General features: G+C 72.5%; 55 protein-coding genes (1 of these 55 running past the window's edge). 33 read left to right on the forward strand and 22 right to left on the reverse strand.

From position 1 onward, the window contains the following. Positions 1-16 precede the first annotated feature (16 nt). The 4 genes from N912_RS0121215 to N912_RS0121230 all read left to right on the forward strand — a co-directional run bounded on the left by N912_RS0121215 (position 17) and on the right by N912_RS0121230 (position 3,337). Positions 17-1,333 (forward strand): cytochrome P450, encoded by a 1,317-nt coding sequence (locus N912_RS0121215; protein WP_051580550.1) that lies wholly within the window; start codon positions 17-19, stop codon positions 1,331-1,333. Beyond that, positions 1,318-1,953, forward strand: coding sequence for a DUF47 domain-containing protein (locus N912_RS0121220; protein ID WP_028923983.1), 636 nt, complete (start codon positions 1,318-1,320; stop codon positions 1,951-1,953). Before N912_RS0121215 ends, N912_RS0121220 begins: the two co-directional genes overlap by 16 nt. Beyond that, positions 1,954-2,940: an inorganic phosphate transporter gene (locus N912_RS53545; RefSeq protein ID WP_281176285.1), complete on the forward strand. Its 987-nt coding sequence runs from the start codon at positions 1,954-1,956 to the stop codon at positions 2,938-2,940. Between the two features lie 73 nt (positions 2,941-3,013). Next, entirely contained in the window at positions 3,014-3,337 is a 324-nt protein-coding gene (locus N912_RS0121230) for a hypothetical protein (RefSeq protein ID WP_028923984.1), read from the forward strand. Between the two features lie 6 nt (positions 3,338-3,343). On the opposite strand, the gene N912_RS0121235 is transcribed toward N912_RS0121230, so the two are convergent. Together N912_RS0121235 and N912_RS53550 are read right to left on the reverse strand one after the other, a co-directional pair. Beyond that, the gene (locus tag N912_RS0121235) at positions 3,344-3,580 is read right to left on the reverse strand and encodes a DUF6158 family protein (protein WP_028923985.1); all 237 of its coding nucleotides are present in this window, start codon (positions 3,578-3,580) and stop codon (positions 3,344-3,346) included. After that, complete coding sequence (locus N912_RS53550) at positions 3,577-7,719, reverse strand: cation-translocating P-type ATPase (protein WP_051580551.1); 4,143 nt, start codon at positions 7,717-7,719, stop codon at positions 3,577-3,579. The genes N912_RS0121235 and N912_RS53550 overlap by 4 nt, the downstream gene beginning before the upstream one ends. A 93-nt stretch (positions 7,720-7,812) precedes the next feature. Between N912_RS53550 and N912_RS53555 the strand changes: the two genes are divergently transcribed. Next, complete coding sequence (locus N912_RS53555) at positions 7,813-8,802, forward strand: alpha/beta hydrolase (protein ID WP_245645365.1); 990 nt, start codon at positions 7,813-7,815, stop codon at positions 8,800-8,802. Between the two features lie 2 nt (positions 8,803-8,804). Further along, on the forward strand, positions 8,805-9,479 hold the full coding sequence (locus tag N912_RS0121250) for a DapH/DapD/GlmU-related protein (RefSeq protein ID WP_037065802.1): 675 nt from the start codon (positions 8,805-8,807) through the stop codon (positions 9,477-9,479). Here N912_RS0121250 and N912_RS0121255 read toward each other — a convergent pair. Beyond that, the gene (locus N912_RS0121255; RefSeq protein ID WP_051580645.1) at positions 9,465-10,205 is read right to left on the reverse strand and encodes a glycosyltransferase family 25 protein; all 741 of its coding nucleotides are present in this window, start codon (positions 10,203-10,205) and stop codon (positions 9,465-9,467) included. The genes N912_RS0121250 and N912_RS0121255 overlap by 15 nt on opposite strands. A 23-nt stretch (positions 10,206-10,228) precedes the next feature. Further along, complete coding sequence (locus N912_RS65210; protein ID WP_211261325.1) at positions 10,229-11,401, reverse strand: hypothetical protein; 1,173 nt, start codon at positions 11,399-11,401, stop codon at positions 10,229-10,231. 146 nt (positions 11,402-11,547) lie between these two features. Between N912_RS65210 and N912_RS0121265 the strand changes: the two genes are divergently transcribed. Further along, entirely contained in the window at positions 11,548-11,793 is a 246-nt protein-coding gene (locus tag N912_RS0121265) for a hypothetical protein (protein ID WP_028923989.1), read from the forward strand. Positions 11,794-12,177: 384 nt separating this feature from the next. Here the strand turns inward: N912_RS0121265 and ku are convergent, their stop codons facing one another. Then, positions 12,178-13,092: a non-homologous end joining protein Ku gene (ku, locus tag N912_RS0121275; RefSeq protein WP_028923991.1), complete on the reverse strand. Its 915-nt coding sequence runs from the start codon at positions 13,090-13,092 to the stop codon at positions 12,178-12,180. 3 nt (positions 13,093-13,095) lie between these two features. Then, entirely contained in the window at positions 13,096-13,590 is a 495-nt protein-coding gene (locus N912_RS0121280) for an SRPBCC family protein (RefSeq protein WP_028923992.1), read from the reverse strand. 156 nt (positions 13,591-13,746) lie between these two features. Between N912_RS0121280 and N912_RS63610 the strand changes: the two genes are divergently transcribed. Beyond that, complete coding sequence (locus N912_RS63610; protein ID WP_028923993.1) at positions 13,747-14,025, forward strand: WhiB family transcriptional regulator; 279 nt, start codon at positions 13,747-13,749, stop codon at positions 14,023-14,025. Further along, the gene (locus N912_RS53560) at positions 14,015-15,343 is read left to right on the forward strand and encodes an MFS transporter (RefSeq protein ID WP_245645366.1); all 1,329 of its coding nucleotides are present in this window, start codon (positions 14,015-14,017) and stop codon (positions 15,341-15,343) included. The genes N912_RS63610 and N912_RS53560 overlap by 11 nt, the downstream gene beginning before the upstream one ends. A 6-nt stretch (positions 15,344-15,349) precedes the next feature. Here N912_RS53560 and N912_RS0121295 read toward each other — a convergent pair whose 3' ends face one another. Beyond that, positions 15,350-15,844, reverse strand: coding sequence for a MarR family winged helix-turn-helix transcriptional regulator (locus N912_RS0121295; RefSeq protein ID WP_028923994.1), 495 nt, complete (start codon positions 15,842-15,844; stop codon positions 15,350-15,352). A gap of 166 nt (positions 15,845-16,010) precedes the next feature. On the opposite strand from N912_RS0121295, the gene N912_RS0121300 reads away from it, so the two are divergent. Next, positions 16,011-16,538, forward strand: a complete 528-nt coding sequence (locus N912_RS0121300) for a hypothetical protein (protein WP_028923995.1) — start codon at positions 16,011-16,013, stop codon at positions 16,536-16,538. On the opposite strand, the gene N912_RS0121305 is transcribed toward N912_RS0121300, so the two are convergent. Further along, complete coding sequence (locus N912_RS0121305; RefSeq protein WP_028923996.1) at positions 16,523-16,945, reverse strand: nuclear transport factor 2 family protein; 423 nt, start codon at positions 16,943-16,945, stop codon at positions 16,523-16,525. The genes N912_RS0121300 and N912_RS0121305 overlap by 16 nt on opposite strands. Positions 16,946-17,012: 67 nt before the next feature. Here N912_RS0121305 and N912_RS0121310 point away from each other — a divergent pair, with 67 nt between their 5' ends. Further along, entirely contained in the window at positions 17,013-17,852 is an 840-nt protein-coding gene (locus tag N912_RS0121310) for a helix-turn-helix domain-containing protein (RefSeq protein ID WP_028923997.1), read from the forward strand. Here the strand turns inward: N912_RS0121310 and N912_RS0121315 are convergent. The 3 genes from N912_RS0121315 to N912_RS0121325 form a co-directional block, all read right to left on the reverse strand. After that, positions 17,844-19,646 carry a peroxidase family protein gene (locus N912_RS0121315; RefSeq protein ID WP_028923998.1) on the reverse strand — a complete coding sequence of 601 codons (1,803 nt, stop codon included), beginning with the start codon at positions 19,644-19,646 and terminating at the stop codon, positions 17,844-17,846. The genes N912_RS0121310 and N912_RS0121315 overlap by 9 nt on opposite strands. A gap of 21 nt (positions 19,647-19,667) precedes the next feature. Continuing rightward, positions 19,668-20,927, reverse strand: coding sequence for a lipoxygenase family protein (locus tag N912_RS0121320; protein WP_169747922.1), 1,260 nt, complete (start codon positions 20,925-20,927; stop codon positions 19,668-19,670). Positions 20,928-21,548: 621 nt separating this feature from the next. After that, the gene (locus N912_RS0121325) at positions 21,549-22,577 is read right to left on the reverse strand and encodes a PucR family transcriptional regulator (protein WP_028924000.1); all 1,029 of its coding nucleotides are present in this window, start codon (positions 22,575-22,577) and stop codon (positions 21,549-21,551) included. A gap of 94 nt (positions 22,578-22,671) precedes the next feature. On the opposite strand from N912_RS0121325, the gene N912_RS0121330 reads away from it, so the two are divergent. Continuing rightward, on the forward strand, positions 22,672-23,568 hold the full coding sequence (locus N912_RS0121330) for an alpha/beta hydrolase (protein WP_028924001.1): 897 nt from the start codon (positions 22,672-22,674) through the stop codon (positions 23,566-23,568). On the opposite strand, the gene N912_RS0121335 is transcribed toward N912_RS0121330, so the two are convergent. Further along, positions 23,565-24,125 carry a TetR/AcrR family transcriptional regulator gene (locus N912_RS0121335; protein ID WP_028924002.1) on the reverse strand — a complete coding sequence of 187 codons (561 nt, stop codon included), beginning with the start codon at positions 24,123-24,125 and terminating at the stop codon, positions 23,565-23,567. The genes N912_RS0121330 and N912_RS0121335 overlap by 4 nt on opposite strands. Positions 24,126-24,201: 76 nt before the next feature. Between N912_RS0121335 and N912_RS0121340 the strand changes: the two genes are divergently transcribed. From N912_RS0121340 to N912_RS0121350, 3 genes are read left to right on the forward strand one after another with little or no spacing between them, the layout of a single operon-like run. Beyond that, positions 24,202-25,179 carry an alpha/beta hydrolase gene (locus N912_RS0121340; protein WP_051580553.1) on the forward strand — a complete coding sequence of 326 codons (978 nt, stop codon included), beginning with the start codon at positions 24,202-24,204 and terminating at the stop codon, positions 25,177-25,179. After that, positions 25,176-26,894, forward strand: coding sequence for an ABC transporter ATP-binding protein (locus N912_RS53565; protein WP_037065806.1), 1,719 nt, complete (start codon positions 25,176-25,178; stop codon positions 26,892-26,894). Before N912_RS0121340 ends, N912_RS53565 begins: the two co-directional genes overlap by 4 nt. After that, positions 26,891-28,597, forward strand: coding sequence for an ABC transporter ATP-binding protein (locus N912_RS0121350; protein ID WP_028924004.1), 1,707 nt, complete (start codon positions 26,891-26,893; stop codon positions 28,595-28,597). The genes N912_RS53565 and N912_RS0121350 overlap by 4 nt, the downstream gene beginning before the upstream one ends. Here the strand turns inward: N912_RS0121350 and N912_RS0121355 are convergent. Beyond that, positions 28,594-29,112: a MarR family winged helix-turn-helix transcriptional regulator gene (locus tag N912_RS0121355; protein ID WP_028924005.1), complete on the reverse strand. Its 519-nt coding sequence runs from the start codon at positions 29,110-29,112 to the stop codon at positions 28,594-28,596. The genes N912_RS0121350 and N912_RS0121355 overlap by 4 nt on opposite strands. A gap of 39 nt (positions 29,113-29,151) precedes the next feature. Between N912_RS0121355 and N912_RS53570 the strand changes: the two genes are divergently transcribed. Further along, complete coding sequence (locus N912_RS53570; protein WP_028924006.1) at positions 29,152-30,351, forward strand: MFS transporter; 1,200 nt, start codon at positions 29,152-29,154, stop codon at positions 30,349-30,351. Positions 30,352-30,482: 131 nt separating this feature from the next. Here N912_RS53570 and N912_RS53575 read toward each other — a convergent pair whose 3' ends face one another. Next, entirely contained in the window at positions 30,483-31,157 is a 675-nt protein-coding gene (locus N912_RS53575) for a winged helix-turn-helix transcriptional regulator (RefSeq protein WP_051580554.1), read from the reverse strand. Between the two features lie 97 nt (positions 31,158-31,254). Here N912_RS53575 and N912_RS0121370 point away from each other — a divergent pair, with 97 nt between their 5' ends. After that, positions 31,255-31,620 (forward strand): tautomerase family protein, encoded by a 366-nt coding sequence (locus tag N912_RS0121370; protein ID WP_156993835.1) that lies wholly within the window; start codon positions 31,255-31,257, stop codon positions 31,618-31,620. Here N912_RS0121370 and N912_RS0121375 read toward each other — a convergent pair. Both N912_RS0121375 and N912_RS0121385 read right to left on the reverse strand, forming a co-directional pair. Continuing rightward, the gene (locus N912_RS0121375) at positions 31,613-33,196 is read right to left on the reverse strand and encodes a UGSC family (seleno)protein (RefSeq protein ID WP_425415305.1); all 1,584 of its coding nucleotides are present in this window, start codon (positions 33,194-33,196) and stop codon (positions 31,613-31,615) included. The two genes, N912_RS0121370 and N912_RS0121375, sit on opposite strands and share 8 nt — an antisense overlap. 5 nt (positions 33,197-33,201) lie before the next feature. Then, complete coding sequence (locus N912_RS0121385; RefSeq protein WP_211261327.1) at positions 33,202-33,669, reverse strand: Lrp/AsnC family transcriptional regulator; 468 nt, start codon at positions 33,667-33,669, stop codon at positions 33,202-33,204. 115 nt (positions 33,670-33,784) lie between these two features. On the opposite strand from N912_RS0121385, the gene N912_RS61565 reads away from it, so the two are divergent. Beyond that, the gene (locus N912_RS61565) at positions 33,785-34,810 is read left to right on the forward strand and encodes an MFS transporter (RefSeq protein ID WP_211261328.1); all 1,026 of its coding nucleotides are present in this window, start codon (positions 33,785-33,787) and stop codon (positions 34,808-34,810) included. A gap of 104 nt (positions 34,811-34,914) precedes the next feature. On the opposite strand, the gene N912_RS0121395 is transcribed toward N912_RS61565, so the two are convergent. Next, entirely contained in the window at positions 34,915-35,892 is a 978-nt protein-coding gene (locus N912_RS0121395) for a sigma-70 family RNA polymerase sigma factor (RefSeq protein WP_028924011.1), read from the reverse strand. Between the two features lie 109 nt (positions 35,893-36,001). On the opposite strand from N912_RS0121395, the gene N912_RS0121400 reads away from it, so the two are divergent. Then, positions 36,002-36,580: a dihydrofolate reductase family protein gene (locus N912_RS0121400; RefSeq protein WP_028924012.1), complete on the forward strand. Its 579-nt coding sequence runs from the start codon at positions 36,002-36,004 to the stop codon at positions 36,578-36,580. On the opposite strand, the gene N912_RS53585 is transcribed toward N912_RS0121400, so the two are convergent. Further along, the gene (locus N912_RS53585; protein WP_051580557.1) at positions 36,577-38,085 is read right to left on the reverse strand and encodes a GDSL-type esterase/lipase family protein; all 1,509 of its coding nucleotides are present in this window, start codon (positions 38,083-38,085) and stop codon (positions 36,577-36,579) included. The two genes, N912_RS0121400 and N912_RS53585, sit on opposite strands and share 4 nt — an antisense overlap. A 59-nt stretch (positions 38,086-38,144) precedes the next feature. On the opposite strand from N912_RS53585, the gene N912_RS0121410 reads away from it, so the two are divergent. Both N912_RS0121410 and N912_RS62150 read left to right on the forward strand, forming a co-directional pair. After that, positions 38,145-39,560: an MFS transporter gene (locus N912_RS0121410; RefSeq protein WP_028924013.1), complete on the forward strand. Its 1,416-nt coding sequence runs from the start codon at positions 38,145-38,147 to the stop codon at positions 39,558-39,560. Positions 39,561-39,634: 74 nt separating this feature from the next. Continuing rightward, positions 39,635-40,264 (forward strand): 2'-5' RNA ligase family protein, encoded by a 630-nt coding sequence (locus N912_RS62150; RefSeq protein WP_084211068.1) that lies wholly within the window; start codon positions 39,635-39,637, stop codon positions 40,262-40,264. 447 nt (positions 40,265-40,711) lie between these two features. On the opposite strand, the gene N912_RS53590 is transcribed toward N912_RS62150, so the two are convergent. Next, positions 40,712-41,869 carry an ROK family transcriptional regulator gene (locus N912_RS53590; RefSeq protein ID WP_051580558.1) on the reverse strand — a complete coding sequence of 386 codons (1,158 nt, stop codon included), beginning with the start codon at positions 41,867-41,869 and terminating at the stop codon, positions 40,712-40,714. A 364-nt stretch (positions 41,870-42,233) separates the two neighbouring features. Here N912_RS53590 and N912_RS0121420 point away from each other — a divergent pair, with 364 nt between their 5' ends. The 6 genes from N912_RS0121420 to N912_RS65220 all read left to right on the forward strand — a co-directional run bounded on the left by N912_RS0121420 (position 42,234) and on the right by N912_RS65220 (position 47,254). Then, positions 42,234-43,175 (forward strand): TauD/TfdA dioxygenase family protein, encoded by a 942-nt coding sequence (locus tag N912_RS0121420; RefSeq protein WP_028924014.1) that lies wholly within the window; start codon positions 42,234-42,236, stop codon positions 43,173-43,175. Further along, the gene (locus N912_RS0121425; RefSeq protein ID WP_028924015.1) at positions 43,175-44,173 is read left to right on the forward strand and encodes an ABC transporter substrate-binding protein; all 999 of its coding nucleotides are present in this window, start codon (positions 43,175-43,177) and stop codon (positions 44,171-44,173) included. Before N912_RS0121420 ends, N912_RS0121425 begins: the two co-directional genes overlap by 1 nt. 3 nt (positions 44,174-44,176) lie before the next feature. Next, positions 44,177-44,980, forward strand: a complete 804-nt coding sequence (locus N912_RS0121430) for an ABC transporter ATP-binding protein (protein WP_028924016.1) — start codon at positions 44,177-44,179, stop codon at positions 44,978-44,980. Between the two features lie 104 nt (positions 44,981-45,084). After that, on the forward strand, positions 45,085-45,822 hold the full coding sequence (locus N912_RS53595; protein WP_245645367.1) for an ABC transporter permease: 738 nt from the start codon (positions 45,085-45,087) through the stop codon (positions 45,820-45,822). Further along, positions 45,819-46,568, forward strand: coding sequence for an FAD-dependent oxidoreductase (locus N912_RS65215; protein ID WP_211261329.1), 750 nt, complete (start codon positions 45,819-45,821; stop codon positions 46,566-46,568). Before N912_RS53595 ends, N912_RS65215 begins: the two co-directional genes overlap by 4 nt. Continuing rightward, positions 46,565-47,254, forward strand: coding sequence for an L-aspartate oxidase (locus N912_RS65220; RefSeq protein WP_211261330.1), 690 nt, complete (start codon positions 46,565-46,567; stop codon positions 47,252-47,254). Before N912_RS65215 ends, N912_RS65220 begins: the two co-directional genes overlap by 4 nt. Positions 47,255-47,276: 22 nt before the next feature. On the opposite strand, the gene N912_RS53605 is transcribed toward N912_RS65220, so the two are convergent. From N912_RS53605 to N912_RS0121455, 3 genes are read right to left on the reverse strand one after another with little or no spacing between them, the layout of a single operon-like run. Continuing rightward, positions 47,277-47,723, reverse strand: a complete 447-nt coding sequence (locus tag N912_RS53605; protein ID WP_051580559.1) for a tautomerase family protein — start codon at positions 47,721-47,723, stop codon at positions 47,277-47,279. Then, positions 47,723-49,021, reverse strand: coding sequence for an amidase (locus tag N912_RS0121450; RefSeq protein ID WP_156993839.1), 1,299 nt, complete (start codon positions 49,019-49,021; stop codon positions 47,723-47,725). Before N912_RS0121450 ends, N912_RS53605 begins: the two co-directional genes overlap by 1 nt. Before the next feature lie 5 nt (positions 49,022-49,026). Further along, on the reverse strand, positions 49,027-49,911 hold the full coding sequence (locus tag N912_RS0121455; protein ID WP_028924018.1) for a nitrilase family protein: 885 nt from the start codon (positions 49,909-49,911) through the stop codon (positions 49,027-49,029). Between the two features lie 69 nt (positions 49,912-49,980). On the opposite strand from N912_RS0121455, the gene N912_RS0121460 reads away from it, so the two are divergent. The 6 genes from N912_RS0121460 to N912_RS0121485 all read left to right on the forward strand — a co-directional run. Next, entirely contained in the window at positions 49,981-50,436 is a 456-nt protein-coding gene (locus tag N912_RS0121460; protein ID WP_028924019.1) for a winged helix-turn-helix transcriptional regulator, read from the forward strand. 231 nt (positions 50,437-50,667) lie between these two features. After that, entirely contained in the window at positions 50,668-51,786 is a 1,119-nt protein-coding gene (locus N912_RS0121465; RefSeq protein WP_037065809.1) for an ABC transporter substrate-binding protein, read from the forward strand. A 1-nt stretch (position 51,787) separates the two neighbouring features. Beyond that, on the forward strand, positions 51,788-53,602 hold the full coding sequence (locus N912_RS0121470) for an ABC transporter permease (protein WP_028924021.1): 1,815 nt from the start codon (positions 51,788-51,790) through the stop codon (positions 53,600-53,602). After that, positions 53,599-54,441, forward strand: a complete 843-nt coding sequence (locus N912_RS0121475; protein WP_028924022.1) for an ABC transporter ATP-binding protein — start codon at positions 53,599-53,601, stop codon at positions 54,439-54,441. The genes N912_RS0121470 and N912_RS0121475 overlap by 4 nt, the downstream gene beginning before the upstream one ends. Continuing rightward, positions 54,438-55,163 (forward strand): ABC transporter ATP-binding protein, encoded by a 726-nt coding sequence (locus N912_RS0121480; RefSeq protein WP_028924023.1) that lies wholly within the window; start codon positions 54,438-54,440, stop codon positions 55,161-55,163. The genes N912_RS0121475 and N912_RS0121480 overlap by 4 nt, the downstream gene beginning before the upstream one ends. Further along, positions 55,160-55,857, forward strand: partial view of an alpha/beta hydrolase gene (locus tag N912_RS0121485; RefSeq protein WP_028924024.1) — the 5' portion only. Its footprint extends 16 nt past the window's final position; only the first 698 of its 714 coding nucleotides appear in the window; its start codon is at positions 55,160-55,162; the stop codon falls past the right edge of the window. Before N912_RS0121480 ends, N912_RS0121485 begins: the two co-directional genes overlap by 4 nt.

The following is a 55,857-nucleotide window of genomic DNA, read 5'->3' on the forward strand; positions in this document are numbered from 1 at the left end:
CGGGTAGGTCGACGTCATGCGACCTCCGAGTACCGAACGCCCGGCCCACGAGACCACGGACGCCGGCGCGACCCGCGCGTCGCTGCTGGACACCGCGCTGGTCCTGGGCGGCGTGCTGCTGCCGTCGGTGGTGATCGGCGTGATCAAACGGCGCCCCCGGCTGCTGCGGCTGGCGCGCCGGGCGCGGCTGGACAGGATGTCCATCGCGCTGATGCGCCGGTTGCGGGACCGCTACGGCCCGGGGCCCCTGGTGCTGCCGCTGCCGATCAGGCCGATGGCGCTGCCGCTGAACGCCGGCCACGTCGAACGGATCCTGGCCGACGCCGACACGTTCCATCCCGGCGGGCACTACAAGCGGCTGTCGCTGCGGCACTTCCAGCCGCACGGCGTGCTGATCTCCGACGAACCCGAGCGGTCGGACAGGCGCGAGCTGAACGAGGACGTCCTGGAGACCGACCGCCCCGAGCACAGCCTGACGGCCCCGATGACGGCGGTCATCCGCGACGAGGTCTCGGCCCTGCTCGCCGCCCGCGACCGGCTCGGGTGGGACGAGTTCAACGCGGCCTGGTGGTGGATCGTGCGCCGGATCGTGCTCGGCGACGCCGCCCGCGACGACCGCGAGCCGACCGACCTGCTCGACCGGCTGCGCAGGGACGCGAACTGGGCGGGGTTCCACCCCCGCCGGGAGGGGGTGCGCCGCCGGTTCGACGCCGCGCTGCGCCGCCACCTCGACCGGGCGGAGCCGGGCAGCCTGGCCGGGCAGGTCGGCGCCCGCGCCGCCGACCAGGTCCCCCACTGGCTGTTCGCCTTCGACGCCGCCGGCATGGTGACCTTCCGCGCGCTCGCGCTGCTCGCCACCCACCCCGAGCAGGCAGCTCAGGCCCGTACGCCGGGGCCGTACGCGGGGGCCTGCGTGCTGGACACCGTGCGGCTGTGGCCGACCACGCCGCTGCTGCTGCGGGAGGCCACCCGGGACACCGACTGGGGCCGGGTGCGGATCCCGCGCGGCACCCAGTTCGTGATCTTCACCCCGTTCTTCCACCGGGACGCCGAGACGCTGCCCTACGCCGACCGGTTCGCCCCGCGGGCATGGCTGGACGGCACCGCGTCCGCCGAGGCGGGCCTGGTGCCGTTCAGCGCCGGCCCCGCCCGCTGCCCGGGCCGGGACCTGGTCCTTCAGGTCACCGGCACGGTGCTGGCCGAGCTGACCGCCGGCCACGAGTACAGGCTGCTCGCGCCGCCCAGGCTGGACCCGGACCGCCCGCTGCCGGCCACCCTGGACAACTTCGGCCTCACCTTCGCCGTCCGGACCCGGCAATGGCCTTCCGACTGACGCCTCGGGAACGGGGCTTCTACCCGCTGTTCACCGACGCCGCCGCCAACATCGCCGACGCGGCGCGGCTGCTGGCCGAGCTGGTCGCCGCCGCGCCGGGCGCGCGCGGGGAGCTGGCCAAGCAGATCAAGGACCTGGAGACCCGGGGCGACCGGCTGACCCACCGGATCCTGACCAAGCTCAACTCGACGTTCATCACCCCGTTCGACCGGGAGGACATCCACCTGCTCGCGTCCCGGCTGGACGACGTGCTGGACGCCATCGAGGAGGCGGCCGACCGCACGGTGCTCTACCGGCTCGGCGAGCTGCCCGCCGGCGTCACCACCCAGTGCGAGCTGCTCTGCCGGGCCGCCGAGGCGACCGCCGCCGCGATGGCCAAGCTCGCCACGCTGTCCCGGCTGCACGAGTACACCGTCGAGGTGAACTCCCTGGAGGACGCCGCCGACTCGGTCTACCGCGACCTGCTCGGCGAGCTGCTCACCCCCGATCTCGCGCCCGCCGACGTGGACGTGCTCGGGATCCTCAAGGTCAAGGAGGTGGTGGAGACCCTGGAGGACGCGGCGGACGCGTTCGAGACCGTCGCCAACACCGTCGAGAGCATCGCGGTCAAGGAGGCCTGAGTGGAGCTCGCCTGGGTCCTGGTGGTGATCATCGTGGCGCTCGGGTTCGACTACACCAACGGTTTCCACGATGCCGCCAACGCGATCGCGACCTCGGTGTCCACCCGCGCCCTCACCCCGAAGGTGGCGCTCGCGGCGGCCGCCGTGATGAACCTGGTGGGCGCCTTCCTCGGCACCGAGGTGGCCGCCACCGTCGGCCAGGGCATCGTGGCCGCGCCGAGCGGTGTCCCCGGCCTGCTGGTGGTGCTCTCCGGCCTGCTCGGCGCGGTGGCCTGGAACCTGGTGACCTGGTACTTCGGGCTTCCGTCGTCGTCCTCGCACGCGCTGATCGGCGGGCTGGTCGGCGCCACCCTGGCCGCGAGCGGGACGGTCCGCTGGGCCGGGGTGGTGGACAAGGTCGTCATCCCGATGCTGGTGTCCCCGGTCGTCGGGTTCGTGCTGGCCGGGCTGGTGATGGTGCTGCTGCTCTGGGTGTTCCGGCGCGGCCGCCCGTCCCGCCTGAACCGGGGCTTCCGCGCCGCCCAGACGGTCTCCGCGCTGGCCATGGCGCTCGGCCACGGGCTGCAGGACGCGCAGAAGACGATGGGCGTGATCGTGCTCGCGCTCGTGGTCGGCGGCTTCCACCAGGGCTTCGCGGTCCCGTGGTGGGTGGTGCTGTGCTCGGCCGGCGCGCTGTCCGCCGGCACCTACTCCGGCGGCTGGCGCATCATGCGCACCCTCGGCCGGCGCATCGTCGACCTGGACCCGCCGCGCGGCTTCGCCGCCGAACTCACCGCCTCGTCCGTGCTGTACACCACCGCGTTCGTGTTCGCCGCGCCGATCTCGACCACCCAGACGATCACGTCGGCGATCCTCGGCGTCGGGATGACCAACGCCGCAACTCGGTACGCTGGACCGCCGCCGGCGAGATCGCGCTGGCCTGGCTGCTCACCCTCCCGATGGCGGCCGCGACCGCCGCGCTGGCCCACCTGGCCGTCCGCGCCCTGACCGCCCCCACATAGTCGGGCCCAGCGCGGGTAGTTGCCGATGTTGTGACAACCGGTCGCGGAAGGAGGGTGTCGTGCCTCAGCAAGCGTGGAGCAACAAGCGCGAACGCCAGTACGAGCACATCAAGGAGGGTGCGAAGAAGCGCGGTACCGGGGAGGGCAGGGCCGAGGAGATCGCCGCCCGTACCGTCAACAAGAACCGGGCGCGGGAGGGCGAGTCCGACCGGGCCAGTCGCACCTCCACCCGGGACGTGTCGCCGCAGCGCCGGGGCGGGAAGCGCTCGCACTCGGGCCCGAAGGGGCGTACCAAGCAGCAGCTCTACCAGGACGCGAAGCGCCAGGGCGTGAAGGGGCGCTCGAAGATGACCAAGGCCCAGCTGGAGCGGGCGGTGAGCTGACCCTCCCTAGGGCTGGCCGGCGTTCTTGCGTCGGCCGGCCCTGGTCCGCTCTGGGTCGGGCGCGCCTTCGGCGGGGAAACGGTGCAGGAACTCCCGTTCGAGCGCGAGCATCCGCTCGGTGTGCGTGCGCAGCGCCGACTCGCTGCCGCCCAGCAGCGTCTCCTTGCGCGTCTCGTACAGGTGCCACAGCTCGCGGCGCAGGTCGTCGTCGCCGAGGCTGGCCGGGGCGATACCCAATGTCATGACCGATCGCCTTCCCGTCGGGGTTGGATGTGCGGGCCGATCGCCGCGGTGCCGATCGCGGCGCCCACGCCCGCCCAGCCGATCGGGCCGAGCGGGGTGCAGCCGAAGAAGTGGCTCAGGCCAGGGGTCTGGACCACGGCGGCGAGCGCGGCGGCGGACCCGAGGCTGGTGGCGACCACGAGCGGGCTGCGTTCCCGGCCGCGCAGGGTCTGGGTGAGCTGCGAGCCGACCAGCCCGCACAGCGCCATGGTGCTGGTTCGCCGCGCGCTGCCCGGGGTGAGCGTGCCGATCAGCCAGGCGGTGCCGGCGCCGACGCCGGTGAGCACGCCCCGGCGGCGGATCTGCTCGATCAGCGGGGCGCCGAGCAGGTCGGGGGTGGCCGGCGGGAGGTCGGTCGCGTCGCTGGGGGTGACCGCGACGGCCATCGCCGGGAACATGTCGGTCAGCAGGTTGACCAGCAGCAGTTGTCGGGTGGACAGCGGCGAGCGGCCGCCGACCAGGGTGCCGAGCGCGCTGAACCCGACCTCGCCGGCGTTCCCGCCGACCAGGATGCCGACCGCGTCGGCCGCGCTGTGCCACAGGGCGCGTCCCTCCGTCACCGCGTCGACCAGCACCGTGAGGTCCCCGTCGGTGACGACGACGTCGGCGGCGTTGCGGGCGGCCGCCGAGCCGCGCGAGGCGATGCCGACGCCGACGTCGGCGGCCCGGATCGCGGCGGCGTCGTTGGCCCCGTCACCGACCATGCCGACGACCCGTCCCGCCGCCTGCAACGCCTCGATGACCTGCAGCTTCTGCTCCGGCGCCACCCGTGCGACGACGCCGGCGTCGCGCACGGCCTCGGCCCGGCCGGCGCCGTCGAGCGCGGCCAGCTCGTCGCCGGTGACCGCCGTGGTGTCCGGCGGCCAGCCGAGGTTCTTCGCGATCGCCAGCGCGGTGGCGGGATGGTCGCCGGTGAGCATCACCGGGTTCACCCCGGCCGCGCGCAGGCCGGTCACCAGGGCCTCGGACGTCTCGCGCGCGGTGTCGGCGATGCCCAGCAGGCCGAGCGGCTCCAGCTCGCCCGTCGAGGCGTCGTCGTCCAGGTCGGGGGTCTCGTCGTCGGCCAGCACCCGCCGGGCCACCGCCAGCACGCGCAGGCCCTTGTCGGCCAGCTCCTCGGCCAGCTCCTCGGCCAGCTCGTCGGCCAGCTCGTCGGCACGGCCGCCGCGCTCCAGGACGACCTCCGGGGCGCCCTTGACGATCAACTGCCGGACGCCCTGCTCGTCGGTGCCGACCGTGGCGGAGTACCCCCTGGCCGCCTCGAACGGCAGCCCGTCGAGCTGGCGCCAGCCGGGGTCCGGCGGCGCGGCGGCCAGCACCGCCTCGTCGGTGGCGTGCTTGTCCGCGGCGTCGCCGTCCGGGCAGGCCCGCGCGGCGGCGGTGAGCACGGGGTGTGCCTCGGGATCCTCGGCGCGGTGGGTGGATCTGTCCGCCGAGGCGACCTCGACGACGTGCAGCCGGTTCTCGGTGAGCGTGCCGGTCTTGTCGAAGCAGACGGTGTTCACCCGGCCGAGCGCTTCGAGCGCCCTCGGCGCCCGCACCAGCACGCCACGCCGCCCCAGCCGCCGGGCCGCCGCGAGCTGCGCGACGGTGGCGACCATCGGAAGCCCCTCCGGGACGGCGGCCACCGAGACGGCGACCCCGCCCCGCACCGCCTCGCGCACGGGTTGTCCGCGCAGCAGCGACAGCCCGGTGACCGCCGCGCCACCGGCCAGGGTGAGCGGCAGCGCCCACCGGGTCAGCTCGCCCAGCCTCGCCTGCAGGCCCGGCGGGGTCGGGTTCCGGGACGCCAACGCCACCGCCCGACCGGCCTCGGTCTGCGCGCCGATGCCGACCACCAGCGCGGTCGCCCGGCCGGTGACGACCGTGGTGCCCTCGTAGACCATGCACCGCCGCTCGGGCAGCGAGGCGCCCGGCGTGGCCGCCACCTGCTTGAGGACGGGCAGCGACTCGCCGGTCAGCGCGGACTCGTCCACCTCGAGGTCGGTCAGCTCCAGCAGCCGGGCGTCCGCCGGGACCACGTCGCCGACCTCGAGCGCGATCACGTCACCGACCGCCAGCCGGTCGATGTTGACCAGCCTGGTCGTCCGCCCGACGACGCGGCGGGCCTGCCGGCGCTGGCCGCGCGCCAGGCCGGACAGCGCCTCCTCGGCCCGCAGCCGCTGCACGCCGCCGGTGACCGCGTTCAGCCCGATGGCCCCGGCCACCAGCAGCGCATCGACCGGCGAGCCGAGCAGCGCGGACGCGGCCGCGCCCACCGCCAGCACCGGCGTCAGCGGATCGGCCAGCTCGGACGCGGTGGTGCCGGCCAGGCGCAGCGACCAGCGCGCCGGGGTCATCGCGGGGTGCTCCAGCCCCGCCCCGGCGGTTCGGCGCGCCCGCCGCACCAGGGTCGTCAGCGTGCTGTCGGCGGGGGCCTGCGACCGGGCGAGGCGGTGTCGGGCCTGGTCGGGGGCCAGGGCGTGCCACTCGACCCGGTGGTGCGGGGTGGGCGGGCCGGCGGTGGCCACCGTCAGCGCGGCGGCCCAGCCCGATGCCAGTGCCCCGGCCGAGGCCACGTCCACCGGGCTGACCGGCAGCCTCGGGCCGGCCACCAGCGCGAGCCCGGACAACGCGGTGCCCGCCTCGGCCAGGATCCGGCCCCGCCGTCCGGCCCGCCGCGCCGCCGGAACGGCCGCCAGCAGCCGCCACACCCCGTCCAGGCCGTCGGTGCTCGCGTCCGCGCTCCAGACCACCGCGCTGCCCGGGTCGGTCACCGAGACGGCCAGGTCGCCGCGCAACAGGCCGGCGAGCAGCTCGCTGTGCTCGTACCGGCAGGACAGCCGGGCCACCGTCAGCACCGTCCGGCCCTGGTCCTGCAGCCGGCGCACCAGCCCGGCCAGCGGCTGGTCGCGCCCGGCCACCTCGTCGGCCAGCGCCGCGAACTCCCCCAGCCCCGGGTCGTCCACCACGACCACCCGCAGCCCGGCGCGGCGGGCCGCGTCCAGCACCGCGTCGGCCAGCGGGTCGAGCGCGCCGTCGGTGTGCCCGCGCCCGCACAGCGCGCTCGGGTGCAGCACGACGGTGTCCACCCGTTCGAGCAGCCGCAGCCGCTCCGCGTCGCGCACCCGCACCCCCGCCCTGGCCAGCACCACGCCGACGCCGGCCGCGAACGCCGCCGGGCCGTAGCGGGCCGCCCTGGGCGTCCCCGCCCGCACCGCCTCCGCCGCCCCGTCGAGATCGCCTCGGACCAGGGCCACCGCCGAGGCGAGCAGGCTCGCGGTGGTGGCGGCGACGGCGTACCTGTCGCTCGGGCGCTCCGGATCCGGGCGTTGGACCGGCCGGTCGCCCGCCCCTGCCGCCCGTTCGGGCGTGGACAGCTGGTCCTGCGCGACGTCCCGGGCGGCCGTTCGTGCCACCGCCTCCACCAGCTGGCTGGCCCGCAGCGCCGAGTCGAGCACCAGCGGGGTGGGCGAACAACCCAGGCCGTGCGCCACCGCGTTCACCGCGGCCACCGTGAGGTCGGCGGCCGAGCCACCCAGCCGGTCCCGCAGCGCCGAACGGATCCGGGGGTCCTCGCGTACCAGCGTGGCCAGCGCGGTCGCCATCCCCGGCGAGTGCCGCACCCGCAGCGCCCGCCCGGCCACCGCGGCGGCGGCACCGACGGCGTCCAGCGCGAGCGCGGTCGCGGCCAGCCGCACGTCGTCGACCTCGCCGGACGGCGCCAGCTCCGTGGTGTCCGGCTCGCCACCGTGGGCCAGCCCGTGCCGCTCGGCCAGCTCGCCGATCCGTCCCGAGACGTGCTCGACCACCGCGTCCTGCGTCAACTGGACGACCAGCCGCTCCGGCCCGCCGTCCCAGTACGCGAACAGCACGTCCGGGTGCTCGGCCAGGGCCAGCGCGACCGCGCGCGCCGCACTCATCACCGCCCGCCGCCCACCCCGGCGCCCACGCAGCCGCACGTGCAACCGACCGCCCGCCCGCCAGTGCTCGCCGCCGACGGTGACCGCATTGCGCGCCACCCGCCCCGTCCGAGCCGCCGCCCGCACCAACGCCGACGACGTGCCGACCGCGAGCCCCACCCCGGCGACCGGCAACCGAACCAACGAACCCAGCCCCATCACGCCACGTCGGTACCCCTGCACGCCGACCAAAAACCCGCGCCCCACCGCTCAGCCGGCTGTGTTGTCGACAGGCCGCGTGGAAGGCTGGGCATGATCGTGCTCGTTCGGCGCTGTATGAAGTCCCGCGCGGTGGACACCGATGCTGATCGTCGTGGTTCAGCATCTTGGCGTGGCCGATTGGTGTTCCGGCGATCGACCCTGTCCTGGCAGCATGGCGCGGTGGCTGAACCTGGTGGAGCAGCGGTGACAGCGGGCGGCGGCGAACCGGTGCGTTTGGCGTCGGTGGATGGGCTGATGCTCGATTCGCGGCTCCACCGGCCGCGCGCTGGCTCTGCGGGCGACAGGTTCGGGTCAGTCGTGCTGGTCCACGGGATCGACACCGACATGGACGAGGGTGGCATGTATCGACGGCTGGCCGAGCGGCTGGCCACGGTCGGTTTCGGGGTGTTGCGGTTCTCGTTCCGTGGTCATGGTGCGAGCGATGGCACGCAGCGAGGTATGACCATTGCTGGGGAGATGCTGGATCTCGATGCTGCCGTGAGTCGGGCACGTGCTGAGTTCAGCGGGCCGTTGACGGTGCTGGCGTCGAGCTTTGGGGCTGTGTCGGCGTTGGAGTCGTTGCGGTATCTGCGCCCGGATCGGCTGGTGTTGTGGAACCCCATCCTCGATGTGCGACGTACCTTCATCGAGCCTGAGTTGCCGTGGGGCCGGGAGAACTTCGGCCCGGAGCGGTGGGAGGCAGCGATGCGTGATGGCGCGTTGATGATCGACGATAGCTTCGAGCTCGGCCGGACGGCGCTCACCGAGATGTCGCGATACCACCCGTCCGGGGCATTCGCCGCCAGCACGATGCCCGCGTTGGTTGTGCATGGCGAGCTGGACACTTATGTCTCCTACGAGATCGCGCGCGATGCGGCTCGTGCCAGGGCATCGGATGCGCCGACGGAGTTTCACACCGTGGCGGGTTCGGATCACGGCTTCGACAGCCGCGAACGCGAGGACGAGGCGATCACGGTGACCGTGGAGTGGCTGAGCCGACACGATGACGATGTGTCGCTGTCCCCGGCGCAGGCCGGCTGACGGTGGTCGACCTCGACGCGCTACGCGGCGAAGTCCGGCGCGCAACAGGTGTTGTCGTAGGTGAGGGCGCCGTGTTCGGCTGCCCGAAGGAGGCCCGGGTTCAAGCGGCCATGGCGAGCGGCACCGGTGAAGTCGGGCGGTGTGTCGACATCGGTGCTGGCTGTCTGATCTTCAACCATGTCGTCCTCTACGAGGGGGTTCAGCTCGGCGAGGGTTGCGTTGTCGAGGATCGGGTCAGGGTGGGCTATGACTCGGTGATCGGAGCGCGATCCCGGTTGCTGTATGGCGCGTACATCTGTGACCGCGTGCAGATCGGTTCGGGGTGCCGCGTGGCCGGGTTCGTGTGTGACGGCACCTGGATCGGCGCGCGCTGCTCGGTGATGGGTCAGCTCGTGCACGAGTACACCCGACCGCATCAAGGCTGGTGGGCAGTTGACGAAGAGCCGCCCCGGATCGAGGACGACAGCATTGTTGCTTTCGGTGCCCACGTGGTGGGCGGGGTGACGGTCGGGCCACGCAGCTACGTCGCCGCCGGCGCGATCGTTACTCGGGATGTACCGCCCGAGCACGTTGCCACTGGCGCCAACGAGTTCACGCCGGCTGACCAGTGGACCGGGACACGGTTGCGGGACTGGATCGAGCATTGGCAGAAGCCGGGCAGATCAGGCGCTCGGTAGGTAGTCGCCGGCCGGCTCGGTGACGAACGGTGAGTCCTCGGTGTCGCTTCCTGCGTCGTTCTTGTCCCGTTGGGTCACCAATGCTGGCTCGAACGCCAGGGCGCGCATACACGGCGGGAACCGTCGTTGCAGGTCAAGACGGGGGTGTGGGTGGTAGAGCGCGGGCAGGAACTCGTCGACCGGCACGACGGCGGATTCCAAGCGTGCCGACAGGACGGCATCAAGGCCAGCGCGTGTGAGTAGGTAGGCGAACGTGCAGTGGCTGTAGCCCGGCGTCACCATGCCGTCGATGGGTCGACCGTCGGGTAGGTAGGCCGGCTGGTCGGGGTACAGCGGGAAGCGGCCGAGGTAGAGCAGCTCGAACGGTGCGGGGGCACCGAGCTGCTTCAACCGCGTCAGGAGGGTGTCGAGCAGCGAGACAGGGGTAACGGCGTCGTCTTCGAGCACCAGCGTGTAGTCGGCGCCGAGTTCGGCGGCGTGGCGCCAGCAGGCCAGGTGAGCCAACGAGCATCCGATCTCGCCGTACTTCAGTGGCCGGCTCCACCATGGGTTGTCCGACTCGATCTCCCACGGGAAGAGCCGGTATCCGCCTCGGTCGAGTTGGTCCAGGCTCAAGGAGCGGCCGTCGAACGGCCCGTCCCAGTCCGAGGTGTAGACCGGCGACAGCCCGGCGGGCAGTTGGGCGGCGATGTGCGCGCGCCGGTCCGGCCGCCTGCGCAGGTTCACTACGTAGCAGCTCAGGCCGCCGGTCACGACAGGTACCGACGGGAGTTGTCGGCAATCACCTCGAACGGCTCGTCCGGGCGCGCTCTACCCATGGCCAGGAGCGGACCGGAGCCGGCAAAGCCGGCGACGTCGGTCATCCCGCCAACGCGACGAGCCTCGGTGACCACCACGGCGTCGCCGTCTCCGATGTGGTCGGACACCCATGCCGCGTTGCTCGCCCCGACTTGCCCCCCAAGGAACGCCTTCGCCGCGCCCAGCACTCCGAGCGTGAGGCATCCCCCGAGCAGTACGGCCGTGGTGCCGGACGCCAGGCGCAATCTGGTGAACACCGCGACGTCATGCACCAGTTCGGCGCGCGGTGTCCAGACCGGGCCGAGCCGCAGGTTGCCGAGCTGCGGGACGATCAACGGATCGTCCTCCCCGAGCGGGTGTGGCTCGAAGTAGTAGGGCAACTGCGGGAGGAACTCGCGGTACTTCGCGTTCCACGGCGGCCCGCCGATCACGATCATGGTCGCGGCGTCCGTGTCGTCGTGGTGCTCGGCTGGTGCGAAGTCTCGGACCGCCGCTGTCGGGGCGAGTTGCGCGAGCCTGGTCCGGACGTAGATCAACGTGTCGAGATCGGCGAACTTCGCGTAGCGCAGATAGTTTCGGTCTCCGGGCTGCGCGTACTCCGGGGCTTCCTCTGGCGGAATCTCCGAGCACACGACGTCGACGCGAGAACCTGGGCCGATGCTCCAGAACCGCCGCAGCACGTGATCGGTGTCGCGGGCACCATCGGCGGCGACCGGAGTAGCCCGGTTGGTCGGCTCGGATGCCATGACGCCGGAAGCGATGATCACTGCCAGCGCGTCCAGCACCCGGTCTGCTCGACGCCGGACGGTCTTGGCCGTACAGCCCAAGGCCGCCGCGAGTGCCTCCTGGCGTTCGGTCAACGTCGGGTAGGAGTGTTTCGCGCCGAGGTTGAACTCGGTCCGGGCGATCAGTTGATCCGAGTCACTGAGCCGACCGATCGCGCCCACCAAGCGCTCGACCACAGCCAACGCGACATTGGCCGGCGAGTCACCCTCGGCGGCCGGGCCGATCAGGCAGCGACGCAGCGCCGGGCTCGAACCAAGTACGACTTGCGGCTGTGCGAGGCCCTGGCCCTGGCGTAGGCGTTGAAGCTCGGGCTTCATCGAGGCGAGATCAACACCCATGATGTCCAGTTTATGTCCAGAGCCTAGACGCGCGTGGGCAGCCCTTCGTACTGCGTTTGGCCTGGTAGGAACTGCCGGCGCTCACGACGATTGATCATTGTGTGCCACAGGTCACGAAGCTCCGTTCGTAGCAGGGCGGCCGAGCGGTGAGCCGCTACCACTTGCACGCGCGCCTGCACGAGGGGCCGCTGGGCGCTCCGGTGCGCAACGAGCTGCAAACCCACGAGAACGACGACCTCTCAGAGGTCGAGCACCTGGCCAAGGTGCTGGCCGATGCCGGGTTCACCGTCTGGATCTACGACCACGGCAACACGGCTGTGCTTCCGGGTAGCAGCGACTACCGAACCGTCCTCAAGTACACCCCCGACGGCAAGGTGGTCGACTACCGATGAGCGTGCTCCCGCTTAGCCGGCGACTCACCGCGATGGTGCGCCCGTGGACGGTGCAGGTCAGGTTGGAAGGCGAGCGCGCGCCGGTAGAGGAGTCGGCCCCACGATGTTTCGCCAGTCAGGCGAAGGCCGTCGCATGGGCCGTCGCCGAGCTGGAGCGCCTACAGGACTCCGAGGGACACCGGCTCGGCGGTGAGGACTGCCTTGCGTACGCCGCGCATGTGCAGGGACCAGGCCAACTGCGCCGGACCGCTTTCGTGTTCAGCGCTTGGGAGCCGATCGAGTGGGACTGGCCATCCGGCCGCTCATGATCTCCGGTCGGCGGCCGGTGTCGCTCTGGCCCTGCCGCCGACCGGCCCCACGGTCGAGCACCGCCCAGAAGGCGGCTCAGGAGGCCGCGCGCTGGACGGCCTCGGCGAGCTCGTCGCGGTTCATCGACGACCGGCCGGAGATGTCGTACTCGCGCGCCAGCTCGCGCAGCTCGGACTTGCTGGCCTTGTCCAGGTCGGGCCCAGCGGTGCCGCCGCGCTTGCGGCCCTTCCTGACGCTGCGTTCGAGCGCCTCCAACAGGTCGGACACCTCGGTGGGCGCGGCAGGCTCGGACTCGGTCACGATCTCGCGCCCGCGCCGCTTGTCCTCGATCAGCTTCTCGACCCGGTCCCGATAGGAGTCCCGGTAGTCCTCCGGCCGCCACGGCCCGCTCATCGACTCCACCAGTTGGGCGGCCATGTCCAGTTCCTTGGGCTTGGGCTTCACCCGGCCGGGCAGGTGCTCCAGGTCCCCGGGGTCGCGGACCTCGTCGGCAAAATAAAGGGTCTCCAGCGCGAGCACGTCACCATCCGCGCGCACCGCCGCCAGGTACTCCTTGCCCCGCATCACGAAGCTGCCGATCGCGGCCCGGCCGGTCTTCGCCATCGCGTCGCGCAGCAGCGCGTACGGCCGGGCGTACTGGTCGGCCGTCGGGGCCAGCCAGTACGTGCGCTCGAAGTGGATCGGGTCGATCTCGGCCAGGTCCACGAAGTCCGAGATCTCCAGGCTCCGCGAGCGCCCCGGCGCCACCGAGTCCAGCTCCTCCTGCTCGACGATCACGTAGTCACCACCGCCGACATCGGCGCCCTTGACGATGTCGCGGTAGTCGACCTCACGCCCGGTGCGCTCGTTCACCCGCCGGTTGCGGATTCGGTCCGAGGTGCCCCGCTCGAACTGGTGAAACCGAACCGTGTGGCTCTGCACCGCGCTGAACAGCCCGACCGGCACCGACACCAGCCCGAAGCTGATCGACCCGGTCCAGATCGCCCTCATGGCTCAGATCTCGGGCGGGATGTCCCGCATGTATCCGGCCTGCGGCGGTGGCGGCACGTCGCCGCGCCAGGCGCCCGTCTCGGCCCCCTCGGCCTCGATGAACTCCTTGAACCGTTTCAGGTCACCCTTGCTCTGCCAGTCCACGACGCCGAGGGCCGCGCCCGCCTTCTCCGCGATGCCCTCCGGGTCGAACTCCATCTGCAGCGTGACCCGGGTGTTCCTGTCGTCCAGGCGGTGGAAGGTGACCACCCCGGCGTGGTACGGGCCGCCCACGGTGTGCCAGGCGATCCGCTCGTCCGGATGCTGCTCGCTGATCTCGGCGTCGAACTCCCGCCGGACGCCCGCCACCTTGGTCTGCCAGTGGGTCCTGGTCTCGGTGAGCTGGCTGACCTGCTCCACGCCCGCCATGAACTCCGGGAACCGCTCGAACTGCGTCCACTGGTTGTACGCGGTGCGCACCGGGACCGCCACGTCCACGCTGTCCTCGACCGTCTTCACGGGTCCTCCCCTGTCGTCGAATCGGCCCGAGGGCCGCTCACCGGCGGCGGCTACCCGCCGCCACCGCGCCGAAACCTTCGCCGGTGGGCGTTTGACGCGCGCCACGGCGGGAACAGCGCTCACGGCCACAGGACTCCGACGACCGAGGACGACCGCATGCGCTGGCAGCATGTCGACTGGACCCAGGCGGCCTGTCGCGACCAGAACCCCGAGCTGTTCTTCCCGGTCGGCACCGGGGAGCACGCCAACCGGCAGGCGGACCAGGCGAAGGCGGTGTGCGCGCGCTGCTCGGTGGCCGCGCGCTGCCTCGACTTCGCGCTCGACGTCGGGGCCACCGACGGCATCTGGGGCGGGTGGACGGACCAGGAGCGGCGCGCGCTGCCTCGGCCCCGGCGCGTCCCCGCGCGACCGTTCGGGAAACGCGGTGGCGGCTGAGGCGGGTCACGGCGAGGCACGGCCGAGCGAGCGGGAGATCCGGCGGGCCGTTGCCGGGGCCGCCATGGGCAACGCCGTGGAGTGGTACGACTACGCGATCTACAGCTATCTGGTGACCAGCATCGGGCTCAACTTCTTCCCGGAGGCCGACCCCACCGCGCAGAAGCTGCTCGTGTTCGCCGGCATCGCGCTGCCGTTCGTGCTGCGGCCGCTGGGCAGCTTCGTGCTGGGGCCGCTCGGGGACAAGTTCGGCCGCCGGGCCGTGCTGGCCTTCACGATCATCACCATGTCCGGGGCGACCCTGTGCGTCGGGCTGATCCCCAGCTTCGCCACGATCGGAGTGGCCGCGCCGGTCCTGCTCGTCGCGGCCCGGCTCGTGCAGGGCTTCTCCACCGGCGGCGAGTACGGCGGCGCCGCCACGTTCATCGCCGAGTATGCCCCCGACCGCCGCCGCGGCCTGCTCGGCAGCTTTCTCGAGCTCGGCACGCTCAGCGGCTACGTGCTCGGCGCGGGCATCGCCACCACCATGCAGCTGACGTTGCCGCCGCAGGCCCTCAACGGCTGGGGCTGGCGCATCCCGTTCCTGCTCGCCGGGCCGATCGGGCTGGTCGGGTTCTACCTGCGCCAGAAGCTGGACGACTCGCCGTCGTTTCGGCGGCTGGCCTCCAAGGGAGCCGGAACGAAGGCCCCCTTGCGCGAGGCGTTGTCCTACTGGCCCCAGATCCTGAACCTCATCGGCATCGTCATCCTGCTCAACGTCGCCGACTACACCCTGCTCACCTACATGCCGACCTACCTCACCCGGGTGCTGAACATCAACGAGGCCCAGTCGCTGCTGGTGCTGGTCGGGGTCATGCTCGCCATGATCGCTTTCATCACCCCGCTGGGCGCGCTGTCCGACCGGATCGGCCGCCGGCCGGTGCTGCTGGCCTCGGCCATCGGCTTCCTGCTGTTCAGCTACCCCGCGATCAGCTTGATCGAGATGCGCTCGGCGTTCGCGGTGAGCGGCGGCCTGCTGATCCTGGCCGTCCTGCTGCCGCTCATGCTGGCCACGATCGGCTCGACCCTGCCCGCCATGTTCCCGACCAGGAACCGCTACGGCGCCTTCTCCCTGGGCTACGGGGTGTCCACCGCGCTGTTCGGCGGCACCGCACCGCTGGTGATCACCGCGCTCATCGCCTCGACCGGCAGCAACTCCATCCCCGCCTTCTACCTGATGGCCGCCGCGGCGATCGCCATCGTCCCCATCTGCCTCATGCCGGAGACCTCCAGGCGGTCCATCTCCCACCCCACCCGCATCCCCGGGACCAACCCATAGTGTCGATCACGGTGGGTCGGCGGCGACGGCGGCGTTGGGCGGCGCGGACGCGGCCCGCAGCCGGTCGGTCAGCGCGCCGAGCTGGTCGCGCAGCTCGATGACCTGGGCGGTGGACATCCCGGCGGCCTCGGCGACCGCGGCGCGCACCGAGCGCGTCTCCTCGCGCAGCGCGCGGCCGGGGCCGGTGAGGCTCAGCTGCACCTGCCGCTCGTCGTCGGTGCGGCGGTGCTTGGTGACCAGCCCGGCCGACACCAGCCGTTTGATCAGCGGGGACAGCGTGTTGGTCGCCAACTGCAGGCGGTCGGCGAGCTCGGCGACCGACAGGCTCTCCCGTTCCCAGAGCACCACCATCACCAGGTACTGCGGGTAGGTCAGGCCGAGCCTGTCGAGCCCCTGCCGGTAGACCCCGGTCATCGCCCGCGACGCCGCATAGAGGGCGAAGCACAGCAGCTCGTCCAGCGTCAGGAACTCCCCCGGCGCCGACGGCGTCCACTCAGTCACGAGGTCACAGTACGAGCCAACCACGCGCCACGCCTACAGCGTCGCTGGAACGGCTGGTTCGCCCGCTTCTATCGCGCACGACCGTATCGGCCACATGATCAATCGTGTACCGTCGCGTCACGAGCTCGCTCGGCGGGCAACGGACGGCGGGAGGAGACAGGACCTCGTGGCCGAGGAGAACCCAGGTTTTACCTCCCTCGTCGAGGGCTACCAGGCGATACGCGCTCAGCAGCGGCGGTTCGCGGAGGCCACCGAGCAGCCCCGGCGCCGTCCGGATCTCGATCACATCGCCGTTCTCGAGCGACTGCTCGCCGTGCTCGACAGGACGCTGGACTCGGCGTTGGCCAACCGGGACGTGCTGGACACCGAACTGCAGCTGAACACTCGGGTGCCGGTGTGGCTGGCCCTGGCCGAGCACGCCCAGGAGCGCCACCCCGCCTACGCGTACGCCTGCCGGGTCGCCGCCGGTTGGGAGCACGCGATCGCCGACCAGCTCGGCGGTCAGGTGAGCGTCCCCGGCGCCGAGGTCACCCCGCGCGGGCCGGGCACCGACGACGTGGTGACCGACGCCGTGCGCCACGGACCGCCTCGCCAGCGGCCCACCCTGGCCGAACAGATCATCCTGGACCGCTGCGCCGCGCGCGGCCCCGGCTGGGGCGGAGGGATCCCCCGGCCCGGTCAGCGCGGGCTCTGATCGTCACCGAAGACCATCCGGTGCCCTCGGGCCGTGTCCACGTACTCGCGGGCCCGGTGGATCAGCCCGTCCCGCAGCTCGAACACGAAGCAGTAGTCGTTGCCGTAATGGTTGCCGTTGGCGAGCGTGGCGGACACCGTCGCCTCGACGGTCACCCGCTCGCCGTCGCCGTGCGAACCGTGGAAGGTGACGTCGAGGTCGCGCGCGAACAGGCGGGGGAAGTCCTCGGCGAAGAAGCGCACGATCGCCTTCCTGCCCACCATGTGGTGGGTCGCCCCGGACGCGACGGCGACGGCGTTGCCTGGCGGCGAGAGCCACTCGGCGTCCTCGGTGAACACCGAGGAGATCTGGTCGGGGTCGTTGCTGGCGAGCGCCTGGAAGGCGTCCTGGACGATGCCGTTGGTCATGGGTCCAACTGTCGCCGCCGGTGTGCGTCGAAGTCTTGGACGAATGTTCGCACTTAGCATGGGGAGCATGCGGTCCACCGAGCCCGGCGCCTCGGCCAGGTGGACTGTCGCGAGGCCGGCGCGGTCCGGGCCGGTGGCCGGGGTCAGCATGGCCGGGTTCCGCGATGTCGGCGACGGCTCGGTCGACGTGCGGGTGGTCCCGCATCCGGCGGTGTCGCTGGCGCTGGAGTGCGGTGACGGGCCGCTGGTCGTGGACGTCGACACCGGCCGGCACCGGCGCGGAAGCCTCGTCGTCGGGTACATGCACGGCGGCCTGCGGGTGCGCGGTTCGAAGGTCGAGTGCGTGCAGGTGCGGCTGTCCCCGGTGGTCGCGTACGCGGTGCTGGGCGTCTCCCCGGCGGAGCTGGACCACGTGGTGGTGACCCTCGACGACCTGTGGGGACGGGACGCGGCGCGGATCCGGGAGCGGCTCGGCGAGGCCCGGTCGTGGCCGGACCGGTTCGCCCTGACCGAGGCCCTGATCGCCCGGCGCCACGAAACCGGGCCGTCGGTGGACCCCGAGGTGGCCTGGGCCTGGCGCCGGATCGCGGCCGCCCGGGGCCGGGTCCGGATCGACGCGCTGGCCGCCGAGGTCGGCTGGTCACGCACCCGGCTGTGGTCCAGGTTCCGGGCGCAGATCGGCCTGGCGCCCAAGCGCGCCGCGAAGCTGGTCCGCTTCGACCACGCCGTGCACCGCCTGGCGGCGGGCGGGGACGCGGCCCGGACCGCCGCCGAGGGCGGCTACGTCGACCAGTCCCACCTGCACCGGGATGTCCTGGCGTTCAGCGGCATGACCCCGGCGACCGTGGCCGGCCAGACCTGGCTGGCGGTGGACGGCCTCGCGTGGTCGGGGTACGCCTCACCGTGAGTCCGTCGCGTCGGGCAGCACCGGCCACGGCGCGAACGCGTTGCGGACCGGGCGCAGCGCCGGCGCGAGGTCGGGGTAGTGGCGCACCAGCACCGAGGACATGTCGTTCTCGGCGATCCAGCGCATGCCCTCGGGCGTGTAGGTCTCCGGGGTGAAGTCGGTGGTGTAGAACCTGTCGCTCTTGATCCGGCGCGACGCCATCAGGATGAAGATCCGGAACGCGGTGTCACCGAAGCCGAACCCGGGCGGCGGCGGTTCGGCGTGCAGCCCGACGGTCAGGTCGACGTCCTCGATGGAGTCGTACACCGAGGCCAGCTCGGCGGCCAGCTTCGGGTTGCCGGTCAGGTCCTCGAAGGAGCGGGCCTCCGGGAGCCGCAGCAGCCGGCGGAACTCGTTGTAGCGGGGCACCCCTCGCTCCCGGGACCGCAGGATGTCGACGGCGGCGAGGTCGATCACCATGCCGTCGTCGCGGCGGAGCTGCTGCATGAACCGGGGGTGGTTGTGCAGGGTGACCGCGCCGGGATGCGCGGTGCCGAAGGAGTAGAACAGGTCGGTGGCGCCGTAGCGCTTGAGCACGTCGCGCGACTTCAGCCCGGAGAGGTCGAGGAAGGCCAGCTCGTCGCGGCGGCTCGGGTCGCCGACCGCGCGGACCAGGAAGTCGTCGGGCACCAGCGGGTGCATCCGGTACACCGCGACGAACTCCTCGGTGATCGAGTAGGGCGCGGTGTGGTGGTCGGTCGGCGAGCCGGGGATGCCGCTGAGCACCTCGCTGTCGCCGAGGCGCCCGACGAGGTTGTGGACCCGCTCCGAGGCGATCCCGAACCAGTTCGCCCGCATGCCGATCTGCAGCGCGGGGTGGGCCAGGATCGCCGTCGTCCACTCCACCGTGTGGATCTTGGCGAGCAGCGCCGCGATGACCAGCCGCGCCTTGTCGAAGACCTGGTCGTCCGACCACGCCGGGTACGCCGCGCCGAGCATCTCGCACACCGCGTTGTGCTCGCGCATGAACACGGTGTGCAGCAGCTCCAGGCCGACCCACCAGCCGTCCAGCCCGCCCGAGCTGCCCAGCAGCGCCGGGTCGATGTCCACCAGCCCGTCCTTGCCGATCGCCACCCGCCCCGGTCCGAGCTTCGGGCGGCGGATGGCGCGCTGGAACTCCGCGGTGCTGCCGTAGATCTGGGACGCGTCCCACCAGTGCGTCTCGGTGTTGACGAAGGTGCCCGGCGGGTCGCCCTCGGCGTGCGGGTCGCGCGGGGTGCGCGGCAGCCGGATCGGGTCGTCGGGCCAGTGGTCGCCCTGGGGCCGGGGGACCTCGAACGGGTGCTCGGGGTCGGTGCCGTGGCTGAACCAGTCCCGGGTCTCGAACTGCAGCCACGCCCCGGCGAGCACGTTCAGCGTGGTGGCCGGGATCATCTCCGACCCTCGGGCCAGCAGCGTCGTGCTCACCAGGCGCGGGTTCGGCGTCATCAACCGCTCGCCCGTCTCCGGGTGGGCGCGCCTCGGTGGGACGTTGCGCCCGAGCCGTGTCCGCGCCGCCCCCATTGCCGGCGCGGACAGGTCGTTGTAGGTGCCGTCCACGGTGCGGGCGGTCAGCCAGCGCGGCGGCGGCGCCGGGTCGAGCTTCGGCAGCGACGCCTCGACGTTGGTGTCGTACAGGTTGTGCTCCCGCAACGAGTCCCGGATCCCCATCAACAGGGCCAGGGACACCGGCGTCGGAAAACGATCCCAGCGCCGGCGTCGGTCGATCGCGACCGCCAGCTTGGCAAACGCCCGACGCAGCGCCGACTTGCTCATGTTCTCTCCCCTGAAAAACCGTCACGCATTGATGTTCGCCTCGAGGATGTTCGGGTAGATGCGCCAATAGGCGAAGGGCTCCTTCGTCAGCCGTGACTGCAGTTCTTCGAGCTCCTGCTGGAAGGCACGGAACTCGGCCGCCGCCCTGGCGTCCAGCGCCAGATAGCCGAAGTCCTGCATCAGCGCGGCGCGTTTGACGTTCAGGTTGAAGTTGGCGTTCACCAGCCGCTGGTACACGTCGACGGGCAGCCGCCGGCCGTTCCTGTAGACCCGGACCGGCTGCACCTGGCTCCACATCTGGTAGTTCCACAGCCCGGTGCCGAGCACCTCGTGCTGCACGGTGGCGAGGTGCAGCAGCGCGGCGACGAACCGGGCGGTGCCCGCGATCGTGACGTCCTCGCCGCTCAGCGCGCGCACGCCGTTCGGGACGAGCCGGTCCATCGTGGCCAGCCAGTCGACGACGGCCGCGTCCGCGCGCAGCGCCCGGTCGGTCGGGTAGTACAGGGCGAGGTAGCGGGCCGCGTGGGCGTGCAGCACGTCGAAGATCGCCCGCAGGTTGGCGAGGCTGGGGGTGTCGAAACCGGCGGAGTCGAGCCCCCGGCGCGCGGCGTCGCGGTCCGGGTCCAGCACGGTGATGTCGTAGGCGTCGTAGGTGTCCTCGAACAGCTCGCACATGCCCGCGTGGGTGAAGCTGAAGACGGAGTCGAAGTCGCCGCCCCTGGCCATCTGCCCCTTGGTGACGATCTGGTTGCTGTACTGGGTGCCGAACATGTGCGGCCACAGCAGCCGGCGCAGCGGGTGCCGGGCGTCCAGGCAGTTGCGGGTGGCGATCGCGAACGGCCCGCCGACGGCGAGGTGCACCCAGTTGAAGTGCCTGACCAGCGACACGTGGTTGGTGGCCGCGCACAGCGCCAGCCGCTTCGCGTCCTCCCAGTTGGCGTCGCCGGGCCGGCACTCCCCCAGCTCGCAGTCGATCAGCGCCGGCGCCAGCTTCGACCCCGATCCATCTGCCCGGAAGACCACCCGCAGCCCGAGCGAGCGCAGCCCGTCATGGTGCTCGTAGCGCGCCAGCTCGCGCAGGTCCCACTGGTAGTCGCCGTCGGAGGTGCGCTCCAGGTAGCCCGCGTACGGACCGGCCACCGCGAGGAAGCCGAGGTCCACCTCGCCGGCGAACTCCGGGGGAAGAATGGGTGCCGGGAAACAACGCCGATGGGCCTTGGTGTAGGCCTCGGACAGCGCCTGGTCCGGGTTCTCCGGGATGTCCGGCATTCCTGGCTGCATTGGTCCGAATATGCGGTACAACGCAACTTGAAATTCGTAGAAATAGTATTTGAGCAGCGACCTTTCGTCGTCCGGGACGCGGTCCGCGACTCGGATGTTGTGTATGGGAATTCCCGGGAACTGGCTCACCAGGCTGACGTCGCCGATAGGCTGCTCATCGTCAACCGGGACCGGGATCGTCACCGGCCGGTTCGCCCGGTACTTCGCGATCGCGATCAGATTCCAGAACCTCCGGCGCAGACCCCATGGCAGCATCTCCAGCCCCACCTACCCATGCGCTCGCTCGTTTCCGTCCACCTGTAGGAGCGGCCACGGTGGTGGCCTGATACACGCGATGTCGGGGCGAGGTCGTCCCTGGCGGCGTTGTCGGCAAGGCCAGGTGTGAGCATGGCGGCGATGTGCACCGCCGACGTCCGGTGGCCGCCGCAGGGTGCCGCCGTCGGGGCGCCGCTGCGTGGCCGCTCGCCCCGACATCACTCCACCGCTCCTCCGCAGTAGAACGATCTATCAAACGCTAGAACGATCTATCTAGAAGTAGAACGATCTATCCACGGCGTGCGAACGTCAAGCACCGAGTAGCCGGCCGCCACCCGGGTACGGCACGCATCAGCACGAACCCGTTCACGTCCCGAACAGCCGCCAGGCGGTGAGCGCGAGCCTGGCCCGGGTCAGCCCGGCGGGGTCGGTGAGGTCGACGCCCAAGGCTCCGCCGATCTGTTCGAGCCGGCGGGCGACGCTGCTGTGGTGCAGGTGCAGCAGCTCGGCGGCCCGCCGCAGCGAGCCGGCCGCGCAGTAGATGTCCAACGTCCGCACGTCCTCAGCGGCCAGGCCACCGATCGCGGCCACGTCGGCGTTGTCCCGAGCGGCGGCCTCGGGTACGTGCGCGAGCAACGCCAACGCCCCCAACTCGCCATACTCCACGATCGGCTGGCGCTCGGTGGCGAAGCGCAGCGCGGTGCGGGCCTCCCGCCAGCACCGGTCCGGGCTCGCGGCGGCACCGACCCCCGCGCGAACACCCGACGGAAACCGCGCCGCGTCCATGGTGGCCGCCAGGATGACGCCCACGCCGGCCAGCGGCGCCGCCTTCACCGGACGGGCCGGGCAGACCAGCGCGCCGACCCGATCCAGCGGAACGCCCGAACACACGGCGGCGACCCGGATCGGCAGGTCGGCGGCGAAACCCAGCAGCCGCAGCGCCCGCGCCCTGGCCGCCTCGTCGCCCTCCGAGCTGATCACGAGCTCGACCAGTGCGGGGTCTGCCATCGTGGTGCGGGCCGGCCCGTAGCGCTCGACCACCGAGGCGACGGCGATGGCCAGCCGGTCCAGCAACAACTCGTCGAACGGTCCGGGCGGCCCGGGGCGCTCCAGCCACACCGCGCCGATCTCCTCCTCGTCGAGCGTGACCGACACGGTGGTGGACGCGGGCGGTGGCGGGACGGGCGCCTCCCGCCCGTCGGGGGACATCCGGATCTCCTGGCCGGTGCCGTGCAGCCGGATCCCGGCCGGGCACTCGGACAGCCCGGCCGAGGCCCTGGCCAGCGCCGGGAGGTCCACCCGCCGGCGCATCAGCGTGTCGTAGAACATCACCACCCGGACCGCGCCGCCGGCCTCCTCGTCCAGGTGCGAGAGCCGCTGCGCCAGGACCTCCATGCCCGCACCATAGCGACGATCGGCGCGGCTACGCAGGAGAATGCGCGACGAGTGGCGGGTGCCGCCGGGCCGGGCGGCCGGGAGGATCGTGGGCATGGATCCCGAACTGGAAGCGTTCATCCCGTTCTTCCCCAAGGCCGACCTGTCCGATCCGGTCACCGCGCGGGAGAACCTCGCCAAGCTGGCCGCCTCGGTGCCGGTGCCGGATGTCGCGGACATGGAGATCGAGGACCGCACGGTGCCCGCCGATCCGGACGTCCCGGTGCGGATCTACCGCCCCCGGCGGGCGCGGGGCGCGATCGTCTGGATGCACGGCGGCGGTTTCGTCATGGGCAACCTGGACACCGAGTACCCGTGGGCCACCCGGCTCGCCGACGGCTCCGGCGCGGTGGTGATCTCCGTCGGCTACCGCCTGGCGCCGGAGCATCCGTTCCCGGCCGCCCTCGACGACGTCTACGCCGCGCTGACCTGGACCGCCGAGCACGCCGCCGAGCTGGGCGTCGACCCGGAGCGGATAGCGGTCGGCGGCCACAGCGCCGGCGGCACGCTCGCCGCCGCGACCGCACTGCGAGCGCGCGACCAGGACGGGCCGCCGATCCGGTTCCAGCTGCTCAACCAGCCGTCGCTGGACGACCGGCAGCAGAGCTGGTCGGCGCGCAACTTCACCGGCACGCCCTGGATGACCAGCGCCAAGCTCGCCCAGGTGTGGCGGCACTACCTCGCGGCGGCGGCCGCCTCCTCGCCGTACGCGGCCCCGGCGCGGGCCGAGAAGCTGTCCGGCCTGCCGCCCGCCTACCTCGCCACCGCGGAGTTCTGCCCCAACCGCGACGAAGGCATCGAGTACGCGCTGCGCCTGCTGCAGTCCGGCGTGCCGGTCGAGCTGCACCAGTGGTCGGGCACCTTCCACGGGTCGCAGGCGATCGTGTCCGCCGAGGTGTCCCAGCGCCAGCTCACCGAGCTGGGCGGTGCACTGCACCGCGCCCTGGCCTAGGCGAAGTGCGCCACCACCATCTCGACCAGCTCGCCGACGTCGGAGTCGACCATGGGACGGCCGGTCATGCCCATGCGGTGCAGCAGGGTCCCGACGACGACGTCGATGAGCAGCAGCACCCGGGCGTCCGGCTCGCCGAGCGCGTCCCCCAGCGCACGCCGGTACGGCTCCTGCAGCCGGCTGGACAGGACCTCGCGTAGGGCAGGGTCGCTGACCGCGTCGCTGAACACGCCCGCGAACGCGTCGCCCACCCCCGGTTCGCCGATCTTCGCCGCGGCCCAGCGGATGGCCGAGGCGATGACCTCGGCGCGGCCGGCGCCCTCCAGCGGGGCCGGGCCGAACGCGTCGAGCAGGCAGTCCGTGACCAGCGCGCCCTTCGACGGCCAGCGGCGGTAGATCGTCGTCTTCGCCACGCCCGCGGCCGCCGCGATGCGGTCGACGGTGGCGCGCGCGTAGCCCAGCTCGTGGACGGTGCGCAGCGTCGCGGCGAAGACGGTGGCGTTGATGCCGGAGCGCGGGCGACCGGGCGGGCGGGCGGACGTGGTCGCTCGGTTCATCGTCACACCATAGCCAGTTACGCTACTATTAGTTTCGCTACCTGAAGTAGCGAAACTAGACGCCGAGGAGGATGGCATGAGCGACGTCAAGGAGCTGCCACCGCTGCGCCTCCGGGTGCTGGGCGCGCTGCGCGGCGAGCCGGACTGGCCGGCGATGACGGCCGAGGGCCTGGCCGCCTACCGCGAGGCGGAGAACCGCAGGCGGGCGTCCCGGCTGATGCGGGTGATCACCGGGATCCCGGACCGGGGTGCCGAGATCCGGTGGCGGGAGGTGGCGCTGCCCGACCGCCGGCTCCGGGTCCGGGTGTACCGGCCGGCGCGCGCGGACGGGCACCTGCCCCTGGTGCTGCACGTGCACGCCGGCGGGATGGTGGGCACGGCGGTGCAGAGCGACTGGCTGAACAGCCACCTGGCCGCGCGGCTGCCCTCGGTCGTGGTCTCGGTCGAGCACCGCCTGCTCGCGCCAGGGACCCCGCTGTCCTGCGCCGCCGACGACGGCTGGGACGCGCTTCGGCACCTGCTGGAGCACGCCGCGAGCTGGGGCATCGACCCGGGGCGGGTCGCCGTGGCCGGGGAGAGCGCCGGCGCGCTGATCGTCGCGCTCGCCGCGATCCGGGCCAGGGACGCCGGCCTGCCGCTGCGGGCGCAGGTGCTGGCCAACCCCTGCCTCGACCTGACCTCGACGATGCTCGACCACGCCTCGATGACCGAGCACGCGCACAGCCCGACCCTGTCCGTGACGCAGGTAGAGGCGTTCCGCCGCTACGCCGTCCCGCCCGGAACCGACCCGCGCGCGGTGTCGCCGCTGCACGCCGACGACCTGACCGGGCTGGCCCCGGCCCTGGTCGTGGTGCCGACCATCGACCCGGTGGCCGACCACGGCCGCCGCTACGCCGAACGGCTCGACGCGGCCGGCACGCCCGCGCGGCTCGCCGAACACCCCGGCGCGACCCACGGGCTGGTCAGCATGCCGGGCCTGATGCCCCAGGCCAGGACCGCACGGACCCAGCTCACCGGGTTCCTCCGCGACCACCTGACGAGCGGAGAGCGATGAGCACCACCCCCGGGCTGCTGCGTCCGCACCTCGGGAGCTTCGCGGCCGTGGTGATCCTGCAGGTGATCGGCGCCGTCGCGGGCCTGGCGCCGCTGCTGGCGGTCGTCGAGCTGGGCCGCGCGCTGCTCTCGCCCGGCCCTGCCGATCACGGCCGCGTCTGGTTCGTCGTGGCCGTGGGCGCGGTCGGGCTGCTCGTCCGGCTGGTGTTCACCGCCGCGTCGTCGGGGATCGGGCACCTGCTCGACGGCCGGGTGCAGCTGGAGTTCCGCCGGCTGCTGGCCGCGCGGCTGGGGCAGGTGCCGATCGGCTGGTTCGCCCGGCGGCGCACCGGCGAGCTGGCGAAGGTGGTGGGCGAGGACGTGAGCGCGGTGCACCCGTTCATCGCCCACACCCCCGGCGAGCTGGTCTCCGCGTTCGTGGTGCCGCTGGTGTCGCTGGTCTACCTGTTCACCGTCGACTGGCGCCTGACGCTGATCACGCTGATCCCGGTGGCGCTGGCGGTGGCGCACGTCCCGCTGATGATGACGGCGTCGAGGCTGCGCGAGCAGAAGGAGTTCGACGCGGCGATGGGCAGGATCTCGAACTCGGTCGTCGAGTTCGTGCGCGGCATCTCGGTGGTCAAGGCGTTCGGCGGGTCCGGGCGCGCGCACCGCGCCTTCGTCACCGCCACCGACGAGTTCGCCGACAGCTTCTACCGCTGGGTGCACGGCCTGTCCGCGATCGCGGCCGGCATGCAGCTCGCGCTGTCGCCCCCGTTCGTGCTCCTGGTCGTGCTGGTCGGGGGTACGGCGCTGGTCACGGCCGGTGGCATGGCGCCGGCGGACCTGCTGGCGTTCCTGGTGCTCGGGCTGGGCCTGACCGCTCCGGTGGCGGCGCTGGGCCACGGCTTCGACGACATGCAGGCCGCCCGGCGCGCGGTCGGGCGGATCGGGGACGTGCTCGCGGTGCCGCCGCTGCCCGAGCCCGCGAACCCGGCCGTGCCGCGAGGTCACCGGGTGGAGCTGCGGGGCGTCCGGTTCGGGTACGAGGACGGCCACGAGGTGCTGCGCGGCATCGACCTGGTGCTGGAGCCGGGGACGGTCACCGCGGTCGTCGGGCCGTCGGGCAGCGGGAAGTCCACGCTGGTCCGGCTGCTGCCCCGGTTCTTCGACCCGACCCACGGCTCGGTCGCGCTCGGCGGTGTCGACCTGCGCGAGCTGGACGCCCGCGAGCTGTACCGCACCGTCTCGTTCGTCTTCCAGGACACCAGCCTGCTGCGCGCGTCGGTGGCGGAGAACATCGCGCTGGCGGTGCCACAGGCCGGCCTCGACGACGTGGTCCGCGCGGCCAGGCTGGCGAACATCCACGACCGGATCCTGGAGCTGCCGCGCGGGTACGACACGGTGATCGGTACGCAGGCCTGGCTCTCCGGCGGCGAGGCGCAGCGGATCTCGATCGCGCGCGCGCTGCTCGCCGACGCGCCGGTGCTGGTGCTCGACGAGGCGACGGCCTTCGCCGACCCCCGGACCGAGCAGGCGCTGCGGCGGGCGCTGGCGACGCTGGAGGGCGAGCGGACGGTCCTGGTCATCGCCCACCGCATGGAGACGATCGCCGACGCCGACACCGTCGTGATGCTGGAGGACGGCGCGATCGTCGAGCGCGGCGGCCCCGCCGAGCTGCTCGCGCGCAACGAGAGGTTCGCCGAGTTCTGGAGCCGAGGAGGCCAGGCCCGATGATTCGCATGCTGCTGCGCGTGCTGGGGCACGAGTACGCCCGGCCGGTGCGCCGCACGGTGGCCCTGATGACCGCCACGGCGGTCGCCGAGGGCCTGTCCTACGCGCTGCTGGTCCCGGTGCTGCGGGCGCTGTTCGGGCCTACGCCCGGCGGCGCCTGGCCGTGGCTGGTGGCGTTCGGGGCGGCGGTCGCCGGCTTCGCGGTGCTGCGCTACCGCGCGGACCTGTCCGGGTTCCGGGCCGGGACCACGCTGTTGCGCGGGGTGTACCACCGGCTCGGCGACCACCTGGCCCGGCTGCCCATCGGCTGGTACGACGCCGGGCGGGTCGGCGAGGTCTCGGTGCTGGCCAGCCGGGGCGTGCTGCGGGCCATGAGCGTCATCGCGCACCTGCTGGCACCGCTGGTCGGCGCGAGCGTGACGCCGGCGACGATCGTCGTCGTGATGTTCGCGTTCGACTGGCGGATGGGTCTGGCCGCGCTGGCCGCCGCGCCGGTGGTGGCGGCGATCCAGGCCTGGACGGCACGCGCGATGGACTCCACCGACGCCGAGCGCCACGAGCGCGACCACCAGGCCACCGGCCGGGTCATCGAGTACCTGCAGGCGCAGCCGGTGCTGCGGGCCGGCGGGCGGACAGTCGAACGGTTCGGGCTGCTCGACGACTCGCTGCGCGAGCTTCAGCGGGTGTCGCGGCGGAGCACGCTCGCGGCGCTGCCCGGTGTGGTGGGGCTGACGCTCGCGGTGCAGGCGGCGTTCACCGTCCTGCTGGTGCTGGGCGCCTACCTCGCGCTCGGCGGCGGGATCGGCGCGGCGGAGGTGCTGGCGATCCTGGTGCTGGCCGCCCGCTGCGCGGACCCGTTGCTGTCGCTGTCCGAGATCGGCGGCCAGCTGCGCGGCGCCCGCTCCGAGCTGGCCAGGCTGGACGCCGTGCTGAGCGCCGAGCCGCTGGCCGAGCCCGCCGAACCCGTCGAGCCGGCCGGTCATGAGCTGGAGTTCGAGTCCGTCACGTTTCGCCACGACGGCCGGGCGGTGCTCGACGACCTGTCGTTCTCCGTCCCGCGGGGGCAGCGGCTCGCGATCGTCGGCCCGTCCGGGGCGGGCAAGAGCACGGTGCTGCGGTTGCTCGCGCGGTTCTACGACGTGCACTCGGGCGCGGTGCGGGTGGGCGGCGTGGACGTGCGCGCGATCGGTTCCGAGGCGCTGATGGCCCGGATCGCCATCGTCTTCCAGGACGTCTACCTCTTCGACGGCACGATCGAGGAGAACGTGCGCCTCGGCCGTCCCGACGCCGGCAAGGCCGAGGTGCGGGCGGCGGCGAGCGCCGCGCGGCTGGACGAGGTGATCGAGCGGCTGCCCCGGGGATGGGACACGAACGTCGGCGAGGGCGGCACCCTGCTCTCCGGCGGCGAGCGCCAACGGGTCTCGATCGCGCGGGCGCTGCTCAAGGACGCCCCGATCGTGCTGTTGGACGAGGTGACCTCGGCGCTCGACCCGGTGAACGAGGCGGCCGTCCACCAGGGCATCGAGCGCCTGATGGCCGGGCGCACGGTGGTGATGGTGGCGCACCGGATGCGCACCGTCCAACGCGCCGACCGCGTCGTCTTCCTGGACGGCGGCCGGATCCTGGAGGAAGGCGACCACGACCGGCTGGTGCACCTCGCCGGCCACTACGCCGACTTCTGGAACCTCACGGCGGCCGGGCGCTAGGGCGCGGGCAGGGTGTGGGTGAGCTTGCGGAGCAGGCGGACCAGGGTGTCACGCTCCTCGTCGGTGAGGCCGGAGAGGATCTTGGTTTCGTTCGCCACGTGGTGCTCGATGACGGTGTTGACCAGCTCCAGGCCCCGGTCGGTGAGCTTGATCAGCCGCCCGCGTCCGTCCTCGTCGGCGGCGCGCCTGCTGACCAGGCCGGCGCGCTCCAGCCGGTCCACCCGCTTGGTGACCGCGCCGGAGGTCACCATCGTCGAGCCGCTCAGCTCGCCCGCGGTCAGCTCGTACGGCGCACCGGAGCGGCGCAGCGTGCCGAGCACGTCGAACTCCCCCCGGCCCAGGTCGTAGCGGCCGAACACCTGCCGCAGCAGCTCGTCCAGCGACAGCGACAGCCGGGTGATCCGCCCGACCACGTGCATCGGGCTGGCGTCGAGGTCGGGCCGCTCGCGCCGCCACTGGCCGACGATGCGGTCCACGTCGTCCGGCTCGCTGTCGGGGTCCCACCGTGAGGCCATGCTTTGACGATACCTTCCATGGAAAGTAATGTCTCTTCCATGGAAACTATCTCGGCGCGCACGCGCACCCGCCCGCGCTCGGCGATGAGGTCGTGGCTGGGCGTCTGCGTCATCACCGCCAGCCTGTTCGTCTTCGTCACCACCGAGCTGATGCCGGTCGGCCTGCTGACCCCGGTGAGCGCGAGCCTGAGCATCTCGGTCGGGATCGCCGGGCTGATGGTCACGCTGTACGGCGTCTCGGCCGGCCTGGGCGTGCCGTTCCTGGTGGCGTGGACCAGGCGCGTCAACCGGCGCGTGCTGCTGTCCGCGCTGCTGGTGGTGCTCGCGGTGGGAAACCTGGTCACCGCCCTCTCGCCGAACTACCCGCTGGTGCTGGCCGCGCGGCTGGTCATGGGCTTCGCCAACGGGGTGTTCTGGGCCATCGGCGTGAGCATGGCGATGCGGCTGGTTCCCGACCGCCACGCGAGCAGGGCGGCCGCCGTCGCGCTGTCCGGCATCTCGATCGCCACGGTGGTGGGCATGCCGCTGGGCACCTTCCTGGAGAGCCTCACCGACTGGCGGACCACGTTCCTCATCTGGAGCGGCCTGAGCGCGCTGGTGCTGCTCGCGGTCGCCACCGTCGTCCCGTCGTTGCCCTCGGACAACGCCGTCCCGGCCCGGGAGGTCTTCCGGCTGCCGCTGCGGAACGTGCGCCTGCGCGGGGTGATGATCACCGTCACGCTGTACGTGCTCGGACATTTCGGGGCGTACACCTTCATCCGGCCGTTCGTGGAGGCCAGCCCGTTCGGCACGCCCGCCTTCATCACCGTGCTGCTGATGATCTACGGCGCCGGCGGGGCGGCCGGGAACTTCGTCGCGGGCTACACCGTGACCAAGAACCTCCTCGGCAGCTTCACCGTCGCCTGCGCGGGGCTGGTGGCATCGTTGCTGTTGCTGCTCGCGTTCGGCCACACCCCGGCCGGCGTGATCATCGCGGTGGCCCTCTGGGGGATCTCCTTCGGCGCCGCGAACCTGTCCCAGGTCAACCTGACGCTCGACGCCGCGCCCGACACCTTCGAAGCCGCCATGGCGATCAACACGCTCGGCTACAACACCTCGATCGCGCTCGGTGCCCTGTTCGGCGGAGTGGTCGCGGACCAGCTCGGGGTCCGGGGCGCCGTATGGTTCGGCGTGGCACTGACCGCCGCGGCGCTGACCATCACGCTCAGCACCCGCCGCCGACTCTCCAGAACCAGTTGACGTTTCCGCTGGTCAAGACCCGTGAGTGGTTAGGGGTGCTATGGCACCCCTAACCACTCACGGGTTCTGACCAGGTGTTTTATCGCGGAGGGCGGCGTGATGCTCTGCCGGGCACAGACCGCTGCGCGCGGTCAGCCGGGGCCTGAGGGCGCTGCTCCGGAGCGGTTGATCGTCGCCTCGAACAGGCGGCGGCCGGCATGGGCGTCTCCGGTCAGGGTGAGCCGGCCTTCGTCGATCGCCTCGGTGAGCGCGCGGTCGTCGAGGATGCGGTTCACCGTGTCCGGGTCGGTGTCGACGATCGTGTCCGGCCGTCCCGGTGGCTCGCCCCGGCGCATCTCGACCAGGTGTCCGTCGGCGACCCGGACGGTGAAGCGGTGGCGGCCCATGCGCAGTTCGTAGTCGGCGCTCCACGGTCGCTCCGGCCGGGGACGGAAGGAGCTGCGCAGCTTGATCATGGCCGAGTCCGCGCCCACGTGATCGGTTGACGGGTTCGAGGCCCGCGCGCCCCACCGCCCCAGCGCGACGATGACGCCGTCCAGCTCGGCGCCCCACTCGGTCAGCTCGTAGACCTGCGAGCCGGCCGGCGGGGGCAGCGTGCGGCGCCGCACCACGCCGGCGTCCTCCAGCTCCCGCAGGCGCTGGGCCAGCACCTTGGAACCCGCGCCCGGCAGCCCGTCCCGCAGGTCGGTGAACCTCTTCGGGCCCAGCACCAGCTCGCGCACGATCAGCAGCGCCCACCGCTCGCCCACATGGTCGAGCGCGAGCGCGATCGCGCACCCGTCACCGTACCGGCGGTTCGTCACCATGGTTTCCATCGTACACACGCCAAGTTTGCCCTTGACATCGCTTAGTATCCAGAAGAAACTAGATAGTGACAGTTTGATCCTTTTGAAGGAGAACGACATGCCTGTTGGATATCTCGACGTGCCCACCGGCGTTGGCGTCGACAAGAAGCGCGAACTGGTGAAGGCCGCCTACGACGCCCTGCACGAGGCCTGGCCCGTCCCCGACGACGTGCGGATCTTCCTGCGCGAGTGGCCGCTCGACAGCGTGAGCCAGAACGGGCTCCTCGGCTCGGAACCGGCCAGGCCCGTGTTCATGGTGCACATTCCTCTCGGCGCCGATCCGGACACCAAGCGAAAGGTCCTCAAGAAGATCAATGCCGCCGTCGCGGACGCCTATCGGCTACCGGACTTCATGACCTTCATGCAGGAGTACCCGCTCGACATGGTGGCCCACGACGGGGACCTGCTCGCCGACCTCACGTAGGCGGTATACGAACCGACACCGCCTCGGTCGCCCCGAAGGACGGGATCCAGGCCGAGTGCTTGCCCGCCCCGCCCGCGACCACGAGGTGTAGCCGCTCGGGCCCGGTGCTCACCGGGTAGTGGCCGCCGTCCGGCTCGATGCCCGCGCCGGCGAAGTACGCCCGGTTGCCCGGCGAGATCCGGTCAACCGGGATCCGGGCGTGCTCCCACAGCCACTCCCGGATGCCGTCCACGGTCCAGCCGTCCCGGTGCAGGGTCGCGGCGTGCTCCGGGCCGAGCACCAGCAGGTGCGGCCCGCTCAGGTAGACGTTGTTCGAGCCGGACTTCGCCATGCTGCCGGCCACGGTGGTCAGGATCTCCAGGCCGGTGGTGCTGCCGTGGTCGTTGATGTTGTGCGGTGGCTCGGCGGCCATCACCGTCACCACGCTGTCGGACGCGTCGAACCCGCGCCGGACGTGGTACGGCGGCCACGGGCTGGCCTGTTCGTGCTCGGCGAAGCAGAAGCTGTACTTCGCCGGCGAGCCCTGGGTGGCCCGGTCCATGGTGCCCGGCCGCGCACCGCCGACGTTGGCCAGCACGAGCGCGAGCGCCCGCCCGAGCACCGCGTTGGCCCTGGTGCCCTGGCCGAAGCAGTTGCCGCCCGAGTTCAGCCCGAGCCGCTCCCGGATCGGCCCGTTCACCAGCAGCATCGGCGCGCACGGGTGGGTGGTGGCCAGCGCGCCGTGCAGGTTGTACTCGTCGGCCTGGACGGCGTGCAGCGCGGCCAGCAGCACCGGCAGGTCGGCGGGGCGGGCGCCGGCCATGACCGCGTTGGCCGCCACCGACCTCAGGGACGGCACCAGCCGGCTCGGCGGCAACGGGCCCAGCGCGAGCGTGGGCACGGCGCCGACCAGCATCGCGTCCACCAGGTCCTCGGTCGGCGCGATGGTGGGCAGCCCGTCGCCCCAGCCGCGCTCCTCGGCCCAGCCGAACCAGTCCGCCGGCCCGAGGTCGGGCACGTCGAGCGCCTCCGCGCGGCCGTCATCGCCGCGCGGCCCGACGACGGGCGCGGCGGGCGCGACGTCCAGCAGGTCGGCCACGCCGGCGTACGCGGCGTCGATCCGGCCGGCCAGCTCGGACTCGGTCAGCCCGCCGAGCGGATGGTCGATCACCACCAGCCGGGGCTCCACCCGCCGCGCCCTCGCCTGGGCGTTGACCAGCGGCAGGAAGGTCCGGGTGACGATCAGGAACGGGACGACGCCACGGCGCTCCAGCTCCACCGAGTCGTGGAGACTCCACGACGAGCAGGAGCCTCAATCGCCGATCGCGACGATGGCCCTCCGGTACCGCCGGGCCAGCCGGTCCAGGGTCGCGGCGTCGGCCGGGGACGCCGCGCTGGGCTTCGAGTCGAAGCCGATGCCGGCCATGCCGCGCTCCGCCTCCAGCCGCCTGGCCACCCCGTTGAGCAGCTCGTTCGCGCCCGGCTTGGAGTTGGAGAACAGGCACAGCGCGCCCGCCGGCTCACCGTCGCGGGCTACCGGCGTGACCTCTTCGTCGACCGGGATGCCAAAGCTCGGGTCCACAATGCGCACGGCCACCGACGCTAGGCCAACGCGGCGTCCTCGGCCAGTTCGGCGCTGGGCGGAAGCGCGCGGTCGCGCACCGGGCTGCGGAACGCGAGGTTGGTGATGACCTGGCCGAAGGTGGCGAGCTTGTCGGTGAGGACCTCGAGGTCCGTCATGGACCGCGCGATCACCTTGATCAGGTAGCAGTCCTCCCCGGTGACGTGGTGCGCCTCCAGGATCTGGGGCGTGCCCGCCAGCAGCTCGTCGAACGCCTTGCCCGCCGGAGTGGCCATCCGGAGCCGGACGAACGCCGTCATCGGGTAGCCGAGGGCGACCGGATCGACGACGGCCCGGTAGCCGCGCACGACGCCGAGGTCGGTGAGCCGCCGCACCCGATCCGAGGTGGAGGACGCCGACATGGAGACCGCCCGTGCCAGCTCCGCCGTGCTCATCCGCCCGTCCGCCTGCAGGAGCTGAAGGATGGCGTTGTCGGTCGAATCGAGCATTGGACGTTGATTCACAGCCATGGCATCGAGATTACCGCCGATCTGAAGCGTCAGAAGCCAGAACTGCCGTCATCTTCTCGTTCCTCCAGACGGCGAACCCGGCGAGCATTTCGCCATGAAACTCACCCCTGGCGGGCGCGACGCGATCGCGCTCGGGGCGATCTGCCTGTCCTCGCTCATGTTCGGCCTGGAGATCTCCAGCGTCCCGGTGGTCCTGCCGACCGTCGGCGAGGTGCTGCACGGCGGGTTTGCCGACCTGCAATGGGTCATGAACGCCTACACGATCGCGTGCACCACCGTGCTGGTGGCGACCGGCGTCCTCGCCGACAGGTTCGGCCGTCGGCGGCTGCTCGCGGCGGCGGTCGCCGCGTTCGGCGTCACCTCGCTGCTGTGCGGGCTGGCCTCGGACGTGACGGTGCTGGTCGCCGGGCGGTTCCTGCAGGGCGTGAGCGGCGGCGCCATGCTCATCTGTCAGGTGGCGATCCTGGCGCACCAGTTCCGGGAGCGGCGCCGGCGGGCCAGGGCGTTCGGCACCTGGGGGATCGTGTTCGGGGTCGGGCTCGGCTTCGGGCCGGCCATCGGCGGCGCGCTGCTCGCGCTGTCGAGCTGGCGCTGGGTGTTCCTGGTTCACGTGGTCGTCGCCGCGGTCACGCTGGCGCTGATCGCGCTCGGCGTGCGGGAGTCCCGCGACCCCGAGGCCGGGCGGCTGGACCTGCTCGGCATCGGCACCCTCGGCCTCGGGGTGTTCGGGCTGGTCTTCTACATCACCCAGGGGTCCGGCCTCGGCTTCACCAGCGCCGTGGAGCTGGCGGTGCTCGGGCCTGCTGCTGATGTACCGGGGCAGCGGCGCCGAGCACCCGGGCTGGGCGACGGTCCTGCCCGGCGCGCTGCTGGCCGGGGCCGGGCTCGGGCTGGTCAACACGCCGGTCACCAACACCACCACCGCCTCGGTGCCCGGCGACCGGTCGGGCATGGCCTCGGGCATCGACATGAGCGCGCGGTTGGTGTCGCTGGCCGTCAACATCGCCGTGATGGGGCTGCTGCTGGTCACCGGGATCGCGGACGGCCTGCGCGCACAACTGTCCGGGCGGCTGGCCGAACCGGCGATCCGGGCGCTGGCGCAGCGGGTCGCGAACGGTGAGGACGCGGCGGGCGGCCTGGCGGGCCCGGCGCTGGCCAGGGGTTTCGGCCTGGCCACGCTGTACGGCGGCGTCGCGGCGTGCCTGATCGCGGCCGCGAGCCTCGTCACGTTCGGGGCGGGAGCGAGCGCGGCAGCCCGAACCACGCCAGCACGCCGGTGTCGAAGCGGGTGAAGGCGCGGATCCTTTCGCCGGCGAGGGTGAGGACGAACAGGCCCGACCCCTGCCGGATGCCGGTGGCGGCGCGCAGGTACGCCCCGAACGCCGGCTGGCCGTTGGCGCGGGTGGGCACCAGGTCGACCCGGCGGCCGGAGGCGAAGATCCCGGCGAACAGGCGGGCCACCACGTCGCGGCCCTCGTACTCCAGCGGGATCGGCGGCATGGAGACGAAGACGTCGTCGGTGAACAGGGCGACCAGCGCGTCGACGTCACCCGCCTGGTAGGCGCGCGCGAACCGCTGCGCGAGCGCGCGCTCGGCCGGCGAGTCGGGGGCCGGGGCCGGTTCGCCGGTCGCCGGCAGCCGGCGCCGCAGCCCGGCGCGGGCGCGCTTGAGGGCGCTGGTGACCGACTCGACGGTGGTGTCAAGCATGCCGGCCACCTCGGCCGCCGGGAACCCGAGCACGTCGCGCAGCACCAGCACCGCGAGCTGGCGCGGCGCCAGGAGCTGCAGGGCCGTGACGAAGGCCAGCGAGATGGACTCGGTCCGCTCGTAGCGGGCCTCCGGGACGAGCGCGTCGGGGTAGGGCTCCAGCCACGCCAGCTCGCCGAGCCGGGTGGGCTCGGGGGCCTCGACCAGGGGCATGTCCCAGTCCAGGGCCGGGCGCCGGCTGGCCGAGCGCCGCGCGTTGAGGCACCGGTTGGTGGCGATCCGGTACAGCCAGGTGCGCAGCGAGCCGCGCCCCTCGAACCCGTCGAGCCCCTGCCAGGCCGCCAGCAGCGTGTCCTGCAGCGCGTCCTCGGCGTCCTGCAACGACCCGAGCATCCGGTAGCAGTGCACCTGCAGCTCCCGGCGGTACGGCTCGGTCAGCGCGCGGAACGCCTCGCCGTCGCCGCCGCGCGCCCGTGAGATCAGCTCGGTTGTCATCACACGTGTACGGACACCGGCCGAGGGGCGAACTGGGCGCCGTGCCCGCGCCCAGTTCCCCGGCGTCGCGGTTTCTCCATACCCGGCAGTCAACACCGGGAGGACCACCATGGGAAAGATCATCATCAGCGAGAACGTCACGCTCGACGGCGTCGTCGAGGACCCGACCGGCGAGACCGGCTTCACGCGCGGCGGTTGGTTCGGCCGGCTCGGGACCGCGGACCGCGAGGCGTGGGCCAAGGTCTACTCGGACGAGGCGCTGGCCGCCGAGGCGATGCTGCTGGGGCGGCGCAGCTACGAGTTCTTCGCCGAGCGCTGGCCGTCGCGGACCGGCGCGTGGGCCGACCGGCTCAACGGCATGCCCAAGTACGTGGTCTCCTCGACGCTCGAACATCCCGCCTGGCAGAACACGACTGTGCTGGGCGGCGACGTCGTGGACGAGGTCACGAAGCTGGCGCACGAGCTGACCGGGGACATCGTCGTCTACGGCAGCTCCCGGCTGGTGCCCACACTGATCGACCACGACCTGGCCGACGAGCTGCGCCTGCTGACGTACCCCGTCCTGGTCGGTGACGGCGTGCGCCTGTTCGGCCCGACCAGCAACACCAAACCCCTGCACCTGCTCGAAGCCCGCACCATCGGCCACACCCTCACCCTGCTCACCTATCGGCTGGTGCGAGACGCCTAGCGTTGCGGTGGCGGCTGGGTGCGGGCCAGGGCCTGCGCGGCGGCCGCGGCCATCCGCAGCTCGCCGACGGCCGTGGGGTGGAACGGGCGGGGATCGCGCAGGCCCTGCAGGTCGGGGCCGCCCCCGTCGACCGGGCGGGCGCACAGCGGGGTCACCTCGGGCCGGGCGACGGTGAAGCCGTACTTCTGGGCGCCCGCCTCCAGCGTCGCGTTGAGCTGGGTGTTGCGCTCCCGGAGCAGGTCGATCTTGTGCTGGTCGAGCCCGGGGAACTGGACGGGCCCGCGCACGTCCGGGCAGTCGGCCCCGGCGTCGGTGGCGAACGGGTCGTACGAGGTCATGATGACCACCTTCGGGCGGTCCGGCAGGTCGTTGAGGTCGCGCAGCAGGCCGGCGTAGTCCTGGTCGAAGCCCGCCAGCCGGTAGCCGAACTCGCCGGCGGTGAGCCTGTCGTCGCAGCCGGCCTGGCTGTAGCAGTACTGCAGGAAGTCCTGCCAGTACAGGTCGTTCGGCCCGACCGCCACGACCACGAACTCCAGCCCGCGCACCTGCTTGAGCAGGCCGACCTGGGGCGGCACCTGGGTGTCGCGGACCGGCTGCGAACCGCGAAGGCCCTGGGCGATGCTCGCGCCCGAACAGGCCAGGTTGAGCACCTTCTTCGACCCCAGCAGCCCCAGCTCCACGGCCAGCGAGTCGGCGCTGCGCTCGCACGCGGTGTCCGCCGCGTCGGCGCCGGGCACCGGCGGGCCGCCGACCCGGGAGGCCCGCGAGTCGCCGATCACCGCGCCGTTGTAGCCGTAGGTCGGCGCGCCGACCGGCGACGGGGTGACCCGGGTGGTGCCGACCAGCTCGGTCAGCGAGCCGACCTTCGCCAGCCCCCGGGTCGTACCCAGGTAGGCCAGCGCCCCGCTCGCCGCCCACGCGGCCAGCGAGACGGCGACCGCCACCAGCGTCATCCGCCCGATCGCGCCCGAGAGGTGGCGCCACAGAACGGCGTCTCCGACGGGGAACCGGCCGTGCCGGCTCGCGCGGCGCAGCACGATCATCATCCGCACGCAGCCCATCACGGCGCTGCCGGCCAGGGCCACCGCCAGCATCCCCACCGCGCCCCAGGCGAACCACGTCAGGAACCCGTCGGCCAGGGTGTGGACGGTGTCGGCCCAGGCCCGCGCCGAGGTGGCCGGGTCGAGCGCCTGCAGCGCGCCCGCGTTGCGCTGCACCGGCCCGAGCGAGAGCCGGGGTCGCAGCGGCCCGTAGACGGTCAGCATGGGCAGGTCCAGCTTGGTGTTGCCGATCTGCACCAGCTGCGCCGGGCCGGACAGCGACAGCTCGGGCTCCCGCGCCCCGACCGCCACGCTCTGCCCGAGCAGGGACAGCCGCTGGTCCGGGTTGAGCAGCACGACCAGCGGAACCCCGCCCAGCACGCAGGCGACGACCAGCAACAACGTCCATCGGGAACGCGCCTCGTGGACCAGCGTGCGAAACCAACCGCTACCGCGACGCGCCATCTCTCCAGCCTGCATTGCCTCTTGACCTTAATTCCGGTTGAGGTCATAGCGTCGCCCGGATGAGTCTGTCGCCGGCCGGAGCGGGCACCTGGGCCGAGCTGCGCGCCCGCTACCTGGGGATATCGAGTGTCATCTCCGGCGGCGTGCTGATGGTCGCGCTCAACATCTACGTCGTGGCCAGCCTGCTGCCCACGGCCATCGCCGAGATCGGCGGCGAGGAGCTCTACGCGTGGAGCACCAGCCTGTACGTGGTCACCATGGTGATCGGCTCCACGTTGGTGAGCGCGTGCCGGGCGCGGTGGGGCGGTGCGGGGGCGTACCGGATCGCGCTCGGCGGTTTTGCGCTCGGGTCGGTGATCTGCGGGCTGGCGCCGGTCATGCCGGTGTTGTTGGTGGGGCGCGTGCTGCAGGGGTTCGGCGGTGGGTTGTTGCACGGGCTGGCGTTCGTGATGGTGCAGCGGGCGCTGCCGGAGCGGCTCTGGTCACGGGGCATGGTGTTGATCTCGAGCATGTTCGCGGCCGGCAACTTCGTCGGGCCTGGGGTGGGCGGGGTGTTCGCGCAGTTCACCTCGTGGCGGTATGCGTTCGCGGTGCTGACGCTGGCTGCGGTGCTGATCGCGTTCGCGGTGGGGCGGGCGGTGCCGGGCGGCGACCGGTCACGGGCCGCAGCCCCGGTGCCGGCGACGTCGGTGCTGGTCGCGGCGGTCACCGCGGCGATCAGCGTGGCCGGGATCGTACCGCCGGGATGGCCGATGACGGCGCTGCTGCTCGGCGGCATCGTGTTGTTGGCGGCCTTCCTCGCCGCCGAGCGCCGCGCTCGGGCTCGGATTTTGAGCACGCTCGTGTTCGTCGCGCACAACCCGCTGAAGTGGCTGTACCTGACCACGGCGACGCTGGCGTTCGCGATCGGCACCGAGTCGTTCCTGCCGCTGTTCGGCCAGCGGCTCGGCGGCATGCCGCCGGTGATCGCGGGCTTCTTCGGCGCGGCGCTCGCGCTGGGCTGGACGCTGGTCCAGCTGTTCACCGGCTCCGCGCGGCGGCTGGGCGTGATCCGGCTGCTGAAGCTGTTCGGCCCGATGGTGCTGGCCGTGGGCCTGGCGCTGTTCGGCCTGCTGCTGCGCGACGCTCCGCCGACGTGGTTGATGATCGTGTGGGTGGCGACGCTGCTGATCGCCGGCAGCGGCATCGCGATGGCCATGCCGCACCTCGGCGCCGCGACCATGGCCGTGACCTCCGACCCCGACGAAGCCACCAAGGCCTCCGCCGGCATCGCCACCGTGCTCAACATCGGCAACGCCTTCGGCGCCGCGTTCGCCGGCGTACTGGTCAACCTCGGCGCCCCGTCGACCCTGGCCTCCGCGCGCTACCTGTTCCTCACGTTCGCGCTCGTCTGCGCCCTCGGCACCGTGACCGCCGCCCTAGCCGGCCGAGACCCCGCGCCTCGCCCCAACACGGGCAAGGTTCACGGCGAGTAGGCTCCGGGCCACCGAAAACAGCCCCCGCCGCCGCGCCAACGGCCGGGGCGCGGCCCGAGGGCGAAGGCTCGGACATGACGGATCACACCCGCGTGACTCGTGACCACTGGTGGTGGCGACCTGGCTGGCAACAAGGTCGATCCTTCTTTACCTGGCACATAACGTTTCCCGAGAATCGACTCATTCAGCATACTGTCTCCGTCTTTGCCAAGGCCGCCCAAGGGCTCGACACGCTCGACCTGGTCAGCTTTGAAGGCATCCACCTGACTATGCAAGGCGTCGGGTTTGCCGACGACGTGAGCGCTAAGGATCTTGAGAAGATTCGCGAATCGGTGAGGCTTCGCTGTTCAGACGTCCCGCCCATCCACGCCAAGTTAGGTGCACCACGCGTTGACGAGGAAGCGGTCTCCATGATGGTAGAACCCCTCTCGGACCTTCTTCACCTAAGAAGACAGATTCGGGCAGGTATCGGCGACGTGTGGGATCCGATGAACGTGCCAGAATCCGTGGAGGGGTTCCACCCACACGTCACACTTGCATATTCGAACGGCAAAGCCCGAATTGACGACATCCATGCGACCATCAGTGGCCTCGCGGTCCCGTCATCGAGCGTTCAGATATCTTCGGTGTCGCTCATCAAGCTGAATCGTGATCGCAAACGCTACGAATGGTCCGAGGTAGCCAACGTACCTCTAGGCGGATGAACCGCATGACAACGTGATGCCCACGTCGTAACCACGGATGACCGCGAATGAAGGTCGAGTCGCCGACCCTCGGCCTGCTGCCCGACCTCACCGACGGGCGCGTCCACGCCGTGTGCAGCCCCGCCGACCCGTACCCGACGGCGGCATGCGGATTGGCCATCTGCCCTGACATCTACCTGGACCAACCCGGTGGGGCCGTGCTCCACCGACGCTGCCTGGACGCCATCGCGGACGGCACCCGCCTTCGACCGGCCGTGCGCGTGTGGCGCCTCGCCAACGAGTCAGACCGACACAACGGCCTCCTTGTCACGCTCTGGTGGCGGTGGCTGACCTGGCGATACGAACGGATCATCCGGCGCGCCCTGGCGGCGGAGCGGCGCCGTCGTCGGACACCACGAGACGTGACCGAAACCGGGGGCCGGGTTCCACCGCTCCGGACCAACCAGGTCAGGGCGCAACCGCGACGCGGGACTTGGCTCGGGCGTCGGCTTTGCGCACGGCGGCGAGGGGGTCGGCGTAGATCGGGCGCAGGGCCGCGGTGCAGGCCGTGAGCGCGTGCACGCGGGGGCCGAGCGAGCTGACGCGCAGGCTCAGCGGCTCCAGGACGCTCGCGGCGTTGAAGCTGGCGGCGACGTGCGCGAGGGCCGGCCGGTAGCCGGTGAACGCGCGACCCAGCAGCGCCACCCGGTCCGGGTTGAACACGTCGCGGGCCAGCGCGACGCCGCGCCCGAGCAGCCGCGCGCGCTCCACCAACAGCTCGTGCGCCGCGCGGGCGCCCCGTTCGGCGGCGGCGACCAGCTGGGCGATGGACGGTTCGGGCACGAGGCCGGCCCGGTGCGCCCGGGCCGCGACGGCGGTGTCACCGACGGAGGCCTCCAGGCATCCGGTGGCACCGCACGGGCAGCCGGCCGGGCCGCCGACCGGCAGGTGGCTGATCGTGCCGGGGCCTCGGGACGGGCCGGCCACCACGTCGTCCACCGTGAGCACCGCCCCGACGGACTCCCGGGCGTAGACGTACAGCGTGGCCCCGTCCGTCGGGAACCGGGTCAGCAGCGTCTCGGCGGCGGCCATCGCCTCGACCTGCGGCATGACGACCGCGTCGAGGTCCATGTCCACGGCCTGGGCGAGCGGGGCACGGCCCCCGCGCAGCTGGTCGTCGATGACGACCCCGACCCCCAGCGGGCGCCGCCGAGGCGAACGGGCGCCGAAGCGCCGCAGCCGGCCGGTCAGCAGCGGGATCACCTCGGCCGGCCTCAGCGGCGCGGGGACCGGTACGTCGATCGCGTCCAGCACCCGGCCGCGCAGGTCGCCGGAGGCGAGCGTGGCGTGCCGGGGGCCGATGTGCACGCCCAGCACGCCGAACCGGTCCGGGTCCACCTCCACCGGGACCCGGGGGCGGCCGACCGCGCCGGCCGCGACGAGGTCGGGCCGCTCGCGCAGCAGGCCGGCCTCCAGCAGCGCCGCGACCTGTCGGTTCACCGTGGCGTGGCTCAGGCCGGTCGCGGTGGCCAGTTCGTCGCGGAAGATCGGGCCGTCGCGGCGGGCGGTGGTCAGGACCGCGCCGGCCGGGCCGCGCGCGGTGATGGGTATGACGGTGGCTGTCACGGTCTCCCCGCGGGGTGTCCACCCGGGGACCCCGGGCGGGTCGGGTAGGGACTCGAAGCGGAGTCAGGCCCGACAGAGCGCGGTGGCCGTGCGGCAGTAGTCCACGTGACGGCGGCTGCGCAACGGCGGCGTGGCCGTCAACGTGTTACCGCCCTCACCCATACGAGCGACGCTAACACACGTCGCCGAGCCCGGCGAGGTTCCGGGCCGGCGGTCCGCGTCACGTTGATAAAATCCATCAAACAAGTCATGATGTACCGTCCTTGACCGGTTACGATCCCGCTGAGCGCAACCGTTGTCGCCGCTCCCCCCGCGTTCCTACCGTCTGTTTCGGACACGATCCCGCCGACGTGAGGACGCACCCATGACTCTGCAGGCCGACACCTCCGCACGCTCCGCCGCCGCCGGCTCGAACGGCGTGACGGTGGTCCGGATCGGTGGCCGCATCGGCGCCCGCGTCGACGGGGTGCGGCTGGGCCCCGGCCTCGACACGGGCGTCGTCGCGGACATCCGCGCCGCTCTGCTCGAACACAAGGTGATCTTCTTCCGGGGCCAGGAGCACCTGGACGACGACGGCCAGCTCGGGTTCGCCCGGCTGCTCGGCGCCCCGACCGCCGCACACCCCACCGTGCGCGGGTCGAGCACGCACGTGCTGCCCATCGACTCCGAGCGGTCCAAGGCGAACAGCTGGCACACCGACGTCACGTTCGTGGACCGGGTGCCGGCGGCGAGCATCCTGCGCGCCATCCACCTTCCGCCCTACGGCGGCACCACGACCTGGGCGAACACCGCCGCGGCCTACCAGGCGCTGCCGGTGCCGCTGAAGAACCTGGCCGACCGGCTCTGGGCGGTGCACACCAACGCGTTCGACTACGCCGCCGACGCCGAGTCCGTCTCCGACGAGCTGGACGAACGGCTGGTCGCCTACCGCGAGGAGTTCCGCTCGACGGTCTACGAGACCGAGCACCCGGTGGTGCGGGTGCACCCGGAGACCGGCGAGCGCGCGCTGCTGCTGGGTCACTTCGTCCGGGAGTTCGTCGGGCTCAACGGCAAGGAGTCGCACGCGCTGTTCCACCTGCTGCAGGACCGGGTGATCCGGCTGGAGAACACCGTCCGCTGGAGCTGGGAGCCCGGCGACGTGGCGATCTGGGACAACCGCGCGACCCAGCACTACGCCATCTCCGACTACGACGACCACCACCGGCTGCTGCACCGCATCACGCTGGCCGGCGACGTCCCGGTCGGCGTGGACGGCGCGCGCAGCATCACCCGCAGCGGCGACGCCGCCCACTTCTCCGCCCTCTGATGACCAACCGACGGCGGTTCCTCGGGCTCGCCCTGTCCGGCCTCGCCGCGGCGGCCGTCGGGTGCGGCACCGGCGGCGGTCGCAACACCGGCACCCTGCGCTACCAGGGCTGGGCCGGCCAGGTCATCCCGCCCGAGCTGGCCGCCGACCTCGGCTACCTGGAGGGCGTCAAGCTGGAGTGGGTCGGCAACACGATCAGCGGCCCGCAGGACATCCAGTCCGCCGCGACCGGGCAGGTCGACTTCGGCGGGGCGTTCAACGGCGCGGTGGTCAAGCTCGCCGCCGCGCGCGCACCGGTCACGGCGGTGATCGGCTACTACGGGCGGGACCGGGACGAGGAGACCGGGTACTACGTGCTCGACGACAGCCCGATCCGGGGGCCGCGCGACCTGTTGGGCCAGAAGGTCGGCATGAACACCCTGGGCGCGCACAGCGAGGCGATGCTGGACATCTACCTGGCGCGCAACGGGCTGTCCAAGGAGGAGATCGGGCGGGTCGAGCCGATCGTGGTGCCGCCGGTGAACACCGAGCAGTCGCTGCGCCAGCGCCAGATCGAGGTCGGCGCGCTGGACGGCGTGCTGCGGGAGAAGGCGCTGGCCCGGGGCGGCATCCGCAAGCTGTTCAGCGACGTCGAGCTGCTCGGCGCGTTCACCGCCGGCAGCTACGTGATCAAGAAGTCGTTCGTCGAGCGGAACCCGGAGACCGTGCGGACGTTCGTCTCCGGCGTCGGCAGGGCCATCGAGTGGAGCCGCACGACGCCGCGCGCGGAGGTCATCGAGCGGTTCACCAAGATCATGACGGACCGGCGGCGCAACGAGGACACCGACCCGCTGCGGTACTGGAAGACCTACGGCGTCGCCGGCACCGGCGGCCTGATCAAGGACGCGGAGCTGCAGGTCTGGATCGACTGGCTGGCCGATCGCGGCGACATCCCTCGCGGGTCGGTCAAGGCCGGCGACCTGTACACGAACGAGTTCAACTCCTACGCGAAGGCCTGAGCCATGACCGCGAAGATCAGTTTCGACGGCGTCGGGCGCGAGTTCCCGATCCGAGGCACGCCCGGGCGGCTGACCGCGCTGGAGGGCATCGACCTGGACGTGGCGGCCGGGGAGTTCATGGTGATCGTCGGGCCCAGCGGGTGCGGGAAGTCGACCCTGCTCGACCTGCTGGCCGGGCTGTCCACGCCGAGCGCGGGGCGGATCCTGCTCGACGGCGAGCCGGTGACCGGCGCCGGGCTGGACCGGGGCATCGTGTTCCAGCAGTACGCGCTGCTGCCCTGGCGCACCGCGCTGGGGAACGTCGAGTTCGGGCTCGAAGCGACAGGCGTCCCGCGCCGGCAACGGGCAGAGCGCGCACGGGAGTACCTCGAACTGGTGGACCTCGCCGGGTTCGCCGACCGGCACCCGCACGAGCTCTCCGGCGGCATGCGCCAGCGGGTGGCGATCGCGCGCAGCCTCGCCTACGACCCCGAGGTGCTGCTGATGGACGAGCCGTTCGCCGCGCTGGACGCGCAGACCCGCGAGTCGCTGCAGGACGAGCTGCTGCGCATCTGGCAGCGCACCCACAAGACGGTCGTGTTCATCACCCACGGCATCGACGAGGCCGTCTACCTGGGCCAACGGGTGGCGGTGCTGACCTCGCGGCCGGGTCGGGTGAAGAGCGTGGTGGACATCGACCTCGGCCGCCGGGACTCAGAGGACATCAGGTCGACGCCCGAGTTCGCCCACTACCGCCACCGGATCTGGACCCTGCTGCACGACGAGGTGGCCCGTGCCCACGAGCTGGAAAGGGAGGCGGTCGGATGACCATCCTCGCAACGCGGTCACGGTCGCGGCAGAAGCGCGCTTTCCCGCCCGCTGAACCGCCCCACGGGGCGCGAACCCGACGCCTGGCGGCGCTGGTCCGACCGGTGGCGACCAAGACCGTCGCGGTGGCGGCCCTGCTGGCGGCCTGGGAGCTGGCACCCCGCACCGGGCTGGTCGACCCGACGTTCCTCTCGCCGTTCTCCGAGGTCCTGCGGGCCCTCGCCGAGCTGGCCGGGAACGGCCAACTGGCCGAGCACGTCCAGGCCAGCCTGACCCGCTCGCTGGTCGGGTTCGCGCTGGCCGTCGCGTTCGCGGTGCCGCTGGGGGTGCTGATCGGCTGGTACCAACCGGTGTCCGACCTGCTCACCCCGCTGGTGCAACTTTTCCTCAACACCGCGGCGCTGGCGCTGCTCCCGGTGTTCGTGCTGATCCTGGGCATCGGCGAGACGTCGAAGATCAGCATCGTGGCCTACGCCTGCTGCTGGCCGATCCTGCTGAACACCATCACCGCCGTGCGCGGCGTCGACCCCACGCTGCTCAAGCTGGCCAGGTCGCTGGACCTGCCGCCGGTGCGGCTGTTCGCCACGGTGATCCTGCCCGGCTCGCTGCCGACGATCTTCACCGGCATCCGGCTGGCCGGCGCGGCGGCCATCGTGGTGGTGGTCGCCGCCGAGATGGTCGGCGCGAAGGCCGGCCTCGGCTACCTGATCAACGCCTCGCAGTACAACTTCGCGATCCCCCAGATGTACGCCGGGATCGTGGCCATCTCGGTCATCGGCGTGGCCTTCAACCAGCTGCTGCTGACCGTCGAGCGGCGGTTCACCTCCTGGAGGACATCGTGATAGAGCTGGACCTCACCACGGATGTGCTCGTGGTCGGCGGTGGCCCCGCCGCCACCTGGGCCGCCGTCAAGGCCGCGGCAGCCGGCGCCGACGTGGTGCTCGCCGACAAGGGCTACTGCGGCACCAGCGGCGCGACCGCGTCGGCGGGCACCGGCGTCTGGTACGTCCCGCCGGAGCCGGCCGAGCGGGAGGCGGCGATGGCCAGCCGCGAGGGCCTCGGCGGCTACCTGGCCGACCGTCGCTGGATGGCCAGGGTGCTGGACCAGACCTACGCCGGGGTGAACGAGCTGGCCGGGGCCACCCGCTACCCGTTCCCGGTGACCGGGAACGGCGAGCAGCTGCGCACCGGCCTGCAGGGGCCGGAGTACATGCGCCGGATGCGGGCCTGGGTGCGCCGCCGCGGGGTGCGGATCCTGGACCACAGCCCGGTGACCGAGCTGCTCGCCGACCCGTCCGGGGCGGTCGCGGGCGCGGTCGGCCACCGCCGCCAGGTCGGGCGGGACTTCCGGGTGCGGGCCGGCGCGGTGGTGCTGGCCAGCGGCGGCTGCGCGTTCCTGTCCGGGGCGCTGGGTTGCAACGTCAACACCGGCGACGGGGCGCTGTTCGCCGCCGAGGCCGGCGCCGAGCTGTCCGGGATGGAGTTCTCCAACGCCTACGGCATCGCCCCCGAGGGCACCTCGGTGACGAAGACGGCGTTCTACCACTACGCGACGTTCTACACCGAGGACGGCAACGAGTCACGTTGATCGCGGAGGGCACCGTGCGCGGCACCGGCGGCATCCGCCTCGCCTCGGACGACTGCGCGACCACCGTGCCCGGGCTCTACGCCGCCGGCGACGCCGCCACCCGGGAGCCGATCTGCGGCGGGTTCACCGGCGGCGGCAGCCACAACGCGGCGTGGGCGATCTCCTCGGGCGCCTGGGCCGGCGCCGGCGCGGCCCGCCACGCCCGCTCGCTGGGCGACCGCGCGAGCCGCCGCGCCGTGACGCCGCTGGGCGGGGCGGGGCTGCGGCCGGCCGGGCGGCCGGTGGACGACCACCGCGCCGTGGTGGCCACCGTCCAACGCGAGGTGCTGCCGTACGACAAGAACTACCTGCGCCACGGCGACGCCCTGGCCGGCGCGCTGGCCACCCTGGACGACACCTGGCGACGGGTGCGCGCCTCCCTGCGCGCCACCGGGGCCGACGTGGTCCGCGCCCGGCAGGCCGCCGCGATGACCGCGCACGCCCGCTGGATGTACACCGCCGCCCTGGCCCGCACCGAGACCCGGGGCATGGCCAAGCGCCTGGACTTCCCCGACCAGGACCCCGCGCAGCACCACCGGCTGACCACCGGCGGCCTCGACGAGATCTGGATCCGCCCGGAGGCGACCGGCGCGGCTCACGGGGTGGCGTCGTGTTCGACCGAGGCCCCGACGGCGTCCCGGTCATAAGCAAGCCCGCGAGTCGCGCGTCTCAGCACACCGAGTCGCGCGTTTCAGCACACCGAGTCTTCGGCGGCGAAGCGGTGGTTCGTTCGTCGCCCGTCCAGTCGTTGTTGAAGCCGCCGAGGTGCGGGTGGTACATCTCGTCGCCGGCGTGTTGGGTGAACTCGACCTTCGTCCAGAGCGTGTCCAGGTCGAGCATCTCCGCGCACGTGTCGATCAGTGCCTGTGCCAGCCGGGCTCGGGTCTGGACGGGGCGGCCGGCGCGGATGTCACACATGATCAGGGCCGAGGGCGTCGGCGGGCCGGTCTCGTGGCAGCGCCACACGCCGCCCTCGCCGAGGTCGTGCACGGACACGGTGAGCAGGTCCATGCCGACCTGCATGATCTCGGCGTAGGCCTGGCCGACCCGCTGGGCGAGCGCGCGCTTGGTGGCGGCGGTGAGGGTCAGCGGCAGGTCGATCTGGATGGACGGCATCAGGCGGCCTCCAGCGCCCGGGCGGCCGCGAACAGGAGGTGTTCGCTGCCGGGGGCGGTGACGAGCTGGACGGCGGTGGGCAGTCCGTCCTGGCGGCCGGCCGGGATGCTGATGGCCGGTACGCCGGTCAGGTTCCACGGGTAGGTGAACGAGAGCAGCGCCGAGCGGACCTCCAGCTCCGTGCCGTCGACCCGCACGCGGCGCGCACCGAGCGGGGGCGCCACGACCGGGACCGTCGGCAGGGCGAGCAGGTCGTGGGTCCGCAGCAGCTCCCGCACGGTCGCGCGCAGCTCCTCGCGCGCCTCGGCGGCCGCCGCGTAGCTCTCGTCGGAGACCTTGCCGCCGCGCTCCAGCCGGTCCACGACCTCGTCGTCGATCAGGTCGCGGTCGGCGTCCAGATGATGCCGGTGCACCTCATACGCCTCCCTGCCCTGCAGGGTGGTGAAGACGTCGAACAGGTGCCCGGGCAACCCGCCGACCGGCCGCGGGGCGAACCCGGCGCGGGTCACCAGCCGGTGGGCCAGCTCCTCGACCCGCGCGTCGCACACGCCGGCGCGGACCCAGCCGACCGTCAACGACAGCGGCTCGGGCAGCGGCGGGGGTTCCGGCGGCCGCGAGGCGAGCGCCATGTAACCGATCAGCGCGTCCTCGGCCGACCCGGCGAACAGGCCGACGTGGTCGAGCGTGGGCGCCAGCGGGTACACGCCCGCACCGGGGATGGCGTCGTAGGCGGGCTTGAACCCGACGACGCCGCACAACGCGGCCGGCACCCGAACCGAGCCCGCCGTATCCGTCCCCACCGACAGCGGAACCATGCCCGACGCCACCGCCACCGCGCTGCCTCCGCTGCTGCCGCCGGACATGCGGCCGGAATCATTCGGGTTCCGCGAGGGGCCGTGCACGGACCGGTCCCCGGTGGCGCCGTAGGCGAACTCGTGCAGCGTGGTCTTCCCGACGATGACCGCGCCCCGATCGCGCAGCCGGGTCACGACCTCGGCGTCACGCGTCGCCGCCGCGGCACCGAAGGACGTCGCCGACCCGCACGTCGTGGGCAGGCCGGCCATGTCGACGAGGTCCTTGACCGCAACCGGGATGCCGTGCAGCGGCCCCCGGTCGACGCCCTCGGCCAGCTCCCGGTCGGCTCGTTGGGCCGCCGCGTACGCCCCCAGCTCGTCGACCAGCGCGAACGCGTTCAACTCAGAGTTGCGGTCGTGAACCCTCCGCAGTACGTCCTCGGCCAGCCGGGCGGCGGAGGTCTCGCCCCGGCGCAGCGCCCGGCCCAGTCCGGTGATCGTCACGGCCGTCACCTGGGCAGCGGCGCGGCACCGTAGCCGAGCATCTGGTCGTAGAGGTCGGTGCGGCGGTCGCGGTGCAGGTCGTTGAGCTGGTTCCAGATCGGGGCGGTCCGCGCGGCGGTGAGGTCGACGTCGGCGTAGAGGATCGTGTCCTCGTCCGGGCCGGCGATCCGGTCGATCGGCCAGCCGTTCGTGCCCGCGATCAGCGAGTTCCCCATGAACCCCACGCCGCGCTCCTCGCCGATCCGGTCGGCCGTCGCGATGAACACGTTGTTCACGTGCGCGGCGGTGGTCGTCAGGTAGGCCGGCATGCACACGCCGCTGGCGTCGTAGAGCGGCGGTGGCGTCCACACCCAGCCGGTGGGGATGCAGATGATGTCCGCGCCGAGCTGGGACACGATCCGGGCCGTCTCCGGGAACCAGATGTCCCAGCAGACCAGCAGCCCGATCCGGCCGATGCGGGTGTCGTACACCGAGAAGCCCTCGTCACCCGGGGTGAACCACAGCTTCTCGGTGTTCCACAGGTGCGTCTTGCGGTACCGGCCGATGTACCCGTCGGGGCCGACCAGCACGGCGGTGTCGAACAGCCTCGTACCGTCCCGCTCGACCACGCAGCCCACGATGTACGCGTCGTACTCGGCCGCCAGCCGGGCGAACGACTCGACGCTGCGCCCGTCCGGGACGGCCTCGGCGTGCGCGAAGGCCTCGTCACGGCTGGAGAACACGTAGCCCGTGGTGGCCAGCTCGGGCAGGACGATCAGGCCCGCGCCCGCCTCGGCGGCCGTCCTGATCCGCTCCTCCACGGCCAGCCCGTTGGCCTTCAGGTTCTCCACACCGACCCTCGGCTCGAACTGGGCCACCGCCACCCGAACCGGGCTGACGTTCGCTGTCATCGCTACTCCCTAGTGGTTGCTCGTTGAAACTACTTGGAAGCGTAGGCGTACTGGTTTAAACTTGCAACCATGCATGCGAGAGGCGTGAGCCACCGGCGGGCGGAGTGCCCGGTCGCCAGGACCGTGGACGTGATCGGGGACCGCTGGTCGCTGCTGATCGTCCGGGACGTCCTGGACGGCATCGGGCGGTTCAGCGAGCTGCAGCGCAACCTGGGGCTGGCCAAGAACATCCTGACCACCCGCCTGCGCGAGCTGGTCGCCCACGGCATCCTGGAGGTCGTCCCCGCCGCCGACGGATCCGCCTACCACGAGTACGCGCTGACCCCGAAGGGCCGCGAGCTGTTCGGCGTCATCGTGGCCCTGCGGCAGTGGGGCGAGGCGCACATGTTCGACGAGGGCGAGCCGCACTCGCGGCTGCTGGACAGCGAGCACCAGCTGCCCGTCCGCTACCAGGTCACCGACGCCGAGGGCCGCCCCATCACCGCCGGGGACGCGTTCGTGCGCAAGGTGCGCCAGCACCCGTGAGTGGCTAGGGGCGTCATAGCGCCCCTAGCCACTCACGGGTTCTGATCAGTGACGTGCGGCGCTGTTGACGGTCCCGGCCGGCGCCGCATAACGTCGGAACCGACATGACGAGCGTTCTGTTCGCCGCCTACCGCCGGCACATCGACCAGATGCGCGGCTGCACGACCACGCGCTGTAGCTGAGGCGCCTCCCCAGCCTCCCACGCGTCCGCACTCCCCGATCGGATCGTGCATGAAAGCGCTGCTCGCTGCCCTGCTCGTCGCGCCGCTCGCCCTCACCGCCTGCGCCGCCGGCGACCGCTCCGCTCCCCCGTCCGGAGCCGTGGTCTTCGGCGTGTCCGCGCCGCTCACCGGCCCCAGCGCCGAGTACGGCCGCCTCTGGCGGCAGGGCTTCGACCTGGCCCTCGACAAGATCAACGCCGAGGGCGGGGTGAACGGCCGGCCGGTGGAGCTGAGGTGGGAGGACTCGCAGTCCGACCCCAAGCAGACGGTGCCGATCGCGCAGAAGTTCGTGGACGACCCGGCGATCGTCGCCGAGCTGGGCGACTTCTCCTCGCCGGCCTCGATGGCCGCGTCCGGGGTATACCAGGACGCCGGGCTGGTGCAGTTCGGGTTCACCAACTCGCACCCGGACTTCACCAAGGGCGGCGACCACGTCTGGTCCCCGTCGCTGACCCAGGACGTGCTGCAGGACGCCAACGCCGGGTTCGTGTCGAAGTACGCGAAGAAGGTGTCGGTGCTCTACCAGCAGACGGACTGGGGCAGGGCGGCGTTCGACACGTTCTCGGCCGGGGCGGCCAGGCGCGGCGTCCAGATCGGCTACAGCGCGGCGTTCCTGCCCGAGTCCACGGACTTCCGCCCGGTGCTGATCAACGCGCGGGACGCCCGCCCGGACGCGGTGGTGCACCTGGGCTACGGGCCGGACGGCGCGCTGGTGGTCAGGCAGCTGCGCGACGTCGGGTTCGGCGGGCCGTTCTTCGGCGGGCAGAACACGCCGGAGTTCCTGTCGCTGGCCGGCCCGGCCGCCGAGGGCGACATCATCACCGGCGCGTTCACCGCCGACGACCCGCGCCCTGAGGTGCGCGAGTTCGCGGCGGCGTTCCGCAAGAAGCACGCCGAGGAGCCCGGCGACTTCAACGTCTACGCCTACGACGCGCTGGTCACGCTGGTCACCGCGGCCCGCCACGGCGGGGCGACCCGCGAGGGCGTGCAGAAGGGGCTGTTGGAGACCCGGGAGTTCCCGTCCATCCAGTTCGGCACCTACCGGTTCGACGAGCACCGCAGGCCGGCCGACCCGAGGGTGCGCGAGCTGGTCGTCAAGGACGGCAAGTTCGTGCTGAAGGCCGGCTGACGTGCTCGACACGCTGTTCGCCGGGCTCATCCACGGCAACGCGTACGCGCTGATCGCCGTCGGCTTCTCGCTGATCTTCGGCGTGACCCACGTCGCGAACTTCGCGCACGGCTCGGTGTTCGCGATCGGCTCGATGGCCGGGTGGTGGTTCATCGCCGAGCGCGGCTGGCCGCTGTGGCTGGCGGTGCTCGGCGTGGTGGCCGCGACCGGCCTGCTCGGGCTGCTGATCAACGTGGTCGCGGTGCGGCCGCTGGCCAAGGCGCCGCCGATCGGCGCGCTGCTCGCCACGGTGGCGGTCTCGCTGGTGCTGGACAACCTGGCGCAGCTCGCGTTCGGACCCCGGGTGCGGCCGTTCCCGCCCGCGCTGCCCACCAACGACCTGCGGCTGGGCGGGCTGCGCTTCGGCACCTCGGACCTGGTGATGCTGGCGATCACGGTCACCGTGATGGCGGTGCTCGCGGCGTACCTGCGGTTCGGGCGGACCGGCCGGGCGATCCGGGCCACCGCCCAGGACCCGGAGGCGGCGCTGCAGGTGGGCATCCCGGTGCCACGGATCCAGCACCTGGTGTTCGTGATCGCCTCCGGGCTCGGCGGGCTGGCCGGGGTGTTCGTCGGGATGTACACCTCGAACGTGTCGCCGACCTCGGGCACGGCGGCCGGGCTCACGGCGTTCGTCGCGGCCACCCTGGGCGGGCTGGGGTCGATGGTCGGCGCGGTGGCCGGCGGGTTCGTGCTCGGCGTGCTGGAGGCGTTCGGGGTGTTCCTCTGGGGCGACGGGGTGCGCGACCTGATCACGTTCGGGGTGCTGTTCCTGGTGCTGGTGGTGCGGCCGGGCGGGCTGCTCGGGCGGGTGCCCGCGCTCGCGTCCGAGCCGATGACCGGCACGTTCCTGTCCGGCGGGCGGGAGATCCGGGTCAGGTGGTGGCAGGCGGCGGTGGCGGTCGCGGTGGCCGCCGCGCTGCCGCTGGTCGCGGACCGGTACACGGTCACGGTGGGCAGCCAGGTGATGGTGTACGGCATCGTGGCGGCCTCGATGACGCTGGCCTGCGGCTCGGCCGGGCAGGTCACCATCGGCCAGGCCGGGCCGATCGCGGTCGGCGCCTACACCTCGGCGGTTCTGACGGTGGTCAGCGGCTGGCCGTTCTGGCCGGCGCTGCTGGCCGCCGGGCTGGTCTCGGCGGTGGTGTCCGCCGTGCTCACCGCCCCGGTGTGGCGGCTGTCCGGGCACTACGTGGCGATCGCCACGCTCGGCATCGGCACCGTGGCGGTGGCGGTGATCCGCAACTGGGAGTCGCTGACCCGGGGTCCGTACGGCATCCGGGGCGTCCCGGCGCCGGTGCTGTTCGGCTCGAAGATCAACACGGCGGCGGAGTTCTACCTGTTGGGGCTGGCGCTACTGGTGCTCACGCTGGTGGTGGTCGGGCGGATCCGGGCCTCGCACCTGGGCACGGTGATCGCGGCGGTCGGCTCCGACGAGGTGGCGGCGCGCGCCTGCGGGGTGCGGGTGCGCGACTACAAGGCGCTCGCCTACGCGGTCGCCGCGTTCTTCGCGGGCATCGGCGGCTCGCTGCTGGCGCACCAGTACACCTACATCGACCCGACGATCTTCACCTTCGCGATGTCCCTGCTGGCGTTGACGATCATCGTGCTGGGCGGGTCGGTGTCGCCGGTCGGCGCGGTGCTCGGGGCGGTGGTGCTGGTCGGGCTGCCGGAGCTGCTGCGGCTCACGCCGGACGTGCGGATCATCGGCTACGGGGTGCTGCTCCTGCTGGTCATCCGGTTCCGGCCGCGCGGCATCTGGGTGCGGCGGGCATGACCGCCGTGCTGTCCGTGACCGGGCTGCGGCGGGCGTTCGCCGGGGTCGTCGCGGTGGACGACGTCTCGTTCGAGGTCCGCCCCGGCGAGGTCGTCTCGGTCATCGGGCCGAACGGCTCGGGCAAGACGACCACGCTGAACCTGGTCTCCGGGGTGCTGCGCGCCGACGCCGGGACCATCGAGCTGGACGGGCGGCGCATCGAGCGCGCCTCGGTCGAGCGGATCGTGGAGGCGGGCATCGCGCGGACGTTCCAGAACGGCAGGGTGTTCGCCGGGCTGACCGTCGCGCGGAACGTGGAGGTCGGGCTGCACTCCACGGTCCGGGCGGCCCGCCCGCTGCGGCGGCTGTCGCACCTGCCGCTGCTGCGCTGGGTGTCGCTGCTGGCCGAGCTGGCGGTGGCGCTGGTGCCCACCCCGGCCGCGCGCCGCGAGCGCCGCCGGCTGGCCAACGAGGTGGACGCCCAGCTCGCGCGGTTCTCCGACCGGCTCACCTCGCGCCGCGACGACCACGCCTACACGCTGTCCTACGCCAACCGCCGGCGCACCGAGATCGCCCGCGCGCTGGCGCCCCGGCCGAGGTTGCTGCTGCTCGACGAGCCCACCGCCGGGATGAACCCCACGGAGACCGCCGAGGTGCTCGACCAGCTGATCGAGCTGAAGGCGGCCGGCCAGGCGATGCTGCTGGTGGAGCACAAGCTGGACCTGGTGATGACGCTGTCCGACCGGGTGCTGGTGATGGACGACGGCCGGCTGATCGCCCAGGGGACGCCGGCCGAGGTGCGCAACGACCCGGCCGTCATCGAGGCGTACCTGGGCCGGCGCCGGGAGCGGTCGCGATGACGCCGCTTTTGGAGCTGGACGGGGTGGACGTGCGCTACGGCCCGGCGCGGGCGCTGGCCGGGGTGAGCCTGCGGGTGGGCCCGGGCGAGGTCGTCTCGTTGCTGGGCGGCAACGCGTCGGGCAAGTCGACGACGATGCGGGCGATCCTCGGCCTGGTCCGGCCGGCCGCCGGGAGCGTGCGGCTGGACGGCGCCGACATCACCTCGACGTCCACGCCGCACCGGATCAGGGCCGGGATCGGGTCGGTGCCCGAGGCGCGGCGGGTGTTCGCGCGGATGACCGTCGCGGAGAACCTGCTCGCCGGGGCGTACACCCGCCGGGGCCGGGCGCGGATCGCGGACGACGTCGAGCGCATGTACGAGCACTTCCCCCGGCTGGCGAAGCGGCGCCGCCAGGAGGCCGGCACGCTCTCCGGCGGCGAGCAGCAGATGCTCGCGTTCGCCAGGGCGCTGATGAGCAGGCCCCGGCTGATCTGCATGGACGAGCCCACCATGGGCCTCTCGCCGATCTTCGTCGACCGGGTGCTCGACGAGATCGCCCGGCTGAACTCGGAGCTGGGCGTCGCGGTGCTGATCGTCGAACAGCAGGCCGAGCTGGCGCTCTCGATCGCGCACCGAGGGTACGTGCTCGCCACCGGCCGCATCGTCGTGTCCGGGACCGCCCAGGAGCTGCTGGGCGACCCCGCCGTGCAAGAGGCATACCTCGGAAAGGGAGCTGAATGACCGTCAACCAGGTTCTGGCGTTCGACGAACCGGCCGGGCTCGCGCCGAGGGGCACCCTGGTGGTGCTCCCCGGCCGGGGCGAACGGCCGGGGGTGTACGAACGGCTGGGGCGGCGGCTGTCGGCGGACGCCTACCGGGTCCGGGTCGTGGCGGACGCCACGTCGGGGCTCGACGCCGTTGTTGCTCAGGTCAGGTCCGTGCTGGAGTCGCCGGAGCGCCCGGGGCCGGCGGTGTTGATCGGCTCGGACGCCGGCGCGCTGCTCGCGCCGCGCCTGGCCGGGGCGGTGGCCGTCGACGGGTTGGTGCTGGCCGGGCTGCCGGATCCGGACCGGGGTACGGACGTGGCGCCCGAGGCCGAGCCGGAGCTGCGCGCCTCCTGCCCGTCGCACCAGGCGCTGCTGCGCGATCCCGAGCGGTTCGACACCGGGACGCTCACCGCCGGGCGCATCCCCGACGAGCTGCGCGAGCCGGCGTCGGTCGCCGTGCCGGTGCTGGGCCTGCACGGGGAGAACGACGAGGTCAGCCCGCTGGCGTGGGCTCGGGAGCGGTACGCCGCACTGCCCGGGGCAGAGCTGTTCGCGGTCGCCGACGGTCGCCACGACGTGCTCAACGCCAGCCACCACCGCAGCGTCGCCGCGACGGTGGTGCGCTGGCTGGAGCGGCTGCGGCTGGGCGCCGAGCTGCCGCTGATCAT

It is taken from the genome of Actinospineispora acaciae DSM 45401, from assembly GCF_000620785.1.
Taxonomy (GTDB): Bacteria; Actinomycetota; Actinomycetes; order Mycobacteriales; family Pseudonocardiaceae; genus Pseudonocardia; species Pseudonocardia acaciae.

Coding starts and splice junctions, on each gene's coding strand:
- N912_RS0121325 (WP_028924000.1), bottom strand. CDS start 22,577: ATGGAGGTCCTGGCGCAGCGGCTCTCGCACCTGGACGAGGAGGCCGGC.
- ku (WP_028923991.1), bottom strand. CDS start 13,092: ATGAGGGCGATCTGGACCGGGTCGATCAGCTTCGGGCTGGTGTCGGTG.
- N912_RS0121235 (WP_028923985.1), bottom strand. CDS start 3,580: ATGACATTGGGTATCGCCCCGGCCAGCCTCGGCGACGACGACCTGCGC.
- N912_RS0121310 (WP_028923997.1), top strand. CDS start 17,013: ATGCGGTCCACCGAGCCCGGCGCCTCGGCCAGGTGGACTGTCGCGAGG.
- N912_RS53565 (WP_037065806.1), top strand. CDS start 25,176: ATGAGCACCACCCCCGGGCTGCTGCGTCCGCACCTCGGGAGCTTCGCG.
- N912_RS0121385 (WP_211261327.1), bottom strand. CDS start 33,669: ATGCTCGATTCGACCGACAACGCCATCCTTCAGCTCCTGCAGGCGGAC.
- N912_RS0121420 (WP_028924014.1), top strand. CDS start 42,234: ATGACTCTGCAGGCCGACACCTCCGCACGCTCCGCCGCCGCCGGCTCG.
- N912_RS0121335 (WP_028924002.1), bottom strand. CDS start 24,125: ATGAACCGAGCGACCACGTCCGCCCGCCCGCCCGGTCGCCCGCGCTCC.
- N912_RS62150 (WP_084211068.1), top strand. CDS start 39,635: ATGACGGATCACACCCGCGTGACTCGTGACCACTGGTGGTGGCGACCT.
- N912_RS0121215 (WP_051580550.1), top strand. CDS start 17: ATGCGACCTCCGAGTACCGAACGCCCGGCCCACGAGACCACGGACGCC.
- N912_RS0121480 (WP_028924023.1), top strand. CDS start 54,438: ATGACGCCGCTTTTGGAGCTGGACGGGGTGGACGTGCGCTACGGCCCG.
- N912_RS0121465 (WP_037065809.1), top strand. CDS start 50,668: ATGAAAGCGCTGCTCGCTGCCCTGCTCGTCGCGCCGCTCGCCCTCACC.
- N912_RS0121355 (WP_028924005.1), bottom strand. CDS start 29,112: ATGGCCTCACGGTGGGACCCCGACAGCGAGCCGGACGACGTGGACCGC.
- N912_RS0121400 (WP_028924012.1), top strand. CDS start 36,002: ATGGGAAAGATCATCATCAGCGAGAACGTCACGCTCGACGGCGTCGTC.
- N912_RS0121475 (WP_028924022.1), top strand. CDS start 53,599: ATGACCGCCGTGCTGTCCGTGACCGGGCTGCGGCGGGCGTTCGCCGGG.
- N912_RS0121430 (WP_028924016.1), top strand. CDS start 44,177: ATGACCGCGAAGATCAGTTTCGACGGCGTCGGGCGCGAGTTCCCGATC.
- N912_RS53575 (WP_051580554.1), bottom strand. CDS start 31,157: ATGGTGACGAACCGCCGGTACGGTGACGGGTGCGCGATCGCGCTCGCG.
- N912_RS0121460 (WP_028924019.1), top strand. CDS start 49,981: ATGCATGCGAGAGGCGTGAGCCACCGGCGGGCGGAGTGCCCGGTCGCC.
- N912_RS0121410 (WP_028924013.1), top strand. CDS start 38,145: ATGAGTCTGTCGCCGGCCGGAGCGGGCACCTGGGCCGAGCTGCGCGCC.
- N912_RS0121305 (WP_028923996.1), bottom strand. CDS start 16,945: ATGACCAACGGCATCGTCCAGGACGCCTTCCAGGCGCTCGCCAGCAAC.
- N912_RS0121455 (WP_028924018.1), bottom strand. CDS start 49,911: ATGACAGCGAACGTCAGCCCGGTTCGGGTGGCGGTGGCCCAGTTCGAG.
- N912_RS0121340 (WP_051580553.1), top strand. CDS start 24,202: ATGAGCGACGTCAAGGAGCTGCCACCGCTGCGCCTCCGGGTGCTGGGC.
- N912_RS0121425 (WP_028924015.1), top strand. CDS start 43,175: ATGACCAACCGACGGCGGTTCCTCGGGCTCGCCCTGTCCGGCCTCGCC.
- N912_RS53555 (WP_245645365.1), top strand. CDS start 7,813: ATGATCGTGCTCGTTCGGCGCTGTATGAAGTCCCGCGCGGTGGACACC.
- N912_RS53605 (WP_051580559.1), bottom strand. CDS start 47,723: ATGCCGTCCATCCAGATCGACCTGCCGCTGACCCTCACCGCCGCCACC.
- N912_RS53585 (WP_051580557.1), bottom strand. CDS start 38,085: ATGGCGCGTCGCGGTAGCGGTTGGTTTCGCACGCTGGTCCACGAGGCG.
- N912_RS0121220 (WP_028923983.1), top strand. CDS start 1,318: ATGGCCTTCCGACTGACGCCTCGGGAACGGGGCTTCTACCCGCTGTTC.
- N912_RS65210 (WP_211261325.1), bottom strand. CDS start 11,401: ATGGGTGTTGATCTCGCCTCGATGAAGCCCGAGCTTCAACGCCTACGC.
- N912_RS0121330 (WP_028924001.1), top strand. CDS start 22,672: ATGGATCCCGAACTGGAAGCGTTCATCCCGTTCTTCCCCAAGGCCGAC.
- N912_RS53570 (WP_028924006.1), top strand. CDS start 29,152: ATGGAAACTATCTCGGCGCGCACGCGCACCCGCCCGCGCTCGGCGATG.
- N912_RS53550 (WP_051580551.1), bottom strand. CDS start 7,719: ATGGGGCTGGGTTCGTTGGTTCGGTTGCCGGTCGCCGGGGTGGGGCTC.
- N912_RS63610 (WP_028923993.1), top strand. CDS start 13,747: ATGCGCTGGCAGCATGTCGACTGGACCCAGGCGGCCTGTCGCGACCAG.
- N912_RS0121395 (WP_028924011.1), bottom strand. CDS start 35,892: ATGACAACCGAGCTGATCTCACGGGCGCGCGGCGGCGACGGCGAGGCG.
- N912_RS0121350 (WP_028924004.1), top strand. CDS start 26,891: ATGATTCGCATGCTGCTGCGCGTGCTGGGGCACGAGTACGCCCGGCCG.
- N912_RS61565 (WP_211261328.1), top strand. CDS start 33,785: ATGAAACTCACCCCTGGCGGGCGCGACGCGATCGCGCTCGGGGCGATC.
- N912_RS0121370 (WP_156993835.1), top strand. CDS start 31,255: ATGCCTGTTGGATATCTCGACGTGCCCACCGGCGTTGGCGTCGACAAG.
- N912_RS0121315 (WP_028923998.1), bottom strand. CDS start 19,646: ATGAGCAAGTCGGCGCTGCGTCGGGCGTTTGCCAAGCTGGCGGTCGCG.
- N912_RS0121320 (WP_169747922.1), bottom strand. CDS start 20,927: ATGCAGCCAGGAATGCCGGACATCCCGGAGAACCCGGACCAGGCGCTG.